This is a genomic window from Geodermatophilus sp. SYSU D01036 (genome assembly GCF_054050435.1).
Map to the genome: position 1 here is coordinate 1 of NZ_JBJGZJ010000011.1, position 57671 is coordinate 57671.

At 75.0% G+C, this 57671-nt stretch carries 50 protein-coding genes (1 of these 50 running past the window's edge); 33 read left to right on the forward strand and 17 right to left on the reverse strand.

Features of this window, described 5'->3' with window-relative positions; all coding sequences use genetic code 11:
* Positions 1-283 precede the first annotated feature (283 nt).
* A complete protein-coding gene (locus ACI8AR_RS12770; protein ID WP_457051363.1) occupies positions 284-1435 on the forward strand; it encodes a glycosyltransferase in 1152 nt (383 codons plus the stop codon).
* Between the two features lie 12 nt (positions 1436-1447).
* On the opposite strand, the gene ACI8AR_RS12775 is transcribed toward ACI8AR_RS12770, so the two are convergent.
* Together ACI8AR_RS12775 and ACI8AR_RS12780 are read right to left on the reverse strand one after the other, a co-directional pair.
* A complete protein-coding gene (locus tag ACI8AR_RS12775; protein WP_457051364.1) occupies positions 1448-2581 on the reverse strand; it encodes a glycosyltransferase family 4 protein in 1134 nt (377 codons plus the stop codon).
* Positions 2578-3894, reverse strand: coding sequence for a hypothetical protein (locus ACI8AR_RS12780; protein ID WP_457051365.1), 1317 nt, complete (start codon positions 3892-3894; stop codon positions 2578-2580). The genes ACI8AR_RS12775 and ACI8AR_RS12780 overlap by 4 nt, the downstream gene beginning before the upstream one ends.
* 110 nt (positions 3895-4004) lie before the next feature.
* Between ACI8AR_RS12780 and ACI8AR_RS12785 the strand changes: the two genes are divergently transcribed.
* Positions 4005-7130 carry an arabinosyltransferase domain-containing protein gene (locus ACI8AR_RS12785; protein ID WP_457051366.1) on the forward strand — a complete coding sequence of 1042 codons (3126 nt, stop codon included), beginning with the start codon at positions 4005-4007 and terminating at the stop codon, positions 7128-7130.
* A gap of 148 nt (positions 7131-7278) precedes the next feature.
* A complete protein-coding gene (locus tag ACI8AR_RS12790) occupies positions 7279-8250 on the forward strand; it encodes a decaprenyl-phosphate phosphoribosyltransferase (RefSeq protein WP_457051367.1) in 972 nt (323 codons plus the stop codon).
* 13 nt (positions 8251-8263) lie between these two features.
* Here the strand turns inward: ACI8AR_RS12790 and ACI8AR_RS12795 are convergent, their stop codons facing one another.
* From ACI8AR_RS12795 to ACI8AR_RS12815, 5 genes are read right to left on the reverse strand one after another with little or no spacing between them, the layout of a single operon-like run.
* Entirely contained in the window at positions 8264-9085 is an 822-nt protein-coding gene (locus ACI8AR_RS12795; protein WP_457051368.1) for a DUF1028 domain-containing protein, read from the reverse strand.
* A 19-nt stretch (positions 9086-9104) separates the two neighbouring features.
* Entirely contained in the window at positions 9105-9773 is a 669-nt protein-coding gene (locus ACI8AR_RS12800) for a CoA transferase subunit B (protein WP_457051369.1), read from the reverse strand.
* Positions 9770-10603, reverse strand: a complete 834-nt coding sequence (locus tag ACI8AR_RS12805; protein ID WP_457051370.1) for a CoA transferase subunit A — start codon at positions 10601-10603, stop codon at positions 9770-9772. Before ACI8AR_RS12805 ends, ACI8AR_RS12800 begins: the two co-directional genes overlap by 4 nt.
* A 43-nt stretch (positions 10604-10646) precedes the next feature.
* On the reverse strand, positions 10647-11447 hold the full coding sequence (locus ACI8AR_RS12810) for a TIGR03089 family protein (protein WP_457051371.1): 801 nt from the start codon (positions 11445-11447) through the stop codon (positions 10647-10649).
* Positions 11448-11498: 51 nt separating this feature from the next.
* Positions 11499-12875, reverse strand: coding sequence for an LCP family protein (locus tag ACI8AR_RS12815; RefSeq protein WP_457051372.1), 1377 nt, complete (start codon positions 12873-12875; stop codon positions 11499-11501).
* 543 nt (positions 12876-13418) lie between these two features.
* On the opposite strand from ACI8AR_RS12815, the gene ACI8AR_RS12820 reads away from it, so the two are divergent.
* From ACI8AR_RS12820 to glfT1, 6 genes are all read left to right on the forward strand, one after another.
* Positions 13419-14681, forward strand: a complete 1263-nt coding sequence (locus ACI8AR_RS12820) for a glycosyltransferase family 2 protein (RefSeq protein WP_457051373.1) — start codon at positions 13419-13421, stop codon at positions 14679-14681.
* Positions 14682-14845: 164 nt separating this feature from the next.
* Positions 14846-17176 (forward strand): N-acetylmuramoyl-L-alanine amidase, encoded by a 2331-nt coding sequence (locus ACI8AR_RS12825; RefSeq protein WP_457051374.1) that lies wholly within the window; start codon positions 14846-14848, stop codon positions 17174-17176.
* A 111-nt stretch (positions 17177-17287) separates the two neighbouring features.
* Positions 17288-19246, forward strand: a complete 1959-nt coding sequence (locus ACI8AR_RS12830; protein ID WP_457051375.1) for a DUF6541 family protein — start codon at positions 17288-17290, stop codon at positions 19244-19246.
* Positions 19247-19264: 18 nt separating this feature from the next.
* Positions 19265-20122 carry a galactan export ABC transporter permease subunit Wzm/RfbD gene (wzm, locus tag ACI8AR_RS12835; protein WP_457051376.1) on the forward strand — a complete coding sequence of 286 codons (858 nt, stop codon included), beginning with the start codon at positions 19265-19267 and terminating at the stop codon, positions 20120-20122.
* Positions 20123-20124: 2 nt separating this feature from the next.
* Complete coding sequence (gene wzt, locus ACI8AR_RS12840; protein WP_457051377.1) at positions 20125-20889, forward strand: galactan export ABC transporter ATP-binding subunit Wzt/RfbE; 765 nt, start codon at positions 20125-20127, stop codon at positions 20887-20889.
* The gene (gene glfT1, locus ACI8AR_RS12845; protein ID WP_457051378.1) at positions 20886-21800 is read left to right on the forward strand and encodes a galactofuranosyltransferase GlfT1; all 915 of its coding nucleotides are present in this window, start codon (positions 20886-20888) and stop codon (positions 21798-21800) included. The genes wzt and glfT1 overlap by 4 nt, the downstream gene beginning before the upstream one ends.
* A gap of 77 nt (positions 21801-21877) precedes the next feature.
* Here the strand turns inward: glfT1 and ACI8AR_RS12850 are convergent, their stop codons facing one another.
* Positions 21878-23824 (reverse strand): glycosyltransferase, encoded by a 1947-nt coding sequence (locus ACI8AR_RS12850; RefSeq protein WP_457051379.1) that lies wholly within the window; start codon positions 23822-23824, stop codon positions 21878-21880.
* A gap of 5 nt (positions 23825-23829) precedes the next feature.
* Positions 23830-25017, reverse strand: a complete 1188-nt coding sequence (gene glf / locus ACI8AR_RS12855) for a UDP-galactopyranose mutase (protein WP_457051380.1) — start codon at positions 25015-25017, stop codon at positions 23830-23832.
* A 188-nt stretch (positions 25018-25205) separates the two neighbouring features.
* Here glf and gmd point away from each other — a divergent pair, with 188 nt between their 5' ends.
* From gmd to ACI8AR_RS12885, 6 genes are all read left to right on the forward strand, one after another.
* On the forward strand, positions 25206-26186 hold the full coding sequence (gene gmd, locus ACI8AR_RS12860; RefSeq protein WP_457051381.1) for a GDP-mannose 4,6-dehydratase: 981 nt from the start codon (positions 25206-25208) through the stop codon (positions 26184-26186).
* 1 nt (position 26187) lies between these two features.
* Complete coding sequence (locus ACI8AR_RS12865; protein WP_457051382.1) at positions 26188-27156, forward strand: GDP-mannose 4,6-dehydratase; 969 nt, start codon at positions 26188-26190, stop codon at positions 27154-27156.
* Between the two features lie 23 nt (positions 27157-27179).
* Positions 27180-28067 (forward strand): glycosyltransferase family 2 protein, encoded by an 888-nt coding sequence (locus ACI8AR_RS12870; RefSeq protein WP_457051383.1) that lies wholly within the window; start codon positions 27180-27182, stop codon positions 28065-28067.
* Positions 28064-29161 (forward strand): mannose-1-phosphate guanylyltransferase, encoded by a 1098-nt coding sequence (locus tag ACI8AR_RS12875; RefSeq protein WP_457051384.1) that lies wholly within the window; start codon positions 28064-28066, stop codon positions 29159-29161. The genes ACI8AR_RS12870 and ACI8AR_RS12875 overlap by 4 nt, the downstream gene beginning before the upstream one ends.
* A 99-nt stretch (positions 29162-29260) precedes the next feature.
* A complete protein-coding gene (locus tag ACI8AR_RS12880) occupies positions 29261-30031 on the forward strand; it encodes an SDR family NAD(P)-dependent oxidoreductase (protein ID WP_457051385.1) in 771 nt (256 codons plus the stop codon).
* Positions 30032-30047: 16 nt separating this feature from the next.
* Positions 30048-31016 carry a DNA-3-methyladenine glycosylase family protein gene (locus tag ACI8AR_RS12885; RefSeq protein WP_457051386.1) on the forward strand — a complete coding sequence of 323 codons (969 nt, stop codon included), beginning with the start codon at positions 30048-30050 and terminating at the stop codon, positions 31014-31016.
* Positions 31017-31091: 75 nt separating this feature from the next.
* On the opposite strand, the gene rfbA is transcribed toward ACI8AR_RS12885, so the two are convergent.
* Genes rfbA through cofD form a run of 3 tightly spaced genes read right to left on the reverse strand, consistent with a single transcriptional unit; the run spans position 31092 to position 34004 of the window.
* On the reverse strand, positions 31092-31964 hold the full coding sequence (rfbA, locus tag ACI8AR_RS12890) for a glucose-1-phosphate thymidylyltransferase RfbA (protein WP_457051387.1): 873 nt from the start codon (positions 31962-31964) through the stop codon (positions 31092-31094).
* A 29-nt stretch (positions 31965-31993) separates the two neighbouring features.
* A complete protein-coding gene (locus tag ACI8AR_RS12895) occupies positions 31994-33049 on the reverse strand; it encodes a coenzyme F420-0:L-glutamate ligase (protein ID WP_457051388.1) in 1056 nt (351 codons plus the stop codon).
* The gene (gene cofD / locus ACI8AR_RS12900; protein WP_457051389.1) at positions 33042-34004 is read right to left on the reverse strand and encodes a 2-phospho-L-lactate transferase; all 963 of its coding nucleotides are present in this window, start codon (positions 34002-34004) and stop codon (positions 33042-33044) included. Before cofD ends, ACI8AR_RS12895 begins: the two co-directional genes overlap by 8 nt.
* A gap of 302 nt (positions 34005-34306) precedes the next feature.
* Between cofD and ACI8AR_RS12905 the strand changes: the two genes are divergently transcribed.
* Both ACI8AR_RS12905 and ACI8AR_RS12910 read left to right on the forward strand, forming a co-directional pair.
* Positions 34307-34558, forward strand: a complete 252-nt coding sequence (locus tag ACI8AR_RS12905) for a WhiB family transcriptional regulator (RefSeq protein WP_456929453.1) — start codon at positions 34307-34309, stop codon at positions 34556-34558.
* Positions 34559-34723: 165 nt separating this feature from the next.
* The gene (locus tag ACI8AR_RS12910; protein WP_457051390.1) at positions 34724-35626 is read left to right on the forward strand and encodes a hypothetical protein; all 903 of its coding nucleotides are present in this window, start codon (positions 34724-34726) and stop codon (positions 35624-35626) included.
* Here the strand turns inward: ACI8AR_RS12910 and ACI8AR_RS12915 are convergent.
* Positions 35601-36596 (reverse strand): hypothetical protein, encoded by a 996-nt coding sequence (locus tag ACI8AR_RS12915; protein ID WP_457051391.1) that lies wholly within the window; start codon positions 36594-36596, stop codon positions 35601-35603. The two genes, ACI8AR_RS12910 and ACI8AR_RS12915, sit on opposite strands and share 26 nt — an antisense overlap.
* Positions 36597-36669: 73 nt before the next feature.
* Here ACI8AR_RS12915 and ACI8AR_RS12920 point away from each other — a divergent pair, with 73 nt between their 5' ends.
* Positions 36670-37578, forward strand: a complete 909-nt coding sequence (locus tag ACI8AR_RS12920; protein ID WP_457051392.1) for a hypothetical protein — start codon at positions 36670-36672, stop codon at positions 37576-37578.
* Positions 37579-37584: 6 nt separating this feature from the next.
* Here the strand turns inward: ACI8AR_RS12920 and ACI8AR_RS12925 are convergent, their stop codons facing one another.
* A complete protein-coding gene (locus tag ACI8AR_RS12925) occupies positions 37585-38064 on the reverse strand; it encodes a metallopeptidase family protein (RefSeq protein WP_457051393.1) in 480 nt (159 codons plus the stop codon).
* On the opposite strand from ACI8AR_RS12925, the gene ACI8AR_RS12930 reads away from it, so the two are divergent.
* The 13 genes from ACI8AR_RS12930 to hpf all read left to right on the forward strand — a co-directional run bounded on the left by ACI8AR_RS12930 (position 38063) and on the right by hpf (position 52389).
* Positions 38063-38590 (forward strand): DUF3499 domain-containing protein, encoded by a 528-nt coding sequence (locus ACI8AR_RS12930; protein WP_457051394.1) that lies wholly within the window; start codon positions 38063-38065, stop codon positions 38588-38590. The genes ACI8AR_RS12925 and ACI8AR_RS12930 overlap by 2 nt on opposite strands.
* Before the next feature lie 138 nt (positions 38591-38728).
* Entirely contained in the window at positions 38729-40090 is a 1362-nt protein-coding gene (locus tag ACI8AR_RS12935; RefSeq protein ID WP_457051395.1) for a phosphomannomutase/phosphoglucomutase, read from the forward strand.
* On the forward strand, positions 40087-40323 hold the full coding sequence (locus tag ACI8AR_RS12940) for a Trm112 family protein (protein WP_457051396.1): 237 nt from the start codon (positions 40087-40089) through the stop codon (positions 40321-40323). Before ACI8AR_RS12935 ends, ACI8AR_RS12940 begins: the two co-directional genes overlap by 4 nt.
* Complete coding sequence (locus ACI8AR_RS12945; RefSeq protein WP_457051397.1) at positions 40320-41462, forward strand: SIS domain-containing protein; 1143 nt, start codon at positions 40320-40322, stop codon at positions 41460-41462. The genes ACI8AR_RS12940 and ACI8AR_RS12945 overlap by 4 nt, the downstream gene beginning before the upstream one ends.
* Positions 41463-41554: 92 nt before the next feature.
* Positions 41555-42511: a DUF808 domain-containing protein gene (locus ACI8AR_RS12950; RefSeq protein WP_457051398.1), complete on the forward strand. Its 957-nt coding sequence runs from the start codon at positions 41555-41557 to the stop codon at positions 42509-42511.
* A 120-nt stretch (positions 42512-42631) separates the two neighbouring features.
* On the forward strand, positions 42632-43807 hold the full coding sequence (gene manA, locus ACI8AR_RS12955) for a mannose-6-phosphate isomerase, class I (RefSeq protein ID WP_457051399.1): 1176 nt from the start codon (positions 42632-42634) through the stop codon (positions 43805-43807).
* 52 nt (positions 43808-43859) lie between these two features.
* Complete coding sequence (locus ACI8AR_RS12960) at positions 43860-44729, forward strand: GmrSD restriction endonuclease domain-containing protein (RefSeq protein ID WP_457051400.1); 870 nt, start codon at positions 43860-43862, stop codon at positions 44727-44729.
* Between the two features lie 126 nt (positions 44730-44855).
* Positions 44856-46343, forward strand: coding sequence for an adenosylhomocysteinase (gene ahcY, locus ACI8AR_RS12965; RefSeq protein WP_457051401.1), 1488 nt, complete (start codon positions 44856-44858; stop codon positions 46341-46343).
* Positions 46344-46543: 200 nt separating this feature from the next.
* Positions 46544-47251 carry an MtrAB system response regulator MtrA gene (mtrA, locus tag ACI8AR_RS12970; protein ID WP_387991509.1) on the forward strand — a complete coding sequence of 236 codons (708 nt, stop codon included), beginning with the start codon at positions 46544-46546 and terminating at the stop codon, positions 47249-47251.
* Between the two features lie 4 nt (positions 47252-47255).
* Complete coding sequence (gene mtrB / locus ACI8AR_RS12975; protein ID WP_457051402.1) at positions 47256-48995, forward strand: MtrAB system histidine kinase MtrB; 1740 nt, start codon at positions 47256-47258, stop codon at positions 48993-48995.
* Complete coding sequence (locus tag ACI8AR_RS12980; protein ID WP_457051403.1) at positions 48992-50704, forward strand: LpqB family beta-propeller domain-containing protein; 1713 nt, start codon at positions 48992-48994, stop codon at positions 50702-50704. Before mtrB ends, ACI8AR_RS12980 begins: the two co-directional genes overlap by 4 nt.
* A gap of 175 nt (positions 50705-50879) precedes the next feature.
* Complete coding sequence (locus tag ACI8AR_RS12985) at positions 50880-51635, forward strand: ComF family protein (RefSeq protein ID WP_457051404.1); 756 nt, start codon at positions 50880-50882, stop codon at positions 51633-51635.
* A 67-nt stretch (positions 51636-51702) separates the two neighbouring features.
* Positions 51703-52389, forward strand: a complete 687-nt coding sequence (gene hpf, locus ACI8AR_RS12990) for a ribosome hibernation-promoting factor, HPF/YfiA family (RefSeq protein WP_456935493.1) — start codon at positions 51703-51705, stop codon at positions 52387-52389.
* 117 nt (positions 52390-52506) lie between these two features.
* On the opposite strand, the gene ACI8AR_RS12995 is transcribed toward hpf, so the two are convergent.
* Positions 52507-53055, reverse strand: coding sequence for a GNAT family N-acetyltransferase (locus ACI8AR_RS12995; RefSeq protein ID WP_457051405.1), 549 nt, complete (start codon positions 53053-53055; stop codon positions 52507-52509).
* Positions 53056-53065: 10 nt separating this feature from the next.
* Positions 53066-53458: a TIGR03618 family F420-dependent PPOX class oxidoreductase gene (locus ACI8AR_RS13000; protein WP_456929390.1), complete on the reverse strand. Its 393-nt coding sequence runs from the start codon at positions 53456-53458 to the stop codon at positions 53066-53068.
* A 59-nt stretch (positions 53459-53517) separates the two neighbouring features.
* On the opposite strand from ACI8AR_RS13000, the gene secA reads away from it, so the two are divergent.
* A complete protein-coding gene (gene secA / locus ACI8AR_RS13005; protein WP_457051406.1) occupies positions 53518-56628 on the forward strand; it encodes a preprotein translocase subunit SecA in 3111 nt (1036 codons plus the stop codon).
* A gap of 129 nt (positions 56629-56757) precedes the next feature.
* On the forward strand, positions 56758-57264 hold the full coding sequence (locus ACI8AR_RS13010) for a GtrA family protein (protein WP_457051407.1): 507 nt from the start codon (positions 56758-56760) through the stop codon (positions 57262-57264).
* Between the two features lie 3 nt (positions 57265-57267).
* Here ACI8AR_RS13010 and ACI8AR_RS13015 read toward each other — a convergent pair whose 3' ends face one another.
* Positions 57268-57671 carry the 3' portion of an Rv3235 family protein gene (locus ACI8AR_RS13015; RefSeq protein WP_457051408.1) on the reverse strand. It continues 142 nt past the right edge of the window, so the window shows 404 of its 546 coding nt (coding positions 143-546); its start codon lies off the right edge, out of view — the gene reads right to left on this strand; its stop codon occupies positions 57268-57270.

Below are 57671 nucleotides of genomic sequence, written 5' to 3' on the forward strand. Positions count from 1 at the left end.
CCCCCCCCCCCCCCCCCCCCCCCCCCCCCCCCCCCCCCCCCCCCCCCCCCCCCCCCCCCCCCCCGCCCCCCCCCCCCCCCCCCCCCCCCCCCCCCCCCCCGGACTCATCGGCAGGGAGGACGAGGTCCTTGACGTCCCCGCGCCCGCCGGCACCCTCACCGCCGGCGGGGGACCCGGGCGGGCGGGCCTCTACGATCCGGGTGCCGGCGGGCGCCGCCCGTCCCGCGCCGGACCGCTGCGGTGGGCCGCGTGTACCGCCACTCCGAGGGAGCCCGCGCCCGACATGCGCATCGCCGTCGTCTACGACTGCCTCTACCCGTGGACGACCGGTGGCGCGGAGCGGCTCTTCCGCTCCTACGCCGAGGAGTGGGTCGCGCAGGGCCACGAGGTGACCTACCTGACCCGGCGGCAGTGGGACGCGGGGGAGGAGCCGGAGGTCCCGGGCGTCCGGGTCCGGGCGATCGCCGGCCGGGTGGGCCTGTACGACGAGGGTGGCAGCCGCAGGCTCGGCCCGGCCCTCACCTTCGCCCTCGCCGTCGCCTGGTACCTGCTGCGGCACCGACGGGCCCACGACGTCGTCTACGTGAGCGCGATCCCGCCGGTGAACGTCCCCGCCGCCCGCGTCGCCCTGCTCGGCTCCCGCGCGCTGCTGCTCACCGACTGGCTCGAGATCTGGCGGCCCGAGCAGTGGCGGGAGTACAGCGGCGCGGTCGCCGGACGACTGGCCGGCCTCGTGCAGGCGGTCGGCATCCGGATGAGCCGCCGGTCGGTCTGCTACTCCCGCCTGCACGCCCGCCGGCTCGAGGCGCTCCGCCACCGCGGCCGGCTGTTCATCGCCCCCGGGCTGCTGCCGGCCGACGAGCGCGAGCGCACCCCAGGCTTCGACGTGCCGGAGCGGCCCCGGCTGCTCTTCGTCGGGCGGCACATCCCGGACAAGCGGGTCGAGTTGGTGGTCGAGGCGGTGGCGCGGCTGCGCGCAGGGGGACGGGACGTCTCGGCTGTCGTCACCGGTGACGGGCCGACCCGCGAGGCGGTCCGCCGGCGGGCCGAGGAACTCGGCGTCGCTGGGCACTGCGCGTTCCCCGGTTTCGTCAGCCAGGCCGAACTCGATCGGTTGATGCGCGCCTCGAGCTGTCTGGTCTTCCCCTCGGTGCGCGAGGGCTACGGACTGGTCGTCGTGGAGGCGGCGGCCGCCGCCACGCCCGCCGTCGTGGTCGACGCCCCGGACAACGCGGCCGCCGAGCTGGTCACGGCCGGGGTCAACGGTGCCGTGGCCCCGGAGCCGGAGGCCGGTGCGGTGGCCCGGGCCGTCGCGACGGTCCTCGACGGCGGGGAGCCGCTGCGCCGCAGCACGCGCCGCTGGTTCGACGAATCGGCCCGCCACGGCACGGTGCGGGCCACCGCAGGCGGCCTGCTGAGCGCGCTCGTCGACTGACCCGGGGCCGGGTCAGCCCCCCGGCCGGCCCCCGGCGGCGAGACGGGCGAACAGCTGCTCGTGCGCGTCGAGCACCGCCGGCACCGAGTACCGGGCGCGCGCCTGCTCGCGACCGCGTACCGGGTCGGGCGGGTCCGCCGTCAGGCGGCGGAGCCCGGTGGTGATCCCGGGCACGTCCCGGGGGGCCACCAGGGTGCCGAAGCCGGTCTCCTGCACCGGTACCCGCACCCCGGGCAGGTCGCTGGCCAGGACGGGGACCCCGGCCAGCATCGCCTCGACCTGGACGATGCCGAAGGCCTCGAACGCGTTCACCGACGGCAGCACGAAGACGTCCAGCGACGCGTAGAGGTCGGCCAGGTCCTCGTCGGGGACGAACCCGAGCAGGCGCACGCGGGTGTCGTCCCCGATCGCCGCCCGGACCCGGGACACGACCGAGCCGCCCGCCACGTCGGCGAAGCCGCCCCCGATGAGCAGGCGGGCCTCGGGGTCCTGGAGCGCGCGGAAGGCCCGGACCAGGTACTCCAGGCCCTTCTCCTCCACGATCCGGCCCAGGAAGCCGACGTGCGGCCCCGCCGTCTCGCGGAACCGCGGCCGGCCCGGCGGTCGCGCGTGGCAGGGCGGGGGGATCACCGTCGTCCGCCCCGCCATCGCCGGCCACAGCCGGCTGGACCGGGCGTAGTCGTCGCTGGTCACCACCACGGCGTCGGACCGGGTCAGCGCCCGGCGGCCGGCCGTGTCGACCACGGCGGTCTGCACGCGGTTGACCGCACCCGGCGGGAGGCTGACGTCGCAGTGGTAGGTGCTGACGACGGGCGAGGCCAGCCGGCCCGCCAGCAGCGCCGCCTCGGGCATGGGGAGGTGCAGGTTCGTCACCGACGCCGTGCGGGCCGCGCGCCGTACCCGGCTGACCAGCGAGGGAGCGACGACCCCCTTGCCGAGGCGGACGGCGACCGGGGCGCGCTCGACCTCGACGCCGCCCAGGACCTCGGAGACGGGCAGGGAGCGGTCGTGCCGGCTGGCGACGACCCGGACCCGGTGTCCGCGGGCAGCCAGCCCCTCGGCGACGTCGCGCGCCACGTTGGTCAGCCCGCTGACGTAGGGCGCGTAGTAGTCCAGCGCGATCAGGACGTGCAGCGGTGGTGTCACGACGTGGCCTCCGGTGCGGCGGCCGCGACCGGGGCGGAGGGGGGAGTGTCCGGTCGCGTCCGCACCAGGACGGCGGCGCACCAGGCCAGAGCGGCGGCCGAGCCGACGGCGAAGGCCCACGCAGGCGCCGCCGTGTGGCCGGGGACGACAGCCACGACCACCGAGGCGACGACCAGGCCGGCCACCCAGGACAGCGCGCTGTCGCGGTGCCGGCCGGCGGCGACCACGGCCTGACCGGCGACCAGCAGGCCCAGGTGGACGATGCTGCCGGCGGCCAGCACGCCGACGTCGGCGGGGGAGGGGGTGTAACGGTCCCCGAAGACCAGGGCGACGACCGGTGGCCCGGCCACCGCCCCCACCGCGGCGGCCGCCGCCGTCAGCCCCGCCACCGCGAGGAGCAGCCGGCGCACGATGCGCACACGAGCCGCGGAGCCCACCCCCGCGCCGGCGTCGACGAGCCCGGGGATCAGGGCGCTCTGCAGCGGCACCGCGACGAACAGCGGCAGGCGGACGAGGGTGAAGGCGGCCACGAACGCGGCCGCGGCCATGCCGCCGCCCGGACCGGCGCCGACGGTGACCAGGACGGGCGCGGCGTTGAGCAGCACCTGCGCGCACAGGGTCCCGACCAGCAGGGACCCGACGGCCGGCAGCGCGACCCCCGGCCCCGGTGCAGGGACCCCGCCCCGCGTGCGCAGCGCCAGGACCAGGACCGGGACGTGGGCCAGACCGATCGCCGCCACCAGGGTCCAGCCGAGGGCGGCCGGGGTGACCGGGGACGCGAGCGCCACGACGACCAGGGCACCGGCCAGCCGCAGGACGGCGTCGGCCAGGAGCACGACACCGTGCGTGCGGTAGCGGCCCCGGCCCAGCAGCACTCCACGCAGGAGGAACTGCGCGGGCGCGACCAGCGCCACGACGGCGAGCGCCACGACCAGCCCCGGGGAGCCGCCCACGGCGCGGGCCAGCAGCGGCGCGGTCGCAGCGACCGCGACGAGCGCGAGGGTCGTGAGCGCCGCCACCGCCCGGACCGTGCCCGGCGGCATGCTCCCCCCACGCAGGTGGACGGTCCGGGCGACCTCCAGTTCCAGGGGGAGGAAGAGGCCCGAGCTGACGACGAGGGCCAGCGACCAGTAGGCGCCGAAGGCGGCGTACCCGTCTGCGGGCAGCGCTCGCGCCGCCACGGTCAGGTACGCGTAGGTGAGGACCCCGGACAGCGCCACGCTCGCCGCCACCCAGCTCAGCGACGGCGCCAGACCGGAGGACCGCCGGGTGCTCAGCGTCCGGTCCCGGCGGGCGCGGGCGACGGCACGCACCGAACCGTAGTGGCCGCCGGGCTGCTCAGCGCGGTGGCGGCCGACCGGCGTGCAGGTCCGCTCCGGTGTTTGACTGGCGCGGACCAGGACCCAGGCCCGGGAGGGGACGCGTGGAGGTCGTCGAGCGGTCCCGCCCGGGGGCGTCCGCGTCCGGCCGCGCCGTCCCGGTGCGGCGGGGTCGCCTCCTGGTGCCGCTGTTGCTCGCCCTGGTCGCGGTCGTCGGGTCGGCCCTGCTGCCACTTGCCCCGGTGCGGATGAGCGTCCCGACCGTCACCTGGCCGCAGGACCCTGCCCGTCCGGAGTCGACCGTGCTGGAGCTGACCAGCCAGCGGCCCCTGGGGGTCGACGTGCGGGTCGGCTGCCCGGCGGTGCGGGCCGCGGCGGACACCGCCGAGGGGGTGGTGGTCTCCACGCTGTTGCCGTCGCACCCGGCCGCGCTGACCGACGGCCTGCTCGTGACCGCGCGCGAGGACCGGCTGCAGGTGCGGCTCCGGGGCCGGGAACTGCTCGACGTCCACGTGCCGTCCGGGGACTGCACCTACCGGCTCACGGGCGACGCCGGTGCCCTGACCCTCACGCGCGACGGCGTCGAGGTGACCACCGCGACGGCCGACGGGGGCCTCCTGCTGCCCGACGTCGACGTGCTCGCCACGAGCGTCACGGCTCTGCCCGCCGGAGCGGAGCTGGCCGTGACCCTGACCGTGGACGACCAGTTCGACACGACGCCGACCCCGGTCAAGCAGGTCCTCGTGGCCCTCGTCCTGCTCGCCGCGGGCGCCTCGCTGTTCGTCCTGGGGCGGGCCGAGCGCCGGCACGGCCCGGCCCCGGGGGCGACGGACGGGTCGGGACCGCCCCGGTCCCGGAGCCGGGGCGCCGTGCGGGTCCTCACCGTCCTCGTCGACGCCGGGGTGGTGGCCACCGCGGTGCTCTGGCTCTTCCTCGCGCCCACCTCGGACGACGACGGCTACTACGCGGCGATGGCGCGCAACGCCGAGGAGTCGGGCTTCGTCGGGAACTACTACCAGCTGTTGAACCAGTCGTTCACCCCGTTCACCTGGTCCTACCGGGTGCTCGGGTGGTGGCAGCAGTTCGGGGACGCGCCGGTCCTGCTCCGCGTGCCCTCCCTGGTCACCGGCCTGCTCACGTGGGTCGTCCTGCGGCGGCTGGTCACCCGCCCCGGCGCCGTGCCGGCGGCCGTCACGGCGTCTCGCTGGGGGCCGCTCGGTCTCCAGGTCACCCTCGCGGTGGCCTTCCTCGCCTGGTGGCTGCCGTACGGGATCGGCGTGCGGCCCGAGGCGGTGGTGGGCGTCCTCGCCGTCGTCACGCTCGCCGCGGTGCTCTCCGGGCTGCGCCGGCGCCGGCTGCTCCCGATCGCGGTCGCGGTCGGCACGGCCGGGCTGGCCGTCGTCTGCCACCCGACCGGCTTCGTGGCGCTCGGGCCCCTGCTGGTGGCCCTGCCGCGGCTGGCCCGGCTGGTGTCCGCGGGAGCCGGCCGTGGCGAGACGGTGACCCGGGTGGCCCTGCTGCTCGCGCCGGGCGGGTTCGCCGCGGCGGCGGCCTTCGCCGACGGGACCCTCCGGGACTTCCTGCGCGGCCAGGAGATCTTCCTGTCGGTGCAGGACCAGGACACCTGGTACGAGGAGCAGGAGCGCTACGGCTTCCTGTTCGCCGACATCCCCATGGGCTCCTACGCCCGGCGCGCCGCCGTCGTCCTCGCGTTGCTGGCACTGCTGTGGTTCCTCGCCGGCGCGGTCGCCGTCCGCAGCCGCGGCGCGCGGCTGCCCTCGGCTCTCCTCCTGTCCGGCCAGGCGCTGGCGGCCGCCTTCCTCCTGCTGTGGTTCACCCCGAGCAAGTGGACCCACCACTTCGGCGCGCTCGCCGGCCTCGGGCCGGCCTTCCTCGCGCTGTTCCTCGTCGCGGTGCCCCTCCTGGTCCGGGAGGCCACACGTGGCCGGCGGCCCGGGGCGGTGCTGCCCCTGCTGGCCGTCGGCTCGGTCGTGTTCGCCGCCGCGCTCGCCCTGCACGGTCCCAACAGCTGGCCGTACACCTGGATGCCGGGCATGTTCCGGCCCTTCGAGCCGCCGACGGTCGGTCCCGTCGCGTTCGACAGCCTCCTGACCTGGGGTCTGGTGGCGGCGGTCGTCCTCGGCGGGGCAGCGCTGCTCCACCGCCGCACCGGCCGGCTGCCCGGCCGGTGGTGGGCCGGCGCCCTCCCGGTGCTCGCCCTGCTGCCCCTGCTCACCTCGGTCGGCTACCTCGTCGGCAGCTTCGGCCTCGCCGCGGTCCGCACGCTGGACACCTGGTCGCCGGGAGCGGACGCGCTGACCGATCCGTTGGCCACCGGCTGCGGCGCGGCAGGAGCCGTCGACGTCCTCGACGTCTCGGCGGCACGGGGTCTGACCGTGGACCCGTCGGTCCCGGCGGGCACCGGCCCGGCCGACTTCGCCGACGGCGGCGGCTGGTGGGCGCCGAGCCCGCCGCCGTCGCCCGTCGCCCGCCGGGTGTGGGGGAGCCTCGCGGCGCCGGAGGCGGAGGACCTGACCGGTGACCAGGTGACCCCCTGGTACCGGCTGCCCGAGCAGACGGACGGGGCGGCGCTCGCCCTGCTCGCTGCCGGCCGGCTGGGGGAGGGCAACGAGCTGCGGGCGGAGTACGCCCGCCCGGGCGGGGGCGACGGGTCCGCGCCGGAGGTGGTGGGGGAGCAGGCCCTCACCGACGACGTCGACCAGCCGCGGTGGCGCACCGCCGTCCTCGACCCCGCCGACGCGCGGGCGGACGGCGCGACGCTGGTGCGCCTGCTGGCACGCGACCGCAGCGGCGGTGCCGGCGGCTGGCTGGCCTTCACCGCCCCGGCGGTGCTGCCCTGGGTGCCGCTCACCGACGTCCTGCCCCCCGACGCGACGGTCGCCGTGGCATGGCAGGTGGCCTTCCTCTTCCCCTGCCAGCAGCAACCGGTGGTCCGCTCGGGGGTCACCGAGCCGGTCACCTACGGCGTCCTCTGGGGGGAGGGCGCCGACGGTCCGGCGGACAACACCTGGCAGGTCTACCGCGGCGGGCTGTTCGCTCCCGTCCAGCGCACGTCGGCGGTCACCGAGTACGCCGTCGACCTCTCCGGCTCCCCGGGAGTGCGGTCGATCCAGGTGTTCCGGTTCGACCTCCCGTTCGCCACGGACGCGTACGACCTGGTCCGCTCCCGGGTCGAGCGTCCGGGGTGGGGAGCTCCCCCTGCGCGGTGACCCGTGCACTGAGCGTGACTGACGCCCGTGCAGGAGCGGTAGCCGTTTGCCCCGTTGCTCGATGGTGCACCAGACGGGGCAGCATGACGGCCGGTCGCGGCCCGCGCCCGGCCGTCGTGCTGCCCCCGACCCTCCCGGAGGGGAACCGATGAGCGTCGAGGACGACAGGAGGAACGGCACCGCGCCGGTGCTGTTCTCCGGCAACGTCGTGCACGACCGGCCGGTGGTCGACTCCGCCCGTCCCCGCGGCAGCGCGGTGGCCGCGGGGGTGCTGCGCACCATGCGCCCCCGGCAGTGGACCAAGAACCTCCTCGTCCTCGCCGCCCCGCTCGCCTCGGGGACGGTGCTCGAGCCGTCCGTGCTCGGGCCCACGTCGCTCGCTCTCGTCCTGTTCTGCGCCGCGGCCAGCGGGATCTACCTGCTCAACGACGTCCGGGACGTCGAGCAGGACCGGCGGCACCCTCGCAAGCGTGCCCGGCCGGTCGCCGCGGGCGTCGTGCCCGCGGCGGTGGCCGTGACCACCGGGCTGGTGCTGCTCACCGCAGCCCTGGTGTCCGCGGCGCTGCTGGCCCGGCCCGCGCTCACGGCGGTCATCGCCTGCTACGTCGGCATCTCCCTGGCGTACAGCTGGGCGCTCAAGGACCAACCGGTCATCGACCTCGCCGCCGTCGCCTCCGGCTTCGTGCTGCGAGGCGTCGCCGGCGGGGCGGCCGCGGGCATCCCCCTGTCGCAGTGGTTCATCCTCGTCGCGGCCTTCGGGGCGCTGTTCATGGTCGCCGGCAAGCGGTACGCCGAGCTGGTCGCCCTGGGCGAGCAGTCGGACACGCGCCGGTCCCTGCGCGAGTACTCGCCGAGCTACCTGCGCTTCGTGTGGAGCCTGTCGGCCGGGGTGGCGTGCACCGCCTACTCCCTGTGGGCCTTCGAGATGCGGCCGGCCGATGGTGTGCCGTGGACGACGATCACCATCGCCCCTTTCGTCCTCGGCCTCCTGCGCTACGCCGTCGACGTCGACCGCGGTCTCGCAGGTGCGCCCGAGGACATCGTGCTGCGGGACCGGGTCCTGCTGCTGCTGGGGCTGGCCTGGGTCGCCCTGATGGGGATCGCCGTCCTCACCCGGTGAGGGCGGGATCGCCTCAGCCGAGCAGGCGGGAGACCGCGGCCAGCCGCGAGTCGCCCGCCATCGACGCCAGCCACGCCGACCAGCCGGGACGGGCGCGCACCGCCTCCAGTGCGGCCCGCGCCGCCGCGCGGTCGCCCCGGCGGGAGGCGGCCAGCGCGGCGTAGAGGTCCCGCGCGCCCTCGGGGGCGAACAGGGCGAGGGTCTCGTAGTCGCGCTCGTCGTAGGCGCGCTGCAGGTTGCGCAGCATCCGCAGCTGCGCGACCGGGTCACCGGAGTCGTCGACGCGCAGGTCCATCCGCACGCCGTCGTCCTCCTCGGTGGCCGGCTCCCCGCTGACCACGAGCAGCGCCGCGGACTGCCGGCCGCGCAGGTCCCCGCCGGCGTCCTGGCCGGCGGTCAGGGCGGCCAGCAGCCGGTCGGCGAGGACGCCGCGGTCGGCCTCGAACGCCTGCGCCATCGCGGGCAGGACCTCCGGTGAGGTGAGCATGTTGCCCTGCACGCTCCAGCCCTCGCCGAGCAGGTGGCCGCTGACCGGGAAGGAGCCCGGGCCGGTGTCGGCGGCGACCGCCCCGGAGGGGGCGAGCACGGCGAGCTGCCGGTCCTGGTCCTCTGCGGCGTGCGCCGCGCGGCGCACCAGCACCGACGGCGCGGTCCCCTCGGCGAGGCCGGACAGCAGCACGTGCCCGGTCCCGCGGGGGCTGCGCGCCTGCACCGCGACGACGCCCACGCCGGGCCGGGCGCTGGGCACCGCCCGGCCGACGGCGAGGATGCAGGAGGAGACCGCGATGCCCATCTCCCCGGTGACCGGGTCGTGGGCGACGACCGAGAACGTCACCGGGGGAGCGGTGCCGCGCTCAGACCGTGGCCGGCAGCGCCATGGTGGGGACGTCGCCCGGCACGCTCAGCGGGGCGCCGGTCTTCTCGACCACCTCGTCGACCGACACGCCGGGCGCGACCTCGCGCAGCACGAAGCCCTCGGGCGTGACGTCGACGACGGCGAGGTCGGTGACCACCCGGTCGACGCAGCCCTTGCCGGTCAGCGGCAGCGAGCACTCCTCGACCAGCTTCGGGGACCCGTCGCGGGCCACGTGCTCCATCATGATGATCACCCGCTTGGCGCCGTGGACGAGGTCCATGGCGCCGCCCATGCCGTTGACCATCTTCCCGGGGATCAGCCAGTTGGCGAGGTCGCCGCGGGGGTTGACCTGCATGGCGCCGAGGATGGCGAGGTCCAGGTGCTTGCCGCGGATCATCGCGAAGCTGGTCGCGGAGTCGAAGAAGCTCGCGCCCGGCAGGACCGTGACGGTCTCCTTGCCGGCGTTGATCAGGTCGGGGTCCTCGTCGCCGTCGTACGGGTACGGGCCGACGCCGAGGATGCCGTTCTCCGAGTGCAGCACCACGTGCACGCCGTCGGGGACGAAGTTGGGCACCAGGGTCGGCATGCCGATGCCGAGGTTGACGTAGGCGCCGTCCTCGAGCTCGAGCGCCACGCGGGCGGCGAGCTGGTCGCGGGTCAGGGTCACTGGGCCTGCCCCTGGGTGGTCACGTCATCCGGTCCTTCCGTCGTGGCTTCCTCACCGGCAGCGGCCAGAGGGGCGGCCGACGGGCGCGGGCGGGTGGTGCGCTTCTCGATCCTCTTGCCCTCGGTGCCGACGACGACCACCCGGTCGACGAAGACCCCGGGCAGGTGCACGTGCTCGGGGCGGATCTCGCCGGGCTCGACGAGCTCCTCGACCTCGGCGATCGTGACCCGCCCGGCCATGCCGGCCAGCGGGTTGAAGTTCATCGCCGACTCGTGGAAGACGAGGTTGCCGTGCCGGTCGCCGACCGAGGCCCGGACCAGGGCGTAGTCGGCGGTCAGCGCGGTCTCCAGCACGTACTCGGTGCCGTCGAAGACCCGGGTCTCCTTCGGTGCGCTGGTCTCGACGACGTTGCCGTCGGCGTCGTAGCGCACCGGGATGCCGCCCTCGGCGACCATCGTGCCCACGCCGGTGGAGGTGTAGAAGGCGGGGATGCCGGCGCCGCCGGCGCGCAGCCGCTCGGCCAGCGTGCCCTGCGGGGTGAGCTCGACCTCCAGCTCACCGGAGAGGTACAGCCGGGCGAGCTCCTTGTTGCCACCGACGAACGAGCTGATGGTGCGGCGGATCCGGCCGGCGTAGAGGAGCACGCCCAGGGCCTGGTCGTCGACGCCGCAGTTGTTGGAGATCGTCGTCAGGTCCCTCGTGCCCTGCTCGAGCAGCGCGTCGATCAGCGCCACGGGCACCCCGCAGAGCCCGAACCCGCCGACGGCGAGCGTCGCGCCGTCGCCGACGTCGGACACCGCCTCCCGGGCGCTCGCCACGACCTTGTCCATCAGTCGACCACCGTCTCCTCCGGCGCGGCGGGCGCCCGCCCCCTCAGGCGGGCCGGCCCAGCTCGCGGACGCCCTCGATCCGGACGCCGAGCGTAGCGGTGACCCGTTCGGCCTCCGCCCGGCCGCCCAGGGCCGCGGGGTCGGCGTTGCGGCACAGCACGATCGAGGCGCCGGCGGCCAGCGGCGCGAGCAGCCAGGCGACCGGCCCGGCCTCGGCCGCGGTGGCGTCGTCGACGAGCACCCGGTCGCCGGCCGTGATGCCGAGCCGCCCGGCGAGCGCCGTGGCGGCCTCGGTCAGCCCGCCGAGGGTCAGCTCCAGCCCGCCGGCCAGCAGGCCGGGGGAGGCCGGGTCCAGCGGTGTGTGGGGGGTGAAGACGTCGCCGTGGGCGCGCACCTCGAGGGCGAAGTCGCGGGCCGGGCCCGCGTAGCCGGTCATGCCCAGGCCCAGGGGGTGCAGCGAGAGGCCGAGCAGCTCGGGCGGGTCCTGCTCCTCCAGGGCTTCGAGCCGGTCCTGCGCGGCGAGGACGACGTCGGCGGCGTCGATCCCCCCGTCGTCCTCGACGGCGGTGTCGAGCACGGCGGCGCCGCAGCTCCACACGCCGAGCAGCACCGCGGCGGTCTGCCAGTGCACCGGCAGGGCGACGGCGACGGTGCTGCCCGGGCCCACGTCGAACTCGTCCTGCAGCAGGTTCGCCGTCTTCGCCACCCAGTTGGCGAGGGTGGCGCCGGACAGCTCGACCCGCTCGCCGGTCGCGTCGTCGTAGGCGGTGACCAGCGGCGCGGCGGGACCGCGCCGCAGCGCGGCGGCGAGCAGGTCCGACGGGGTCCTCGACGCGGAGCTCATGCCCTCACCCTCCCAGCCGGCGTCCGCCCGGCCGGGAGGACGGGTCCTCCCTCAGTTGATGCAGCTGGTGTCGGCAGCGGTCCGCGCCGGCTCCGTCGGAGCGGAGGAGGACTCCGCCGGCGGCGTGGTGGCCTGCCCGACGCCGTTGTAGTCGCTGCCCAGGACCAGCTGCACGGTGCCGGTGGTGGCGTCGTCGGCGACCTCGGTGACGGCGCCGGGGACCTGCGCGGCGAGGGTGGCGGCCAGCGCCTCGTCCCCGGCGGCGTGCCGGATCGTCGTCCGCTCGTAGTCGCTGCTGTCGGCGTTGCCGGTGCTGGTGACCGGAAAGCCGACGGCCCCGAGCTCCGAGGCGGCGTCCGCGGCGAGGCCGGGGACGCCCGAGCCGTTGTAGACCGCGACCGACACCTCCGACGGGGCGACCGTGGCCGGCGCCGCCGGGGCCTCGGGACCAGCTGCCTCGGGCTCGGCGGAGAGCTCGGAGAAGAAGTCGTGCAGCTCGTCCTCGTCCGCCAGCCGCAGGATCGAGCGGCCCTGCTCGTCCCGGTCGTCGCCCACGATCGGGATCGTCCGGAACTCGATGCTGCCGGCGGTCACCGACTGCATCTGCTGGGCGAGGTCGAGCAGGTCGAGGTCCTGGTCGATGGTCAGGGACTGCGACGCCGCCCGGATCAGCTCCCGCTGCTTGCCCAGGTCCAGCAGGACGTCGTCGGACAGCATCTTGCGGAGCACGCCGCCGATGAAGACCTGCTGGCGGACGATCCGGTCCAGGTCGCCGCGGGGCAGCCCGTGGCGCTGACGGACGAACTTCAGCGCGTCCGCGCCGGAGATGGTCTGCTGCCCGGCCGGGAAGACCGCGCCGGACCAGGCGGAGTCGTCCACGGCCTCGCAGAGGTTCACGTCCACGCCGCCGACGACGCTGGTCAGGTCGAAGAAGCCGAGCAGGTCGACCTCGGCGTAGTGGTCGATCTGCAGGCCGGTGAGCTGGCTGATGGTCTGGACCAGCAGCTGCGCGCCGCCGGCCTGCCGGTCGGCCTCGGGCGCTGCCTCGTCGACCTCGCCGTAACCGTATGCGTAGGCGGCGTTGAGCTTGTCCATGCCGTAGCCGGGGATCTCGACGTACGAGTCGCGCGGGAACGAGACGAACGAGGCCCGTGACCCGTCGGCGGGGACGTGCACCAGGATCATCGTGTCGGTGTTGATGCCGGAGTCCTCCCCGGCCTGCAGCTCGGCGAGCTGCTCGGGGGTGAGGGCGGCGCGGCTGTCGTTGCCGACCAGCAGCAGGTTCATCGCCTCGGGGGCGTCCCCGGCGTCGGAGTTGCCGTCGTCCGGGATGGCATCGGTGCGGTTGACCGTCGCCTCGGCGACCCGGCCCAGGTACCAGCCCCACCCGCTCGCGCCGAGCAGGACCACCGACAGGACCGCGGCCACGCCTCGGGCGACGCCGGCCCCCCGGCGGCGGCGCGGCGCGGCGGCCCCGCGGTCGGCACGCCGCCCCGCGGTGTCGTCGGCACCCCGCCCCCGGGGGCGCGAGGGACGGCCGGCGCGCGGGTCGAGCCGCGCCGGGATCGGACGTCCCGGGGCTCCACCCTGCTCGTTGCGGTCTCGGCTCACGCGACCGAGGTTAGGGGCGGGCTGAGCACCCGCAGGCCGCGCGACACGGGGGAACGCTCCGTCCCGCTGCCGCGTGCGTCCGTCTGGCACCGGCCGTCCGTCTGGTCGCGCACCACCTCACGGACCGCACGAGTCACACGTGGGCAGGCCGGTCGCAGCTGCGAGCCTCGGTGGGGACGGCTTACCCTCGAGGTGACCCCCTGCGCCTGTTGCGTCACGGATCGCCGTCCGACCACGACCGGAGCGCTCATCCGGAACACGGGACCCGTCCGTCACAGTCGGCGCTCGGCCTCCAGCGTGTCGGCGCCGTGGCCGCTTAGCGTGGCCCCGTTTCCACCACGAGCCCGAGGAGCTGCACCTGTGGGTGCCAACGACACCGACATCGAGCTGTCCATCGTCATGCCCTGCCTCAACGAGGCCGAGACGCTGGCGGTCTGCATCCGCAAGGCGCGCGGCTACCTGGAGCGCAGCGGGGTCCGCGGTGAGGTGGTCATCGCCGACAACGGCAGCACCGACGGCTCCCAGGCGATCGCCGAGGCCGAGGGGGCGCGTGTCGTGCCGGTGACCGAGAAGGGCTACGGCAACGCCCTGCTCGGCGGGATCCGCGCCTCACGTGGCCGCTACGTGATCATGGGTGACGCGGACGACAGCTACGACTTCTCGGACCTCGACCCCTTCGTGGCCGAGTTGCGGGCCGGCGCCGACCTGGTCATGGGCAACCGGTTCCAGGGTGGCATCGAGGACGGCGCCATGCCGCCCCTGCACCGGTACCTCGGCAATCCGGTGCTGTCCTTCGTCGGCCGCCTCTTCTTCAAGGCGCGCGTCGGCGACTTCCACTGCGGCCTGCGGGGCTTCAACCGCCAGCGGCTGCTGCAGTTGGACCTGCACACGACCGGCATGGAGTTCGCCTCCGAGGTCGTCGTGCGCTCCGTCCTGGCCGGCCACCGCATCGCCGAGGTCCCGACCACGCTGAGCAAGGACGGTCGCAGTCGGGCGCCCCACCTGCGGAGCTTCCGCGACGGCTGGCGCCACCTGCGCTTCCTGCTGCTCTACGCCCCGCGCTGGCTGTTCCTCTTCCCCGGCTTCCTCCTCGCCGGGGCCGGTGCGCTCGCCACGGCCGTGCTGCTGTTCACCCCCGTGACGATCGGTTCGGCGACCTTCGACATCGGCACCCTCGGGTACGCGGCCGCGGCCCTGCTCATCGGCAGCCAGGCGATCGCCTTCTGGCTGCTGACCAAGGTCTACGCGATCGAGGAGGGGTTCCTCCCTCCCGACCCGCGCATGGCCCGGCTGTTCCGCCGGTTCACGCTCGAGGTCGGCCTGGTGACCGGGGGCCTGCTGTTCCTCGTCGGCCTGGTCGCCGGCATCGTGTCGCTCGTCCGCTGGGGACAGGCCGGACTGGGCGCGCTCGAGGTCGGGACGCAGATCCGCATCGTCGTCGTGGCGATGATCGGCCTCATCCTGGGGGCGCAGGTCATCCTCAACAGCCTGTTCGTCTCCATCCTCGGGCTCGGGCGCAAGGACCGTCCCCGGGTGGACCTCGTGGGGGTGCCGCCCGAGGGCGGGGCGGCTGCGCCGCAGCAGGCGACGTCGGTCGCGGCCCGGGAGCACTCCGCCGCCTGACCGCTCCGGCCGGACCCGGCGAGTCGGTGGACCCGCGGGCCTCCTGCTGACGCAATTCACAGCCGGTTCCGCTCACGCGGGCGCTCCTCCGTGCCGATGACGTGAGGACCGGGTGGTGCGACGCCGCGCCACCCGGCACGGTCCTCGAGTCCTGGAGCCCTTCCGTGCGTCGCCTGTTCGCGGGACTGCTCGCCTTCGTCGCGGTCACCGCCACCCTGCTCGTCCTGCCCGTCTACGCGGCCCCCCAGCCGGACGCGGAACCGGTCGAGACCTCCGTCGAGGAGGTGCCGCTGGGGTCGGTGGACGACCCGGCACCCGAGGCGGACGTGCAGGAGGGGACCTCGGCCCCCGTGGCCGGGGTGCCGGACACCGCGCCGGTCCTCACGGTCACCCGTGAGGCGACCGACGAGTTCTCCCTGGTGGGGGTCACCTGGGCGCCGGACCCGGCCGTCGTCGACATCCGGGTGCAGGTCCGGGTCCGCGGGACCGACGGCGCATGGGGCGAGTGGACCGAGGTGGGGCCCGAGGACGCGGGCGAGGACGCGGGGCAGCCCGCCGGCACGGACGCGGAGCCGCGCCGTGGCGGGACCACCCCGCTGTGGACCGGCCCCAGCACCGGCGTGGAGGTCGAGGTCGTGACCCGGTCGGGCGCCGCCCCGACCGACGTCCAGCTCGACCTGATCGACCCGGGGGAGAGCGCGGCGGACGCCTCGCTCGAGACCCCCGAGATCCAGGACACCGCCGACGCGGCCCTGGCCATGCCCCCGGTCTACTCACGCGCCCAGTGGGGAGCCGACGAGTCCCTGCGCACCTGGGCGCCGCAGTACGCCTCGACGATCAAGGCCGCGACACTGCACCACACGGCGGACACCAACAGCTACACGGCCGACCAGGTACCGGCCATGATGCGGTCGATCTACCGCTACCACGCCCTGAGCCTGGGTTGGGGCGACATCGGCTACAACGTCATCGTCGACAAGTTCGGCCGGCTGTGGGAGGGCCGCTCCGGCGGCCTGGCCAGCACGGTCGTCGGTGCCCACGCGGGCGGCTTCAACACCGGGACCTTCGGGGTGTCGATGCTGGGCAACTACGACGCCGTGGCGACCACCCAGCCGATGGTCGACGCGGTCGCGGCGATCATCGCCTGGAAGTTCTCCCTGTACGGCGTGAACCCCAACGGCACCACCACGCTGACCTCCGGTGGGGGCGGCACCGCGCGCTACGCCGCCGGGACGTCGGTGACGCTGCCGACGGTCTTCGGTCACCGCGACGTGGGCTCCACCGCCTGTCCGGGCCGCTACGGGTACGCCAAGCTGCCCGAGATCCGCACCAAGGTGGCCCGATCGCTGGCCACCTCCGTCGATCCCGACACCGCCATCGGGTCCCGCTACACGGCCGAGGCCGGCGTGCGGTCGGCGCTCGGCTCGCCGACCGCTGCCGAGCAGGACGGCGGCTGGTACCGCTGGCAGCCGTTCGAGCGAGGGCGGATGTACTCCTCGGCGGCCACCGGGACCCACTACCTGGTCAACGGGAACCTCACCGCCTACCTCGCCGCCGGTGGTCCGGCTGCGCTCGGCCTGCCGACGACCGACGAGCTGGCCGTCCCGGGCCGCACCGGCGTCTACAACCAGTTCCCCAACGCGTCGATCTACTGGTCGCCGGCCACGGGGTCGCAGGTGGTCGTCAACGCCATCCGGGCGCTGTGGAGCGCCAGCGGATGGGAGGGTGGCCGGCTGGGCTACCCGACCAGCGGCGAGGTCGGGCTGCCCGGCGGGCGCGGCGTCGTCCAGCACTTCCAGGGCGGCGACGTCTACTGGTCGCTGGACACGCCGGCAACCGCCGTGGTCGGCGGCATGAAGGTGTCCTTCGACCGGCTCGCCGGCCAGGCGGGTCGGCTCGGGTACCCAGTGTCCGGCGAGGAGCACCTCGCCAGCACCGGTGGCTTCCGTCAGCGGTTCCAGGGCGGTGACCTCTACTGGACCGAGCGCACCGGGGGCCAGGTGGTGGCCGGCGGCATCGCTCTCGCCTATCAGCGGCTCGGCGCCGAGGTCGGCCGGCTGGCCTACCCGGTGGCCGGTGAGGAGTACCTCGGGGACGGCCGCGGGTTCCGTCAGCGGTTCCAGGGCGGGTCGATCTACTGGACCGCGGCCACCGGCGGCATGCAGGTCACCGGCGGCATCGGCGGTCTGTACGCCGGCACGGGCGCGCAGGCCGGCCGGCTGGGTTACCCGGTCAACGACGAGCGGGGCCTCGCCGACGGCCGGGGGGTCGTCCAGTCCTTCGAGGGCGGCGTCGTCTACTGGACCGCGACCACCGGGCCCCACTACGTGGCAGGGGGCATCGGCGCCCTGTACCGCGACCTGGGCGCCGAGAGGAGCCGGCTCGGGTACCCGACCAGTGACGAGACGGCGGTCCCCGGAGGGATCGTGAGCACCTTCGAGCACGGCCGCATCACCTGGACGCCCGAGGCGGGACCACGCGTCTGGTACAGCTGAGGCGAGTGCGCCGGGTGGGGGTGACCGGTCCGTCCGCCTCCCCGTGGGCGTGCACGCCGCTGGCTACCCTGGCTTCATGTCCAGCGGTGTCCTGCACGTCCCCCGAGCCCAGTGAGCGCCGGGCTCGCAGTCGCCACCGCTGGCCTCCTCCTCTTCGTCCCGGGATTGGTCGCTGCCCTGGTCCTGGGCCTGCGGGGGGCGCCCGCCGTGGGCGCCGCGCCGGCACTGTCACTGGGCCTCTACGCGACGCTGGCGGTGGGCTTCGGCACCGGCGGGGTGTCGTGGGAGCCGGCGACGGTCGGCAGCGCGCTGGTGGTCGTCCTCGCCGTCCTGACCGTCGCCCGCCGTCCGTGGCGGCGTCCCGTCCCCCAGGGCCCGGAGCGGACGGCGGCAGGCCTGGAGCGGGGCCGGACGTGGCCGGTGCACGCCGCCGTCCTGGGGCTGTGGGCGGCTGTCTCCGCCGTCTCGGCGTTCCTGGTGGTGCGGGCCACGCAGGGGTTGCAGCGGCCGCAGCAGTACTGGGACGCGATGTTCCACGCCAGCGCGGTCCGGTGGATCGCCGAGCGCGGTGACATCGCCCCCGCCGACCTCGCGCCGCTCGCCCAGCCGGAGAACCAGGCGTTCTTCTACCCCGACGTCTTCCACGGCGTCGCGGCGCTGGTGCTCGATCTCGGGGCCGGCTCCGTGCCGGTCGCCGTCAACGCCGTCCTCGCCGTCCTGCCGTCGGTCTTCGCAGCCGGCGCGGGTCTGCTGGCCTGGGTGCTGTTCGGCCGGCCGCTGGCCGCCGCGGCCGCGGTCGTGCTCGCCACGGTGGTCACCGCCTTCCCCTACGACCTCCTCTTCTGGGGCCCGCTGTGGCCGTTCGGCACAGCGGTGAGCGCCACCGCGGCCGCGGCCGCCCTCGTCGTCCTCCTGGCCCGGCAAGGGGGGTGGACCGCGGCCGTGGCCGCGGCGACCGGCCTGCTGGGGGTCGTGCACACGCAGCCGGCCGCCGGGGTCGGGTGCATCCTGCTCGCGCTGGTCCTGGCCGTCCCCGAGCTGGTGACCACCCTGCTCGGGCTGCCCGGCCGACGCGAGCGGATCCGTCACATCGCCGCGGTGCTCGCCGCAGTGGCCGTCTTCGTGGTCGTCTCGGCCTCGCTGGTGCTCTCCTTGACCGGGCAGGGGAGCGGCTTCGCCGGGGTCGACTGGCCTGCCGTCGCCTCGCCGGGGCAGGCCGTGGGGCAGCTGCTCACCTTCAACCAGGAGTCCGAACGCCCGCAGTGGTGGGTGGCCGCGCTGCTGTCGACCGGTGTGCTCGCCCTGTCCCGCCGCGGCCGGGAGGGTTGGCCGCTGCTGGTGGGCGCCGCCGTCTTCGTCGCCCTCTACGTCATGGCGGCCGCCTACGAGGACCCGCTGCAGCAGTCGCTGACCTCGTTGTGGTGGAACGACCGCTGGCGGCTCGCAGCCCTGTTCGCGGTCCCCGCGGTCGTGGTGGCAGCGGCCGGTGTGCAGGGGCTGGCCGACGGCCTGCGGAGCGCGGTCGCGCGGCTGCCCGGACCGGTCGGTGCCCAGGGGCGCCGTGTCGCCCCGGTGCTGCTCCTGCTGGCGGTGGCGCTGGTGCTCACCCTCGACTACGCCCCGCGCAACCAGGAGCGCGTGGCGCTCGGGTACACCGACGGCCCGACCTTCTCCACGCTCGAGGAGCGGGGCTACGCGCAGCTCGCCGGGCTCTACGACGGCGGGACCGTCCTCAACGACCCGTTCGACGGCTCGGCGTGGGCGTACTCGTACTTCGAGTTGCCCCTGCTGTTCAAGTCGCCGATCACCTCCCCGTTCCGGGCGGAGGACATCGGGGAGGACCGGCTGCTGCTCTTCCGCGCGTTCAACCAGCTGGCGACCGACGACGACGTCCTCGCGGCCGTCGAGGCCCTGGACGTCCGGTGGGTGGTGGTCAGCGAGGGGTTCACCGCCGTCGGCCAGACGCGCGCCCCCGGCCTGACCGGCCTCGACACGGTCCGCGACCTCGAGTTGGTCTACAGCGACCCCCAGACGAGCATCTACCGACTGGTCCGACCCGGACAGGTCTGAGAGTCAGAGAGTCCCGACATGAGCATCGACGCACCGGCGGCGCCGCCGCCCGTCACGTCCAACACCCGGCCGTGGCGCAGCGCGTTCGCCGACCTCACCGGCGGCTGGCGGCAGCGCCAGCTGTGGGGACACCTCGGTTGGCAGGACATCCGCCAGCGCTACCGCCGGTCGGTCCTCGGCCCGATATGGATCACCATCAGCATGGCGGTCACCGCCGTCGCGCTGGGCATCCTCTACTCCGGGCTGTTCGACATCGAGCTGGCCCGGTTCCTGCCGCACGTCCTGGTCGGCTTCATCGTCTGGAACTTCATCAGCGGCTGCATCGCCGAGGGATCCGAGGTCTTCATCGCGAACGAGGGGCTGATCAAGCACCTGCCGGCCCCGTTGTCGGTGCACGTCTACCGGCTCGTGTGGCGGCAGGCGCTGTTCTTCCTGCACAACCTCGTCGTGTACGTGGTCATGTTGCTGGTCTTCCCCCAGCCGCTGGAGTGGACCGGTCTCGCCGCGATCCCCGCGTTCGTCGTGCTCGCGCTCAACGGCGTCTGGGTGTCCCTGGCGGTCGGCATCATCACCACGCGCTTCCGGGACATCCTCCCGATCACGCAGAGCGTCGTGCAGCTGATGTTCTTCCTGACCCCCATCGTCTGGGTCTACGACGACCTGGTGAACAGCCCGAACCCGGCCATCGCCGAGCGAGCCCGGCTGGCCGAGTTCAACCCGTTCCTGCACTTCGTCGAGATCATCCGCAGGCCCCTCCTGGGCCAGGACCAGCTCTGGCGCCACTGGATCGTCGTCCTCGTCATCACGGTGGTCGGATGGGCGCTGACGCTGGTCGTCCTGCGCCGGTACCGGTCCCGCGTCTCCTACTGGGTGTGAGCATGTCCGAGAGCAACAGCGGCCCCATCGGGATCGTCACGAAGGACGCCTGCGTCGACTTCCCCATCTTCGACGCCAAGAGCCGGTCGCTGAAGAAGACTGTCATGGGCCTGGTGGGGGGCAACATCGACAGCGGCGCCAAGGTGCCGGTCATCGAGGCGCTGCGGGACATCACCGTGACCCTCGACCACGGCGCACGGGTCGGCCTCGTCGGCCACAACGGTGCGGGCAAGTCGACGCTGCTGCGCCTGTTCTCCGGCATCTACGAGCCGACCCGCGGCTTCGCCGAGGTCCGTGGCCGCGTCGCCCCGGTGTTCGACCTCGGCGTCGGCATGGACCCCGAGATCTCGGGCCTCGAGAACATCATGATCCGTGGCCTGTTCCTCGGCATGACCCGCAGGCAGATGCAGGAGCGGGTCGACGACATCGCCGACTTCACCGAGCTCGGCGACTTCCTCCACATGCCGCTGCGCACCTACTCCACCGGCATGCGCGTCCGCCTCGCCCTCGGCGTGGTGACGAGCATCGACCCGGAGATCCTGCTGCTGGACGAGGGCATCGGCGCGGTGGACGCGGCGTTCCTCGAGAAGTCCAAGCAGCGGCTGGGGGAGCTGGTCGAGCGCTCGGGTCTGCTGGTGTTCGCCTCCCACTCGGACGAGTTCCTCCGCGAGCTGTGCGACACCGCCATCTGGATGGAGCACGGCCGGATCCGGCAGCAGGGCGACCTCGACGACGTGCTGCGGGCCTACAAGGGCCAGCAGGCGTGACCGCCGTCCCCGCGCCGGAGACGGACGGCGAGCGGGTCGTCGCCGTCGTCGTCACCCGGCGCCGGGTCGGGCCGCTGCGGGCCAGCCTGGCGGCGCTGGCGGCCCAGGACCGGCCGGTGGACCACCTCGTCGTCGTCGACAACGGCCCCGACGACGCCGTCCGGGACCTGGTCGCCGGGCTCGGGGTGCCCGCCACCTACCTGCCCAGTGCCCGCAACCTCGGCGGGGCCGGCGGCTTCGCCCTGGGCATGCTGCAGGCCCTCGCCCTCGGGGCGGACTGGGTCTGGTGCGCCGACGACGACGGCCGCCCGGAGGACGCGACCGTCCTGCGCACGCTGCTCGACTGTGCCCGCCGGCACGGCCTGGCCGAGGTGTCGCCGCTGGTGGCCGACATGGCCGACCCCGAGCGGCTGGCCTTCCCGCTGCGCCGCGGGCTGCGCTGGCGGCGTCGGCGGAGCGACTTCGCGGGCCTGGACCTGCTGCCGGACTACGCGTCGCTGTTCAACGGGGCACTGTTCCGGGCCGACGCGCTCGACGTGGTCGGCGTCCCGGACTACCGGTTGTTCTTCCGCGGGGACGAGACCGAGGTGCACCGCCGGATGCTGCGCGCCGGCCTGCCGTTCGGCACCTGCACCGCCGTGGCCTACCTGCACCCGGAGGGCACGAGCGAGTTCGCGCCCATCCTCGGTGGCCGGCTGTCGGCCCAGTACCCCGCGGACGAGCTGAAGCGCTACTTCACCTATCGCAACCGGGGCTACCTGATGGCCCAGCCCGGGATGCGCTGGCTGCGCCCGCTGGAGGTCGTGCGCTTCGGCTTCTTCTTCCTCGTCAGCCGACGTGATCCCGGCGGCTGGCGCGAGTGGCGCAGGCTCACCCGTGCAGGGCGCCGGGAACGGCTCACCCGCCCGTAGCCACCCGTCCGCACCTGACCCGACGACGACAGCGGCCCCGCACCGGATGGTGCGGGGCCGCTGTCGTCGTCGGGCGCTCAGCGAGGGACGTACTCGCCGGCGAAGGCCTTCTCCCAGCTCTCGGGTGAGGTCAGCTCGCCGAGATGGGCGCGGTACCGCTCGGCCAGCTCGGGGAACTCCCGGTAGAGCCGGGCGTGCACCCGGATGGAGTGGCGCAGCATCCGCCAGAACGTCTGGGGCTCGCGCCGCCGGAAGGTGACACCGCGACCGTCGGCGGTGCCGACGGTCGCGCTGTCGAGCCTGGAGAGCAGGAACCAGCGGGCGTCCTGCGCGCTGATGTTGAGTTCCGGCCGCTCCTGGGCCTCCGGCTTCGGCTTGCGCAGGTTGTGCACCAGTGCCCCGAGCAGCGTGCGGCCGATGGTGACCGGGGTGGTCGGCGGCTTCATGAACCGCTCCGCCTTCACGGTGCCCATGGAGGGCAGCGGCAGGTCCGACGACGACGGGAGGACCTGGCCGTCCGGGTAGTCGCCCTGGTGCTCCAGCGCCGTGGGCAGGGCCGTGGGCAGGAGCGGGAACAGTCGCTCCGGGCCGGCGAGGAAGTCGTCGTAGGCCCGGTGGTGCAGGGCCGCGGTCGCGTACTGCAGCATGATCAGGAACTTCAGGTCGAACTTGAAGGTGTCCCGCAGCAGCGTCCCGCCCCGCTTGTACTGGGTGTGCAGGGCGGCGGCGACCAGACGGTTGCGGGTGTGGAAGTAGGCCTGCCAGCCCGCGGTGTCGTCCTTGTCGCTCCAGGACAGGTGCCACACGGCCACCCCGGGGAGGGTCGCCACGGGGAAGCCGTTCTCCCGTGCCCGGATCCCGTACTCGGCGTCGTCCCACTTGATGAACACGGGCAGGGCGAACCCCAGCCGCTCCATCGCCTCCCGGGGGACGAGGCACATCCACCAGCCGGTGTAGTCCACGTCGATGCGCCGGTGCAGTGAGCTCGACTCCCGCAGGCTCTCCTCGGCGAAGTCGTGCGCGTAAGCCGTGTTCGGGGCGGCCCGCCAGAAGAACTTGTCGGGCATGACGACCTCGCCCATGGTGTGCAGCACCGAGCGGTCCTGCAGGGCCAGCATCTGGCCGCCCACGAGCATCGGTGTCTTGGTGAAGCGGGCGAACGTGAAGACGCGGGCGACGCTGTCCGGCTCGAGCTGGACGTCGTCGTCGAGCAGCAGGTGGTGGGTGGCGTCGGTGTGGGTGAGGCTCTCGTACATCGTGCGCGAGAAGCCGCCACTGCCGCCGAGGTTGCCCTGCTCGACCAACCGCAGCCGTCCGCCCAGACCGGCTTCCGCGGCGGCGAACCCGGCGGCGTCGCGCACCTTCCTGGTCCCCTGGTCGGCGACGATCACCGTGGAGATCTGCTCGCGGACGACGTCGTCGCCGGCCAGCGCCTGGAGTGCGGCGACGCAGTCGTCGGGGCGGTTGAACGTGCAGATGCCGATCGACAGCCGGGCCTCGCGCTCCGGGCCCTGGGGCGCCGACCAGGCGGCGTCGCGGACGGTGAGCGGGGCGTCGTCGGCGGTGACGTCGAACCAGTACCAGCCGCCGTCCTCGAACGGGGTCAGGTCCAGCTCGAACTCGAGCCGGCGGTCCTCGCCGGTGGTGGTGGCGCCGGTGACGTGGATGATGCTGCCGTCGGCCTTGGACCGGTAGACGTCGATGCGGCCGGGGCCGGAGACGGTCATCCCCAGGATCACCTCGCGCAGCACCGTCCACCGCCGCCAGTAGCTGGCCGGGAAGGCGTTGAAGTAGGTGGCGAAGGACACTTCATGGCCTGCGGCCACGGTGGCGTCGGCGCGGGAGGTCGACTTCACCCGCCGGGTGCGGTCCTCGTCCACGTACAGGGAGCGGACCTTCAGCGGGTCCCCGGGCCGGGGCAGGATCACCCGCTGGAGGAGCGTGACCGCCTTGCCCGAGGCGAGGTCCTCGGGCAGGGGCTCGCTCACCCGCTCCGGCGAGACGGGGGAGTCTGTCGTCGTCATGGGAGTCAGTCCTCCAGGCGGCCGTCGAGGGAGCCGCCCTCGTCGAAGAACGGGCGGATGCGGTTGTCGAACATGCTCAGCGCCGAGCCGATCGCCATGTGCATGTCCAGGTACTTGTAGGTGCCCAGCCGACCACCGAAGAGCACACGCTTCTCGGCGGCCTCCTTCTTGGCCAGTTCGCGGTAGCGCTCCAGCTTGGCGCGGTCCTCGGGCGTGTTGATCGGGTAGTACGGCTCGTCGCCGGTCTGGGCGAAGCGCGAGTACTCGCGGACGACGACCGTCTTGTCGGCCGGGTAGTCCCGCTCGGGGTGGAAGTGCCGGAACTCGTGGATCCGGGTGAAGGGCACGTCCTCGTCGGCGTAGTTCATGACCGAGGTGCCCTGGAAGTCACCGATCGGCAGCACCTCGGTCTCGAAGTCCAGCGTGCGCCAGCCGAGCTCGCCGGCCTCGTAGCCGAAGTACTTGTCGATCGGGCCGGTGAAGACCGTCGGCACGTCGGCGGGCAGCTCGTCCCGGACATCGAACCAGTCCGTCGAGAGGCGCACCTCGATGTTCGGGTGGTCGGCCATCTTCTGGAGCCACGCGGTGTAGCCGTCCTTCGGCAGGCCCTCGTACGTGTCGTTGAAGTACCGGTTGTCGAACGTGTACCGCACGGGGAGGCGGGCGATGACCGCGGCCGGCAGCTCGGTGGGGTCGGTCTGCCACTGCTTCTTGGTGTACCCGCGGATGAACGCCTCGTAGAGGGGGCGACCGATCAGGGAGATCGCCTTCTCCTCGAGGTTCTGCGCGTCGGCGGTGTCGATCTCACCGGCCTGCTCGGCCACCAGCGCACGGGCCTCGGAGGGGGAGTAACTGCGCTCGAAGTACTGGCAGATGGTGGCCAGGTTGATCGGCAGCGAGTAGGTCTTGCCCTGGTAGATCGAGTAGACCTTGTGCTGGTAGCCCGTGAAGTCGGTGAACTGGTTGACGTACCGCCAGACCCGCTCGTTGGACGTGTGGAAGAGGTGGGCCCCGTACCGGTGGATCTCGATGCCGGTCTCGGGCTCGGGCTCGGAATAGGCGTTGCCCCCGATGTGGTCGCGTCGATCGAGGACGAGCACGCGCTTGTCCAGCTGGCTGGCCACCCGCTCCGCGACGGTCAGCCCGAAGAACCCGGAACCGACGACGACGAGGTCAGGTCTCGCTGAGGTCACGGGCACCGACGATACCGGCGCCGCCGCGCCGATCCCCGCCGATACGAGTGTGCCGGACCCGTCCGGTCCGCTCGTGCGCCCCGCTCGTCCCATCGTCCCCAGGAACCCCGGGAGCCCGCCACTCCCGACGTGCCGGGCGGTCCCTCGTGCGAGCATCGGCGGGCAACCACCGTCTCAGGGAGCAGTTGATGAAGCGCGCATTGATCACCGGGGTGACCGGTCAGGACGGCCTGTACCTGGCCGAGCTCCTGCTCGGCAAGGGCTACGAGGTCTACGGCCTCGTGCGGGGTCAGAACAACCCCAAGGTCGAGATCGCCCGGCAGATCCCCGGTCTCAAGCTGCTGTTCGGGGACCTCACCGACCTCTCCAGCCTGCTGCGCGCGGTGCAGACCGCCCAGCCCGACGAGGTCTACAACCTGGGCGCGATCTCGTTCGTCGCCTACTCGTGGGAGAACGCCCACCTCACCTCCGACGTCACCGGCAAGGGCGTGCTCAACATGCTCGAGGCCGTACGGCTCTCGTGCGGTGACGACCCCCGCCGGATCCGCTTCTACCAGGCCTCCAGCTCGGAGATGTTCGGCAAGGTGCAGGAGGTGCCGCAGCGGGAGAGCACCCTGCTGTGGCCGCGCTCGCCGTACGGCGTCGCCAAGGTCTACGGCCACTACATGACCATCAACTACCGCGAGTCCTACGGGATGCACGCGTCCTCGGGGATCCTCTTCAACCACGAGTCCCCGCGACGTGGTCCGGAGTTCGTCACCCGCAAGGTCACCCGCGCCGTCGCCCGCATCCACCTGGGCCTGCAGAAGGACCTCGAGCTGGGCAACCTGGACGCGCGCCGCGACTGGGGCTTCGCCGGTGACTACGTCGAGGCCATGTGGCTGATGCTCCAGCAGGAGCAGGCCGACGACTACGTCGTCGCCACCGGGGAGACCCACTCCATCCGCGAGCTGCTCGACGTCGCCTTCCGCGCCGTCGGCGTGGAGGACTGGGAGCCCCACGTCAAGCTCAACCCGGCCTTCATCCGGCCGGCCGAGGTGGACCTGCTCATCGGGGACGCCTCGAAGGCCAAGGAGAAGCTCGGCTGGACGCCGAGGGTCGGGTTCGAGCAGCTGGTCCAGATGATGGTCGAGTCCGACCTCGCGGAGCAGCGCGCGCTGGCCGGCTGACGTGGCCGTCGCGCTGGTCACCGGCGTCAGTGGTCAGGACGGTGGCTACCTCGCCGAGCAGCTGGTCGCAGCCGGGCACCTCGTGCACGGCACGGTCACCGGCGCCGACGGGGAGCAGCTGCCGCCCCACCTGGCCGCCCTCGGCGACCACCTCGTGCTGCACCACGCCGACCTCCGCGACCCGACGTCACTGACCGCGCTGGTCGACGAGGTGGGCCCGGACTGGGTGTTCAACCTGGCCGGCGCCTCCAGCGTCGCCGCCAGCTGGTCGGACCCGGTCGGGACGCTCGACGTGAACGGCCGGGCGGTGCTGGCGCTCCTGGAACACCTGTACCGCCGCGCCGGCGCCGGGACGCCGGTCCGCGTCGTCCAGGCCTCCAGCGGTGAGGTGTTCGCGGGCAACGCCGGGCGGCCGGTCACCGAGGACTCCCCGGTGTCACCGGTCAACCCGTACGGCGCGGCGAAGGCCGTGGCGCACCAGGCGGTCGGCATGTTCCGGGCCCGTGGACTGCACGCGAGCTCGCTGGTGCTGTTCAACCACGAGTCCCCGCGCCGGCCCGAGCGCTTCGTCACACGCAAGATCACCCGTGGCGTGGCGGCGATCGCGGCCGGCCGGGCCGACCGGCTGGTCCTCGGCAACCTCGACGTGTGGCGGGACTGGGGCTGGGCGCCGGACTACACGGCGGCCATGCTGCTCGCCGTCGAGGCGCCCGAGGCCGACGACTACGTCGTCGCCACGGGGCAGGCGCACAGCCTGCGGGACCTGGTCGCCGCCGCCTTCGCCGAGGTGGGCATCGGGGACTGGGCTCCGCTGGTGGGATCCGACCCCGGGCTGGTCCGCCCCGCCGATGCCGAGGTGCTGGTCGGCGACTCGGCACGCCTGCGCGAGCGGCTCGGGTGGGCACCCACCGTGGGTTTCGAGGAGATGGTCGCGACGATGGTCCGCCACGACGTCGAGGAGCTGTCCTGACCGACGCGCTGCGTGTCGTCGCGGTGACCTACTCGCCCGGGCGGGCGCTCGAGGGGTTCGTCACCTCGCTGGCGAAGGCGACGGTCCGGCCCGTCGAGGTGGTGCTCGCCGACAACGGGTCCACCGACGGCGTCCCGGAACGGGTGACCGCCGAGCACCCGCACGTGCGGCTGCTGCGCACCGGCGGCAACGTCGGCTACGGCGCCGCGGTCAACGCCGGCCTGGCCGGGGCTCGAGGCCGGTACGCGCTGGTGGCCAACCCCGACGTCCGCTTCGAGCCCGGGTCGGTCGACGAGCTGCTCGCCGTCGCCGCCCGCTGGCCGCGCGCGGCGACCGTCGGGCCGGCCATCCGCACGCCCGGGGGCGAGCTCTACCCGTCGGCTCGGGAGCTGCCGCGGCTGTCCACCGGCGCCGGGCACGCGCTGCTGGGCTGGGCGTGGCCGGGCAACCCGTGGACCGCGCGCTACCGCCGCGAGCGCGAGGCGCCGCGGGAGCGCACCGCCGGCTGGCTGTCCGGCTCGTGCTTCCTCGTCGACCTCGAGGCGTTCCGGGCGGTCGGCGGCTTCGACCCCGGGTACTTCATGTACTTCGAGGACGTCGACCTCGGCGAGCGGCTCGGGCGCGCCGGGTACCTGCACGTCTACGCGCCGAGCGCCGTCGTCGTCCACGAGGGCGGGCACGCCACCCGCCGCGAACCGCACCGCATGCAGCGGGTGCACCACACCAGCGCGCTGCGCTACCTGTCCGGCCAGTACCCCGGCCCGCGCAACGCCCCGCTGCGGGCGGCGCTCCGGGCCGGACTGGGCGGCCGGATGCTCGTGTCCTACGTGAGCGGCCGCGTGGCCGCGGGCGCGCGGTTCCAGCGCCGGGCCGACGCCGTCGGCCGCGGCCGTCGAGAGGCAGGAGCATGAGACACGCGGTGATCATGGCCGGAGGCTCCGGGACCCGGCTGTGGCCGCTGTCCCGGACCGCCCGGCCCAAGCAGCTGCTCGACGTCCTCCAGGACGGGGACGGCGGCGCGCACAGCCTGCTGGCCGAGGCCTTCACCCGGCTGGAGGCGGTCCTGCCGGCCGAGCGGATCTGGGTGTGCACCGCGGCCCGCTACGGCGCCCAGGTGCAGGCCGCCCTGCCGCGGCTGCGGCCGGACCGGCTGGTGCTCGAGCCGGTCGCCCGCGACACCGCCAACGCCGTCGGGCTGGCCGCCGCCCTGGTCGCCGAGGCCGACCCGGACGCCGAGCTCGCCGTCGTCAGCGCCGACCACGTGATCCGCCCGGTCGAGCGGTTCGCCGCCACCCTGACCACCGCCTTCGACGCGCTGACCGCGCGACCGCGGGCTCTGGTCACCCTGGGCATCACGCCGACCGCCCCGGCCACCGGCTTCGGCTACGTCCGCCGCGGTGCGCCCACCGAGGTGCCCGGGGTCGCCGAGGCCGCCGCGTTCAAGGAGAAGCCCGACCGCGCCACCGCCGAGGCCTACCTGGCGTCGGGGGAGTACCTGTGGAACTCCGGCATGTTCGTCTGGCGGGCCCGCACCGTGCTCGACGCGCTGGCCGACCACCTGCCGGCGTCCGCGGACGGGCTGGCCCGGATCGTGGCCGCGCCGGCCGGGGCCGAGCGCGACGCCGTCCTCGCCGAGGTGTTCCCGACGCTGCCGAGGACGAGCGTCGACTACGCCGTCCTCGAGCCCGCGGCCACCGAGCCCGGCCGGGTGCTGGTCGCCGACCTCGACGTCGAGTGGCTCGACGTCGGCTCGTGGCCGGCGCTGGCGCAGACGCTGGCCGCCGCCGACGGCAACGCCGTGGGCGGGCTCGCGGTGACCCTCGACAGCGCGGGCAACATCGTGTTCAGCGACGACCCCGAACACCTGGTGGCGCTGGTCGGCGTCCGCGACAGCGTCGTGGTGGCCACCGCCGACGTCACGATGGTCTGCCCGGTGTCCGACGCCGAGCGGGTCAAGCAGCTGCTGGGCGCCGTGGAGGAGCGGCACGGTGCGCGCTTCAGCTAGGGGAGGACCCTCCTGCCGCCCACCGCTCGCGAGCTCGCGGCGGATCCCTGCAGGAGGGCCGTTCCGGCACGTCACGGGGTGCGTGGTGTGATGCCGGTCATGAAGAACTTCGACGTCGCAGCTGTCGTGTCCGGTGGGGCCTCCGGCCTCGGGGAGGCCACCTCACGTGCGCTCGCCGCGCGCGGTGCGGCGGTGACCATCGTCGACCTCAACGAGGAGCGCGGGAAGGCGCTGGCCGACGAGCTCGGTGGGCACACGACCTTCGTCCGCACCGACGTCACCGACGAGTCCCAGGTGGCCGCCGCGATCGAGGACGCCACCGGCAAGGACCGGCCGCTGCGCGTCGCGATCAACTGCGCGGGCATCGGCTGGGCGCAGCGCACGGTCGGCAAGGGCAACACCCCGCACGACCTCGAGCCGTTCCTCCGCACGGTGATGGTCAACCTGGTCGGCACCTTCAACGTGCTGCGCCTGGCCGCCGCCGCCATGGCCGCCACCGAGCCGGAGGAGGACGGCGAGCGCGGCGTCGTCGTCAACACCGCCTCGATCGCCGCCTTCGACGGCCAGATCGGCCAGCTGGCCTACAGCGCCTCCAAGGGCGGCATCGTCGGCATGACGCTGCCGGCCGCGCGGGACCTGTCCAGCGTCGGCGTGCGGGTGTGCACCATCGCCCCCGGCCTGGTCGACACCCCGCTGCTCGGCGGCCTGCCCGAGGAGGCCCGCACCGCGCTGGCCAACGGCATCCCGTTCCCCAAGCGGCTGGGCCGTCCCGACGACTTCGCCCAGCTGGCGCTCGCCATCGTCGAGCACGGCTACCTCAACGGCGAGGTCATCCGGATGGACGGCGCGCTGCGCATGGCCCCCCGCTGATCCTCCGGAGACCCGTGTGACCGCTGCACTGCCGGCCCCGACCCCGCCGGCACCCGCACCTCCCGCCGTCCTCGCCGGTGCCGACTTCACCGACTGCTGGCGGCCGGACTGGCGCTTCGAGCTGCAGGCGGTGCTGCGCCCGCACCAGCGCAGCGCCGGGGACCCCGCGATGCAGTGGGACGGGGACGCCGTCTGGCGGACGACGACCACCCCGTGCGGGCCGGCCACGGTGCGCGTCACGTACCGCGGTGGCGAGGTGCGGGTGCAGGCGTGGGGCCCGGGCGCGGAGTGGGCCGGCACGGCGGTGCCCGGCTGGCTCGGCGCGTTCGACGACTGCGCGGGCTTCGACCCGGACTGCCACCCGCTGGTCCGCCAGATCGCCCGGCGCACGCCCGACCTGCGGCTGGGCCGCACCGGCCGCACCTGGGACGCGCTGGTCCCGGCGGTGCTGGAGCAGAAGGTCACCGTCGTCGAGGCGCACCGGGTGTGGCGGGCGCTGCTGCGGCTGGCCGGCGACCCCGCGCCCGGTCCCGCCCCCGAGGGCATGCGGGTGCTGCCCTCGCCGCGGCGGCTGCGGGAGGTCACCGACTGGGAGTGGCACCGGTGCGGCCTCGACGGCGCCCGCCGGCGGGCGCTGCTGCACGTGGCGTCGGTCGCGCACGCGCTCGAGCCGGACGACGGCTGCGACTCGCCGACCCTGCAGCGCAAGCTGCGCACGGTGCCGGGCATCGGGGTGTGGACCGCGGCCGAGGTCGTCCAGCGCACCCACGGCTGCCCCGACACCGTCAGCTACGGCGACTACCACCTGAAGAACCTGGTGGGCTGGTCGCTGGCCGGCCGCAAGACCGACGACGACGGGATGATGGAGCTGCTCGAGCCCTGGCGCGGGCACCGGCAGCGGGTGGTGCGGCTGCTGCACGTCGGCGGGAGCATGCCGCCCCGCCGCGGCCCGCGGATGGCGCCGACCAACTACCGCCGCTTCTGACGAACACCCCTGTGACGGCCCCTCTGCAGGGTCCCGCCGCGCGCGTGCGAGTGGCGGGGGCAGAGGGGTCCTTCCTCAGGGGCGGGGGTCGTCCAGCAGGCGCAGCAGGTAGTCGCCGTAGCCGCTCTTGCCCAGGGGCCCGGCGGCGCGGCGCAGGCCGTCGTCGTCGAGCCAGCCCTGCCGCCAGGCGACCTCCTCGATGCAGCCGATCTTGAGGCCCTGCCGCTCCTCGACCACCGAGACGAACTCGGTCGCCTGGCGCAGCGAGGCGAAGGTGCCGGTGTCCAGCCAGGCGGTGCCGCGGTCGAGGACGGTGACGGTCAGCCGGCCCTGCTGCAGGTAGTGCTCGTTGACCGCGGTGATCTCGAGCTCGCCGCGGGCGCTGGGCCGGATGCCGCGGGCCACCTCGACCACCGAGGACTCGTAGAAGTAGAGCCCGGGCACGGCGTAGGAGCTCTTCGGCGTGGCGGGCTTCTCCTCGATGGAGAGGACCTTCCCGCCCCCGTCGAACTCCACGACGCCGTAGTCCTGCGGGTTGGCCACGTGGTAGGCGAACACGTGCCCGCCGTCGGGGGAGGGGAGCCGTCCCAGCGCCGTCCCGAGGCCGGCGCCGTAGAAGATGTTGTCGCCCAGGACCAGCGCCACAGCCTCGTCACCGACGAAACCGGCGCCGATGAGGAAGGCCTGCGCCAGGCCCTCGGGCTTCTCCTGCACGGCGTACTCGATCCGCATCCCGAGCCGGCTGCCGTCGCCGAGCAGTGCCCGGAACGCGGCCTGGTCGCCGGGGGTGGTGATCACCAGCACCTCGCGGACGCCGGCCATCATCAGCGTCGAGAGCGGGTAGTACACCATCGGCTTGTCGTAGACCGGCATGAGCTGCTTGCTCACCGCCTGGGTGATGGGGAACAGGCGGCTCCCCGTGCCTCCGGCCAGGACGATCCCCCGCATGACCGGCGACGTTAGCGACTGCCCGCCGGTCAGGCCCGGGGGGAGCCCAGCCACAACCTCCCGACGAGTGAGGACCCGCCCGGGGTGCCGACCGGCTCCCAGCGGGTGGCCCAGCCCTCGGCGTGCAGCTGGACGAGCACGGCCCCCACGAGCGCGCCGAGGTTGAGCGCGGCCGTGACCGTGGCGCGCTCGGGGAGGTGGACGTCGACCACGCCGTCGCCCTCGCCGCCGTGCCGCAGCACCACCGGGAACTCCGGCAGCGCGGCGCTGGCCACCCGGAACGCCTCGGCGACCGCCTCGCGGTCCCCGGGGCGCGGCACCAGGTCGGGCGCCGGCTGCCGGCTGGCGACGAGGTCGCGGCTGCCGTAGGGGAACAGGTCGCCGGGGCCCAACCGCACCAGGGGGCGGGTGCCGGCGTCCTCGGCCGGTGCCTCGAACGGGAGTCCCCGGACGACGGCGACCGGCACGCCGTCGAGCTTGCCCTTGACCAGGTCCGCGGCCGCGGCGACCTCGTCGACGAGCGCCGTCTGCGTGGTCTCCAGCCGGTTGCCGTGCGCGTCGAGCGCGCCGCGGTGGTCGGTGAGCGCCGCGATCCCCGCCGAGCCGACGGCGACGTCGGTCAGCCCCTCCCGCCAGGTGCGGCCGAAGGTGTCGCTGACGACCACCGCCACCTCGACGCCGAGCAGCTCGCGCAGCCGGTCGCGCAGCCCGCGGGCGGAGGCGTCGGCGTCGGCGGGGAGCAGCACGAGCGAGTCGCCGGGCACGTTCGAGGCGTCGACGCCGGCGGCGGCGACCACCCAGCCGTGCCGCGTCTCGACGATCTTCAGCGGCCCACGCCGGGCGACGACGCGCACGGTCTCCTCGTCGATCGCCCGCTGCCGCACCGCCTCGCGGTCGGCGCCCGGCGGCACCGGCACCACCCGGCCCTCCACCTTGGACACCACCTTGGAGGTCACGACGACGACGTCGCCGTCGGCCAGCCACGGCGCGGCGCCGGCGACCGCCCCCGCCAGGTCGTCGCCGGCGGTGAACTCCGGCAGCTCCCGGACGGGCAGGACCCGCAGACCCCCGGCCGGCTCAGCCATCGACCGAGACGCCCGCGGCGTCCAGCGCGGCCCGGGCCATCGCGGCCGTGGCCTCGGGGGAGCTCATGAGCAGCGGCACCGCGCGCACGTCGACGCCGGGCACCTCGGCGCGGTCGCCGGTGTGCACCAGCCAGGCGTCGAGCAGGCCGCCGTCGGACCGCGCGCCGTAGTGCCGGCCGACGCCCTCGGCGCTGACCTCGACGCCGAGCACCGGCAGGCAGCGGTCGGCCATGCCGCGCACCACGTCGCCGCCGACGATCGGGGAGATCCCGACGACCCGCCCCGGGGTGGCACGCAGCGCGTCGCGCAGGCCGGGCACGCCGAGGATCGTGCCGATCGACACCACCGGGTTCGACGGCGCCAGCACGACGGCGTCGGCGCGGGCCAGTGCCTCGACGACGCCCGGGGCCGGCCGGGCCTGCTCGGCGCCGACCTGGACGAAGGCGTGCGGCTCCGGCTCGGCGCGGTGGCGGACCCACCACTCCTGGAAGTGGACCGCGCTGCGCCGCCCGCTGCCGGGGTCGTCGACGACGACGTGCGTCTCGACCCGCTGGTCGCTCATCGGCAGCACGGTGACCCCGGGCTGCCAGCGGTCGGCGAGTGCGGCGGTGACGTCGGAGAGCGGGTAGCCGGCGTCGAGCATCCGGGTGCGGACCAGGTGGGTGGCCAGGTCGCGGTCGCCCAGGCCGAACCAGGTGGGCTCGGCGCCGTAGGCGGCCAGCTCCTCCTTGACCGTCCAGGACTCGCCGGCCCGGCCCCAGCCGCGCTCGGGGTCGATGCCCCCGCCGAGGGTGTAGACGACGGTGTCGAGGTCCGGGCAGATCCGCAGCCCGTGCATCGTGACGTCGTCGCCGGTGTTGACCACCGCGGTGACCGACGAGGGCGGCGCCACCTCCCGCAGTCCGGTCAGGAACCGGGCCCCGCCGACGCCTCCGGCGAGCACGACGATCTCCACGAAAGTCATCGTGCCCCATGGGCACTTGTCCACTGTTCGACGGGCGTGTCGGGAACGTGGACGAGAAGTGACGAACGGCGTGTGACGGGTGGGGCGCGTGTGGTCAACCGCTTACACCGGGCGAAGTTGACGCTCGGGCAACGACACGCGTGTAATTCCCGCGGTGTGCGGCGCGGAGCAACCGCGTCCGGGACGAGAGCGAGAGGGGACGCATCGTCATGGCAGAGGTCTCGTGGCTGAGTGACTACATCGGCGGGTCGGAGCGGGGCTCCCGCGGCAGCGGGCCGGCCGACCCGGGCCTGATGGGGCTGCTCGGCATGGGCCTGTCCGACGACGTCCAGTCCTGGCAGGAGCGGGCGCTGTGCGCCGAGACCGACCCGGAGGCGTTCTTCCCCGAGAAGGGCGGCTCCACGCGCGAGGCGAAGAAGATCTGCACCGGCTGCGAGGTCAAGGCCGAGTGCCTGGAGTACGCGCTCGCCAACGACGAGCGGTTCGGCATCTGGGGCGGGCTCTCCGAGCGGGAGCGCCGCCGCCTGCGCCGCCGCGCCATCTGACGACGACGTCCCGGGGACGGACGGGACCGCCCAGCACACCGGCGTGCGACATCCCCTCCGCCTCTCCCGCAGCCCCCGACGGCAGCCGCCGCCGGGGGCTGCTGCGTCCCGGTCGCGTACCGGCGGCGACCCGGCGCCCGGACGGCGGTGTGGTCGGATGACCCGGTGACGGGCACGGACAGGGACACCCGGACGGCGCTGGGCCGGGCCCGCGTGGTCCGCGAGGTCCGGGCCGCCGTCCCGCTCGCCCGGGACCTCGCCGCGCCGCTGACCGCCGCCGCGCCGTGGCTGACCACCGTGCTGTCGGTGCAGTCGGCGCACCCGCGGCCACGGCTGCTGCCCGCCGCGGTCGTCGTCGAGCCGCGCTGGTCGGGCCGGCCCGACGCCCTGGCCCTGCTCGCCCTGGCCACCGCCGGCCCGGTCGTCACCGCGACCCTCCTCGGCGACGGCCTCCCGGTCCCCGGCGGCCGTCCGCCGGCGCGGCTGCTGGCCCGCGACGACGACGCCGCCGAGCGGCTGGCCGCGGGCGTGCTCGGCCTGCTCACCGGGCTGCGCCGGCCCTGGCGGCTGCGGCTGGCCGGGCTGCCGCTCGGCGACCCCACCGTCCGCGCGCTGGCCCGGCTGCGCCCCGACGCCCGGGTCGCCACCTCCCGCAGCACGCTGCTCGTCGACGGCCTGGACGACGTCGCGGCCGGCCGGGTGGTCCGCAGCCGCGACCCGCGCGACCTCGACCGCGCGCTGCCGGACCTGCTCGCCGCCGCGCCCGACGCCCGGTCCCGCGACCTCGTCCGCGCGGCCGCCCGGCTGCACGCCGCCCTCGGCCGGGTCGAGGTCGCCACGGTCACCGACGGCGGGCGGCTGCGCGCCGGGCTGCTCACGCTGGTCGACGGCGCGGACCGGCTGCCGTGGTGGGGCCGCTCCGAGATCGGCGGGCTGGGCGCCGTGCGGGGCGCGCCGCTGGTCGGCGTCGCGGTGTCCGGCCGCGGCCGGGTGCTGCGGCCGGTGCTGGACCGGGCGGCCCGGCTGGTCCCGGCGCTGCCGGTCAGCCGGCGACGCGGATCCGGCTGAGCGCCGGGTCGGGCAGCGACTCGGCCCGCTCGGTGCCGAGGAACAGCGTCCCCTCCGCCGGGGCCTCGGCGCCGTCGAGCCCGCCGGCCGGGGCGACGGTGACGCTCAGGTCGTAGACCCGGCCGGTGTACGCCGGCGGCGTCGCGGTGGGCCGGGTGTAGCTGGGGAAGCGGCCGGCGAGCCGCAGCGTGTCGCCGTCGCGGGTGACGGCCAGCGCCGGGGTCGGCAGGTCGGCGTACTCGGTGAGGACCGGCGTGCACCCGGCCGTCTCCGGGTCCCCGGGCGCGGTGGTGCCCAGGCAGTTCCAGGTCGGCAGCAACACGTGCGCCAGCGCCGTCCCGTCGGTGCCGACGCTCACGCTCACCGACGGGTAGCCCACGGTGACGCCGACCGCGCGCCGCTCCAGCACCAGCCCGCCCAGGGCCAGCCGGGCGGTGACGCCGTCGTCGCCGAGGGGCACCGACCGCGCGGCGAGCAGCCCCGCGCCGCGCTCGCCGGGCAGCGGCTCGGCGGGGACGGGCGGCAGTTCGGGCCGCGCCGTCGTGGGGGAGGCGGACGGCGTGGACGGGCCGGGGACGGCCGCCGGGGGCGCGCCGCCGGCCACCGGCTCCCCGGCGTCGCCGCCCAGCGCGACGCCCGCGAGGACGGCGACCAGCGCCAGGGCCGCGGCGGCCAGCACGGCAACCGTGCGGGCGGACGGATCGGGTCCCGCCGGTGCCGCCGGCACGGGGGGCGCGACCGGCCGCGGCTCCGGGGCCGGGGTGCCCGGGGGCGCCTCGAGGAACCCGGGCAGGTCGTCGACGGCCCAGTGCGGGCCGGGCGGCCGCTCCGGGGGCGGGGGCGCGTCCTCCTGCCGCGGCCGGGCCGGCGCGCCCCGCCGGCTCAGCGCGAGCCCCGCGACGACCGCCGCCAGCGTCACCAGGGCCACGCCGAGCACGACCCAGGGGGCGACCGGTGCGGGGGAGTCCATCCCCCTGAGCATCCCAGGGGCCGGCCCCGGGCGATCCCGTGCGGCACGCCGGGGCGCCTGACACGATCCCGGCGTGGCGGAGAACCCGGGAGCGACGACGTCGGGGACGGGGTCGGCGGCCCGCGACCGGGTGGTCTCGCTGCTCGCCGAGCTGGGGGTGCCCGACGCGGTCCTCGCCGTCACCGACCTGTCCGCGCGGGTCGGCCTGGTGCAGGGCGTGCTCGCCGACCGGGTGCTCGACCTCGCCGTCACCGAGAGCGGCCGGGGCCGGCTGCAGGCCGAGCTGCGCGGCCGGCGGTGGGCCGAGGAGCGGCAGGTCGGCGTCCCCGAGGTGGTCGCCGCGGCCGACGACGGCCGGTGGCTGCTGTCCCGCCGCGTCCACCCGGCCCCCTCCGGCGGGCCGCGGTGGACCGCCGCCGCGGTCGAGGCGGCGGTGCGGATCGCACCGCTGCCGGCGCCGGCCGGGCAGCCGTGGGAGCCGCCGGCCGGCCGGTCGCTGCGCCGCGCCCGGGCCACCGTCGAGGACGCCTCCCGGCTGGTGCGCGGCGGCGTGCGCCTGGGCGAGCTGCGGGCGGTGCGCGCGGCCGCCGCGCAGCTGCCGCTGTCCGAGGTGGCGCACGGCGACCTGCGCGCCGCCAACGTCGTCGTCGACTCCGGCGGCCCCGACGGGGGCGGGCGGCTGGTGGTCCTCGAGTGGTCCGGCGTCCGGCCCGCGCCCCGGCACCGCGACCTGCTCACGCTGTGGGCCACCACGCCCGACGCGGAGGACCGGGCGCAGGTCGGGGAGGTGGTGCTCTCCCGCACCGCCGGCTGGGAGGAGCCCGACGTCGGGCTGCTCTGGCACGCCGTCGCCCTCGAGCAGCTGGTGGCGCGGCTGACCCGCGCCGACCGCGGCGACGGCCTGGACACCGCCTTCGCCCGCGCCCGCCTCGCCGAGGCCCGCGCGATGGCCGCCGAGCTGGGCAGCCCGGTCGGCCGCTGACCGCGGCTAGCCCGTCGGGTCGATCTCCTCCGGGTCGCGGCCGAGCAGCACCGCCACCTGGTCCACGACGACGTCGCGCACGAGGTCGGCGAGGTCGTCGCGGTCGTGCGCCCGGATCTCCAGCGGCCGCCGGTAGACGACGATCCGCGCCGGCACCTCCCGCCCGTCCTCGCGGTGCGCCGGCAGCACCCGCGCCAGCGGCACCGTGCCGTCGTCGAGGACGTCGGGGTCGAGCACCACCTCGTCGGGGCTGGTGTGGTCGACCCAGGGCACGTCCTCGACGGCGAACTCGACGCCGGCCAGCTCCCGCTCCCAGCGGCGCTCGAGGTCCTCGACCGCGTCGAGCACCAGGTCGTCGAACTGCTCGGCGCGGCTCCGGGCGAGGGGGACCTCGTCGGGGACGAGGCGGCCCCGCAGGCCCCGGCCGTGCCGGTCGCGGCGGGACCGGGCGGGCCGGGAGCGGTCGGGACGGGCGGGTCGGCTCATGGCGGGGCGAGCGTACGGCGCATCGCGGGGGTGGGGCAGCGGGACGCGGCCGTGCCCCCGGTGGCGGGGCGCGCGGGGACGTCGGGTTGGATGGGAACCGAGGGGCGCCGGTCCGGTGTGCCTGTCGCCGACTTCCTGGGTACGCGGCTACTGTGCCCAGCGTGAGGAACCGGTGGTGAGGCAGTCACGTCGCTGCAGTCGCAGCGGCTGCGCGCAACCGGCGGCGGCGACACTGACCTACGTCTACGCCGAGTCGACCGCTGTCGTCGGTCCGTTGGCCACGTTCTCCGAGCCGCACAGCTACGACCTCTGCGAGTTCCACGCCGAGCGGCTCACCGTGCCGCGCGGCTGGGAGGTCGTCCGGCACGAGATCGACGTCGAGGACTCCGGCCCGACCGGGGACGACCTGCTCGCACTGGCCGACGCCGTCCGCGAGGCGGCCCGCCCCGAGCCCCCGCGCGCCCCGGCCGACGACGGCCGCGGCACCCGCCGCGGCCACCTGCGCGTCCTCCCCGACCTGGACTGAGGGAGTAACCCCGCTGCCCCCTACCGGCCCCGTCCGGAGGCTCGCCCCGAGCGTGCGAGGGGTGAGGGGGACGGGGTCCTTATAGGGTCGGCCGGACCGGGGGGACCAGCGCCCGGCAAGTCCGAGCGAGGGTGTGCAGTGACGGACCTGTCGTCGATCATCAAGGCCTACGACGTCCGGGGCGTGGTCCCCGACCAGTGGGACGAGGACGTCGCGCGGCGCATCGGCGCCGCCTTCGCCGAGTTCGTCACCACCGAGAGCGGCGCGACCGCCGTCGTCACCGCACACGACATGCGCCCGTCCTCGGTGCCGCTGTCCCGGGCCTTCGCCGAGGGCGTCCTGTCCCGCGGCGTCGACGTCCTCGAGGCGGGCCTGGGCTCCACCGACCTGCTCTACTTCGCCGCCGGCTCGCTGGACGTGCCCGGCGCGATGTTCACCGCCAGCCACAACCCGGCGCAGTACAACGGCATCAAGCTCTGCCGCGCCGGCGCCGCCCCGGTGGGGCAGGAGTCCGGGCTGGCCACGGTCCGCGAGTGGGCCGAGCGCGACTCCTACGACCGCGTGCCCGACCGCGTCGCCGAGATCGGCCGGCGGGACCTGCTGCCCGACTACGCCGCCCACCTGCGCGGGCTGGTCGACCTGTCCCGGATCCGCCCGCTGAAGGTCGTCGTCGACGCCGGCAACGGCATGGGCGGGCACACCGTCCCCGTCGTCCTGGCCGATCTGCCGCTCGACGTCGTCCCGCTGTACTTCGAGCTCGACGGCACCTTCCCCAACCACGAGGCGAACCCGCTGGACCCGGCCAACCTGGTCGACCTGCAGGAGGCGGTCCGCCGCGCGGGCGCCGACATCGGGCTGGCCTTCGACGGCGACGCCGACCGGGTGTTCGTCGTCGACGAGCGCGGTGAGCCGGTGAGCCCCTCGGCGATCACCGCGCTGGTCGCCGTCCGCGAGCTGGCCAAGGGCCGGGGGACCACGGTGATCCACAACCTGATCACCTCGCGGGCGGTGCCCGAGATCGTCCGCGAGCACGGCGGCACCCCGGTGCGCACGCGGGTCGGGCACTCGTTCATCAAGGCCGAGATGGCCCGCACCGACGCGGTGTTCGGCGGCGAGCACTCCGCGCACTACTACTTCCGCGACTTCTGGCGCGCCGACACCGGGATGCTCGCCGCGATGCACGTGCTGGCCGCGCTCGGCGAGCAGAGCCGGCCGCTGTCGGAGCTGACCGCCGCCTACAGCCGCTACGCCGCCTCCGGCGAGATCAACTCCACCGTGGCCGACGCCGCGGAGCGGACGAAGGTGGTCCGGGAGGCGTTCGAGGGCGACGGCGCGACGGTCGACGAGCTGGACGGGCTGACCGTCGACCTGCCCGACGGCTCGTGGTTCAACCTGCGGGCCAGCAACACCGAGCCGCTGCTGCGGCTCAACGTCGAGGCGCCCGACCGGGCGCGGATGGAACAGCTCAGGGACCGGGTGCTCGGGATGGTGCGCGCATGACGCAGGGGACGACGCAGGGACCGCTGGGCTCGGGACCGCTGGGACTGGACCCGCTGCTGCTGGAGGTCCTCGCCTGCCCGGACACCCACCACACCCCGCTGACCGTCGACGAGGCGGCGAGCGAGCTGGTGTGCCCGACGTGCGACCGGGCCTTCCCCGTCCGGGACGGCATCCCGGTGCTGCTGCTCGACGAGGCGCGCACCCGCGGCGGCGGGGGGACGGCGGGCCGATGACCTCGCCCGAGCTGGCCGAGGAGGTCCTCGACGACCTCGACGTCCTGCGCGCCCGCGACCCGCGCGGCCTGCTGCCGGCCGTCGCCGGCGCCGGGGCGCAGGTGCGCGAGACCGCGCGGCTGACCGAGGAGGCCGGGCTGGGCCGGGTCACCGAGGGCGGCCGCCCGCGCGGGCTGGTGATCGTCGCCCGGCGCGAGGGGGCGGTGGCGGCGTCGGTGCTGCGGGCGCTGCTCGGCCCCTCCAGCCCGGTCACCGTCGACGTCGTCCCCGGCCCGGACCTGCCGGTGTGGACCGGCCCCACCGACATCGCCGTCGTCGCCACCCGGACCGGCGCCGGCCGCTACGCGGTGACCCCGGCGTACGAGGCGGCCCGGCGCGGGGTGACCCTGCTGGGCATCGGCGCCGAGGACGCCCCGCTGCGGGCGGCCTGCTCGACCGCGCGGATGCCCTACGTGCCGCTCCCGCGCTCGCGGGTGCGGCACACCACCCTGTGGTCGCTGCTCACCCCGCTGCTGCGGCTGGCCACCGACCTCGGGCTGCTGCGGCCCGAGGCCGCCGACCCGGAGGCGATCGCCGCGGCCCTCGACGAGGTCGCCGCCGAGTGCGGCCCCGCGCGCGAGTCGTTCACCAACCCGGCCAAGACCCTCGCCCTCGAGCTGCTCGACGCGTTCCCCGTCATTGCCGCCGAGGGACCGCTCGCCGACACCGCGGCCGCCCGCTTCGCCGACCAGCTGGCCACCCTCGCCGGCCTGCCGACCAGCGGGTTCCGGCTGCCCGACCAGCGCGTCGCCGCCTGCGCGGTGCTCGGCGGGCCGCTGGCGCCGCGCGACGTCGACGACTTCTTCCGCGACCGCGCCGAGGACACCGGCCGCCGGCTGCGGCTGCTCACCATCCGCGACACCGACGCCGCCGACCACGACGGCGCCGGCGAGCGGGAGCCCCGCTCGGCGCACGAGGCGATGAGCGAGGTGCTGCGCACCGCGGCGGCCAACAACGTGCCGGTGAGCGGGCTGGCCGAGCACGGCGAGCCCGAGCGCCACGGCCGGCTGCCCCGCCTGGCGCGGCAGATGGCGGTGGCCGACTTCACCGCCGTCTACCTCGCGCTGGCCCTGGACCAGGAGCGGGCGCTGCGGCGCTGAGACCGGATCGGTGTCCGGGCGGCCGGTCCGGGGTACCGGATCGCGATCGACCGTGAGCGCACCCGACTGCTGACCGACTGGAAGGACCTCCCGTGGCCGGTGGACTCGTAGCCCTGTTCGACGACGTGGCACTGTTGGCCCGCGCCGCGGCCGCCTCCATCGACGACGTCGGGGCCGCCGCCGCCAAGGCCGGCGTCAAGGCCGCCGGCGTCGTCGTCGACGACACCGCGGTGACGCCGCAGTACGTGCAGGGCATCGCCGCCGCGCGCGAGGTCCCGATCGTCAAGCGCATCGCGATCGGGTCACTGCGCAACAAGCTGCTCATCATCCTGCCCGCGATCCTGCTGCTCAGCGAGTTCCTGCCGTGGCTGCTCACGCCGATCCTCATGCTCGGCGGCGCCTACCTCTGCTACGAGGGCACCGAGAAGATCTGGCACCGGCTGCGCGGCCACTCCGCCGCGCACGGCGACGCCGAGGGGCAGCCGCCGGACGAGGACACCCTCGTGCGCGGCGCCGTCCGCACCGACCTCATCCTGTCGGCCGAGATCATGGTCATCTCGCTGAACGAGGTGGCCGGCGAGGGCTTCTGGGCGCGGCTGGCCATCCTCGCCGTCGTCGGCGTGGCCATCACCGTCCTCGTCTACGGCGTCGTCGCGCTCATCGTGAAGATGGACGACGCCGGCCTGCGGCTGTCCCGGTCGGGGAAGAAGGGCGTGGCCGGGCTCGGCCGCGGGCTGGTCCGCGGCATGCCCAAGCTGCTCACCGGGCTCACCGTCGTCGGGACCGTGGCGATGCTGTGGGTCGGCGGGCACATCCTGCTGGTGGGCAGCGACGAGCTCGGGCTGCACGCCGTCTACGGCCTGGTGCACCACCTGGAGGAGGCGGCGCACGAGGCCACCGGCGCCCTCGGCGGGGTCGTGGGGTGGCTGGTCAACACGTTCGCCAGCGCGCTGGTCGGGCTGGTCGTCGGCGCGGTGGTCGTCGCCGTCGTGACCCTGCTGTTCCACCGGAAGAAGACGCCGGCCGCCGGCGGGGCCGCCGCCCACTGACCCGGCGCGGCAGCTCCGTCCCGTGACGGTGGGAACCCCTCCGTCACGTCCGTCCCGCCTGCCCCATGGCGCTGCGTGACCTGCGGGTCCAGCCGCGATCCGGCGGTAACCTGCTCGCCGATGTGGCAGATGACGAACGCGGTCCGGCACTACCCCTGGGGCTCCCGGACCGCCATCCCCGAACTGCTGGGTGAACCGGTCCCGGCGGACCGGCCCTATGCCGAGCTGTGGATGGGTGGCCATCCTGACGAGCCCAGCGTCCTGTCGACCGGCGTCCCGCTGGACAAGGCGATCGCGGAGCGGCCCGACGCCCTGCTCGGGCCCGCGGTGCACGAGCGCTTCGGCCCGCGGCTGCCGTTCCTCATGAAGGTGCTGGCCGCCGACAGCCCGCTGTCGCTGCAGGCCCACCCGACCATGGCGCAGGCGCGGTCCGGCTTCGCCGCGGAGGAGGCGGCCGGGGTCCCCAGGGACGACCCGACGCGCACCTTCAAGGACCCGTGGCACAAGCCGGAGCTGCTGCTCGCGCTGACCACCTTCGAGGCGCTGTGCGGCTTCCGGCCGGTCGAGGAGTCGCTGCACTGCCTGGCCAAGCTGCAGCTGCCCGAGCTCAAGCCGACCATCGCGGCGCTGGCCCGCGGCGGGCTGCAGGCGGCCATCCCGCAGCTCCTGGCCCTGTCGGGCAAGCGGCGCACGCACCTGGTGGAGGTCGTCGCGCAGAAGGCGGCGGACTTCGTCGCCGCCCACGACCCGGAGTTCATCAACACCTACCGCTGGGCCGCGACCCTGGCCGAGGAGTACCCGGGCGACCCCGGCGTCGTCATCTCGCTCATGTGCAACCACCTCAAGCTCGCCCCCGGTGAGGCGGTCTTCCTGCCGGCGGGCAACCTGCACGCCTACCTCTCCGGCGCGGGTGTCGAGGTGATGGCCAGCTCGGACAACGTGCTGCGCGGCGGGCTGACGAACAAGCACGTCGACCTCGCGGCCCTCATCGAGGTGCTCGACTTCTCCGACGGCAAGATCCCGGTCCTGCACCCGGTGCTCGGCCCCGGCGGGCTGCGCTACCCGGTGCCGGTCGACGACTTCGACCTCACCCGCTGCCAGCTCGACGAGCTCGCCGGGTCCCTGAGCACCCGCGGCCCGCAGGTCCTGCTGTGCACCGAGGGGGAGGCGGTCCTCGAGTCCGCGGACGGTGAGGTCCGGCTGACCAAGGGGCGGTCGGCGTTCGTGCCGGCCGGCGCCCCGGTCACCGCCCGCGGCCCCGCGGTCCTCTACCGGGCGACCACGAACCTGCGCTGACGCCGCGCGTGTCGCGGCCGCCGGCGGCGGGGCCGCGGACGTAGCGTCGGTCGTGCACCTCCGACCGGCCCGGCCGCGCCCCGCCCCGCTGCGGGCGGCGCTGGCGCTGGGTCTGGTGGCCGCGCTGGGGTCCGGGTGCACCGCCCTGCTCGGCGACCCGCCCGCCGTCCCGTCCGCCGGCAGTGCCCTCGAGGCGCTGGACTCCGTCGAGGTCCGCGGCCGCGCGCCGCAGACCGGCTACTCCCGCGACGAGTTCGGCGACGGCTGGGTCGACACCGACCACAACGGCTGCGACACCCGCAACGACGTCCTGGCCCGCGACCTCACCGGGGAGCGCTTCGAGCCGGGCACCCGCGACTGCGTCGTCGTCAGCGGCACCCTCGCCGACCCGTACTCCGGCCGCAGCATCGCGTTCCGCCGCGGCGAGGGGACCAGCGAGGCGGTGCAGATCGACCACGTCGTCGCGCTGTCCGACGCCTGGCAGAAGGGCGCCCAGCAGTGGGACGACGCCCGCCGCACCGAGTTCGCCAACGACCCGCTCAACCTGCTCGCCGTCGACGGCCCGCTCAACCAGGCCAAGGGCGACTCCGACGCCGCCACCTGGCTGCCGCCGGCCCGGTCCTACCGGTGCGCCTACGTGGCGCGGCAGGTGGCGGTCAAGGTGACCTACGGGCTGTGGATGACCCGCGCCGAGCGGGACGCCGTCGCGGGCGTGCTCGACGCCTGCCCCGACGAGCCGCTGCCCGGGCGCGGCCCGCTCCCGGGCCAGGAGGCGCCGGAGAGCGCGCCGCCGGCGCCCGCGACGCCCTATCCCGACTGCGCCGCGGTGCGCGCCGCGGGCGCGGCACCACTCCGCGAGGGCGACCCCGGCTGGAACCCGTCCCTGGACGGCGACGGCGACGGGGTCGGCTGCGAGGGCTGAGCCCGCCCGGCCCGCTGCGTTAGGCTGGACGACGGCACGAGCCCCGCCGAAGCCTCGGCATGCTCGCTCATCTCAGTGACCCCGAGTCCCCACCGCCGCCGGTGGGGGCCTCGACCCTGGAGCGACATGACCGCCTCTACCGGCACCCGCGTCCTGACCGACGGCGACTTCAAGGTCGCCGACCTCTCCCTCGCGCCGTTCGGCCGCAAGGAGATCCAGCTCGCCGAGCACGAGATGCCCGGCCTCATGGCGCTCCGCGCCGAGTACGGCGACGAGCAGCCGCTGGCCGGCGCCCGCATCGCCGGCTCGCTGCACATGACCGTGCAGACCGCCGTCCTCATCGAGACCCTCGTCGCGCTCGGCGCCGACGTCCGCTGGGTCTCCTGCAACATCTTCTCCACCCAGGACCACGCCGCCGCCGCGATCGTCGTCGGCCCCGAGGGCACCGCCGAGCAGCCCGCCGGCGTCCCGGTCTTCGCCTGGAAGGGCGAGACCCTCGAGGACTACTGGTGGTGCACCCAGCGGCTGTTCGAGTTCCGCGACGAGAGCGGCGACGTCGTCGGCCCGAACATGCTGCTCGACGACGGCGGCGACGCCACCCTGCTGGTGCACCTCGGCACCCGCTTCGAGGCCGACGGCGGCGTCCCGGACACCACCGAGGCCGACTCCGAGGAGTACGGCGTCATCCTCGCCGCGCTCCGCGAGAGCCTGGCCGGGGACGCCGGCTACTGGACCCGCATCGGCCAGGGCATCAAGGGCGTCACCGAGGAGACCACCACCGGCGTCATGCGGCTCTACGAGCTCGCCCGCGACGGCCGGCTGCTCTTCCCGGCGATCAACGTCAACGACTCGGTCACCAAGAGCAAGTTCGACAACCTCTACGGCTGCCGGCACTCGCTCATCGACGGCATCAACCGCGCCACCGACGTCATGATCGGCGGCAAGGTGGCCGTGGTCTGCGGCTACGGCGACGTCGGCAAGGGCTGCGCGGAGTCGCTGCGCGGCCAGGGCGCCCGGGTGATCGTCACCGAGATCGACCCGATCAACGCCCTGCAGGCGGCGATGCACGGCTACGAGGTGACCACCCTCGACGAGGTCATCGGCAAGGCCGACATCATCATCACCGCCACCGGCAACCGCGACATCATCACCGCCGAGCAGCTCGGGCGGACCAAGCACCAGGCGATCGTCGGCAACATCGGCCACTTCGACAACGAGATCGACATGGCCGGCCTGGCCCGCACCCCGGGCATCGAGCGGACGCAGATCAAGCCGCAGGTCGACGAGTGGCGGTTCGCCGACGGCCACACGATCATCGTGCTCTCCGAGGGCCGGCTGCTGAACCTGGGCAACGCCACCGGGCACCCCAGCTTCGTCATGAGCGCCTCGTTCTCCAACCAGGTGCTCGCCCAGATCGAGCTGTGGGGCAACCGCGCCGCCTACGAGGGCAGGACCCCCACCGTCACCGTCCTGCCCAAGAAGCTCGACGAGCACGTGGCCCGGCTCCACCTCGACGCGCTCGGCGTGAAGCTCACCCAGCTCACCAAGGTGCAGGCCGACTACATCGGCGTGCCCGTCGAGGGCCCGTTCAAGAGCGAGCACTACCGCTACTGAGGAAGGACCCCCTCGCCCCCCACCGCTCGCTCCGCTCGCGGTGGGCCCCTGCGAGGGGGCCGTTCCAGCCGCTCACCTCGCCCTTCGGGCAGGGGAGGACTCGCCCTGCGGGCAGGGGAGGATGGGGCGGATGGTGGCGCCGGACCGGTGATTCGGTCCGGCGCCACCGTTATCCGGCCGTGACGTCGCAGAATGGTCACGTGCCTCCGACCGCAGCGAACAACGGGCCCAGTCGCGGCCGCGTCCTGGTCGTCGACGACGACGCCGCCCTCGCCGAGATGCTCGGCATCGTCCTGCGTCGAGAGGGCTACGACCCGGCCTTCGTCTCCGACGGCAACCGGGCGCTGTCGGTCTTCCAGCAGACCCGGCCCGACATCGTCCTGCTCGACCTCATGCTGCCCGGCCGCAACGGCCTGCAGATCGCCCAGGACATCCGCAGCCAGTCGACCGTCCCGATCGTCATGCTCACCGCCAAGGGCGACACCATCGACGTCGTCCAGGGGCTCGAGGCCGGCGCCGACGACTACGTCACCAAGCCGTTCAAGCCCGTCGAGCTCGTCGCCCGGGTCCGCGCCCAGCTGCGCCGCGGCGAGACCGGCCAGGCCGAGACGCTGTCCATCGGCGACGTGCACATCGACGTCCCGGCGCACCAGGTCACCCGGGACGGCTCGCCGATCCCGCTGACCCCGCTGGAGTTCGACCTGCTGGTCGCCCTGGCCCGCAAGCCGCGCCAGGTGTTCACCCGCGAGCTGCTGCTCGAGCAGGTGTGGGGCTACCGGCACGCCGCCGACACCCGGCTGGTCAACGTCCACGTGCAGCGGCTGCGGGCCAAGATCGAGCGCGACCCGGAGAAGCCGGAGATCGTCCTGACCGTCCGCGGCGTCGGCTACAAGGCCGGCCCCCCGTGATCCCGTGAGCACCACCGAGCGGGCGCCGGCCGCACCGGCGGACGACAGCGACACCGACGCCCCCGCGCCGGCGCGCCCGGCCGCGGTCCGCGGGCCCCGGCGGCGGCCGGCCGACCTGCCCGCGCTGCGCCGCGGGCTGCGCCGCCGGGCGGTCCGGGCGCGGATCCGCGCCCGCCGGCTGGCCGGGCGGGCGGTCACCGCCTGGCGGCGGTCGCTGCACGTGCGCATCGGCGCGATCACGATGGTCGTGGCCGGCACGGTCGTGGTGATCGTCAGCCTGGTGCTGTTCAGCCAGATCCGGACCCAGCTGCTCTCGGTCAAGGAGCAGGCGGCGATCGACCAGGCCCAGGCCGGCGTCGTCTACGCCCGGTCGGAGGTGGTGGGCATCGCCGCCGGCGACGCCGCCAGCGTCCGCGCCACCCTGGGCCGCACCGTCAACGGGCTGCTCACCCGCGGCGGCTCGGCCGGTGACTTCGACGTCGTCATGGTCTACCGCACCGGCAACGCCGAGCGGCCGCCCGCGATCAGCCGGCCCGGCGTCTACCCCGCGCTGCCCGACGACCTGCGCGCGGGCGTGCAGGGCGGCGGCCAGTACACCCAGTACGCGCTCGTCCCCGACGACACCGGCGAACCGCAGCCCACCCTGCTGGTGGGGGTGCCCGTCCCCGGCGACGTCTCCTCCTCCGAGGCGATCGAGCTCTACTACGCGTTCCCGCTCGACCAGGAGCAGGAGACGCTCTCGCTCATCCGCAGCACCGTCGCGATCAGCGGCATCGCCCTCACCCTGTTCGTGGCCGGGATCGGCGTGCTCGTGACCCGGCTGGTCGTCGACCCGGTGCGCCGCGCCGCCGGCACCGCGCAGCGGCTGGCCGAGGGCCAGCTCGAGGAGCGGATGACCGTCCGCGGCGAGGACGACCTGGCCCGGCTGGCCACCAGCTTCAACGCCATGGCCGACAGCCTGCAGCGGCAGATCACCCAGCTCGAGGGACTGTCCCAGCTCCAGCAGCGGTTCACCTCCGACGTCAGCCACGAGCTGCGCACCCCCCTGACGACGGTGCAGATGGCCGCCGACGTGCTGCACGAGTCGCGCGGGGACTTCCCGCCGCACGTGGCGCGGTCGGCCGAGCTGCTGCACGAGGAGCTCGACCGCTTCGAGCGGCTGCTGTCGGACCTGCTGGAGATCAGCCGCTACGACGCCGGCGCCGCCGTCCTCGACTGGGCGCCCACCGACCTCGGCGCGCTGGTGGGCCGGGTGGCCGACGGGATGTCCGCGCTGGCCGAGCGGCACGGTTGCGAGCTGCGGGTCACCGGCCCGGCCGACCCGGTGATCGGCGAGGTCGACGCCCGGCGGGTCGAGCGGATCCTGCGCAACCTGGTCGGCAACGCCGTCGAGCACGGCAACGGGCAGCCGATCGAGGTGACGCTGGCGGCCAACCGGACGGCGGCGGCGGTCACCGTCCGCGACCACGGCGTCGGGCTGTCCTCGGCCGAGGCGGCGCACGTCTTCGACCGGTTCTGGCGGGCCGACCCCTCGCGGGTGCGCACCGTCGGCGGCAGCGGGCTGGGCCTGTCGATCAGCCTCGAGGACGCCCGGCTGCACGGCGGCTGGCTGCAGGTGTGGGGCCAGCCGGGCCTGGGCGCGCAGTTCCGGCTCACCGTCCCGCTGGTGGCCGGCACCGACCTCACCAGCTCGCCGCTGCCGCTGCGGCCGACGATCGTCCGCCGGCCGGGGGAGCGGCGGTGAGGCGACTGCCGGCCGCGCTGGCCGCCCTGCTGGTGGGGCTGCTCGCCGCGTGCTCGACCGTGCCCACCGGCTCCGCGCCGCAGGCGATCACCGACGCCCAGGCCCGGCCCACCGGCGACGTCGGCATCGAGCCGCTCGGCCCGCGCACCGGGGCGCCGCCGGAGGAGATCGTCCGCGGCTTCATCGACGCCGCCGCGAGCACCGTCAACGGCCACCCCGTCGCCGTCGAGCACCTGACCCCCGAGGCGGGCGCGACCTGGTCCGACGAGACCGGCATCACCCTGGTGGGCCCGGACTACGCGACGGTGACCACCGGCTCGGGCACCGTCGTCATGACCGGCGACCTGGTCGGCACCGTCGACCCGCGCGGCGTCTTCACCGCCCCGGACGACACGGTATTCACCCGCGAGTTCGCGCTGGCCGAGGTGGCCGGCGAGTGGCGGATCACCAACCCGCCGGACGGGCTGGTCATGCTCGTCCCCGACTTCGAGCGCCTCTACGACGACCTCGCCGTCTACTTCGTCGACCCGACGGGCGCCCGCGTGGTGCCCGACCCGCGGTACCTCATCTCCGGGGACGCGCAGCCGACGACGCTGGTGCAGCGGCTGGTCGAGGGTCCCTCGCCGGCCCTGGCCGCCGGCGTCGCCAACGCGCTGGGCGGGGTGACGCTGACCCGCGCGGTGACCGTGTCCGGGTCGACGGTCACCGTCGACCTCGCCGGCCTCGACGACCTCGCGCCCAACCAGCTCGCCCAGATGTCCGCCCAGCTGGTGTGGACGCTGGACCAGCTCGAGGGCACCCACTCGGTGGAGCTGACCAGCAACGGTGAGCCGGTCGCCATCGACGGCGTCCCCACCGTCCAGCGCACCGACGACTGGGCCTCCTACAGCCCCGACTCGGTGCCCGCCGACGCCTCCGGCCACTACCTCGACGGCGGCCGGCTGATGACCGTCGACGGGCAGCCGGCACCCGGGCCGGCCGGCGAGGGCGCCTACGGGCTGACCGGCGCGGCGGTGTCCGCGGACCCGCGCACCAGCGCCCTCACGGCTATGGCCGGCGTCTCGGTGAGCGGGGGCACCGCGTCGCTGCTGACGGGCACCTACGGCCAGGGCCTGGCCCCGGTGATCACCGGCGCGGGCCGGCTGTCGGTGCCGACGGTCGCCGCCACCCGGGCGGAGTTCTGGGTGGTCCGCGACGAGAGCACCGTCGTCCGGGTGCCCGCCTCCGGGCAGCCGCAGCCGGTGAACGCCCCGACCCTGCCCGGGCAGGGCCGGGCGACGGCGCTGCAGCTCTCGCCCGACGGCGTCCGCGCCGCCGTGGTGGTCACCCGCGGGGACGGCGCCGTGCTGCTGGTGGGCACGGTCGTGCGTTCCGACGAGGGCCAGGTCGCGCTGCGCGACCTGCGCGAGGTGGCGCCGTCGCTGACCGCCGTGGTCGACGTCGGCTGGCGCACCGCCGGCAGCCTGATGGTGCTCGCCGACGGCGAGGAGGGCGTAGTGCCCTACACCGTCGGCGTCGACGGGTGGGGGATGGCCCCGGTGCCCACCGCCGGCCTGCCCAGCGCGCCGACGGCGCTGGCGGCGGCGCCCGGCCAGCTGCCGCTGGTCAGCGCCGGCGGGACGATGTGGCTGCTGGTCGGCGGCACCTGGGTGACGCTGCTGCGCGGCCAGGAGCCGGTGCCGGGCACCGAGCCCTTCTACCCGGTGTAGCGGAAGGACCCCTCCGCCCCCGCCACTCGCAGGCTCGCGCCAGGCCTCGTCCAGAGGCTCGCCGCGAGCTCGCGAGCGGTGAGGAGGACGGGGTCCTTCTGCCTGCAGAGGGGCCGCTCTCCACAGATGCGGTCGGAGCCGGGTGCCGGGGAGCCCGGGGCCGCAGGCTGGGCCGGTGGGAGGTCTCGGCGCGGCGCTCGCCGACCTCGTGCTCCCGCGCACGTGCGCCGGCTGCGGCGTGCCCGGCCCGGCGCTGTGCCGGCGCTGCGCCGCCCTGCTCGGCGCACCCCGCGAGGCGACGCCGCGCCGGCTCCCGCCGGGCATGCCGCCCACCGTGGCCGCCGGCGCGTACGCCGGGCCGGTCCGCCCCGCCGTCGCGGCGTTCAAGGAGCACGGCCGCGCGGAGCTCGCCGGCCCGCTCGGGGCGGCGCTGGCCCTGGCCGTCGGCGTGCACGCGGTGCTGCTGCCCGGCCGGCCGGTGCTGCTGGTCCCGGTGCCGCCGACCCGGGCGGCGCTGCGGGCGCGCGGCCGTGACTGCGTGCGGGAGCTGGCCGTGGCCGCCGTGACCGACCTGCGCGCCGCGGGGGTGTCCGCCGGGTGGGTCCGGCTGCTCACCCGGGCCGGGCGGGTGCGGGACTCCGCGGGGCTGTCGGTGGCGCAGCGGCGGGCCAACCTCGCCGGCACCTTCGCCGTCCGCCCCGCCCGGCTCCCGCCGGGGGCGGTGCTCGTGGTCGTCGACGACGTCGTCACCAGCGGCGCGACGCTCGCCGAGGCGGCCGCCGCGCTGGCCACGACACGCCCGGACGGCGACACGCCGGTGCTGGCCGCCGTCGTCGCCGCGACGCCCCGTCCCGGTCCCCGGCCGGTCCGCGTGGCGTCACCTGGGCGCTTCCCGGACGGCTCCGCGAGAGCATCCCGGGTGTCCCGCTGATCGACTGTCCGGCCCACATGACAGCGACTAGCGTTGCATCGATCACACCCGATGACCGGGAGGTCTGATGGAGATCGTGGTCCGTGGCCGCAACGTCGAAGTGCCCGAACACTATCGGCAGCACGTGGAGGACAAGGTCGGTCAGCTCGAACGGTTCGACGGCAAGCTCTCGCGCATCGACGTCGAGCTGTTCCACGAGAAGAACCCCCGCCAGTCCTCCAACTGCCAGCGTGTGGAGATCACCCTGCGCGGCAAGGGACCCGTGGTCCGCGCCGAGGCCGCCGCGCCGGACTTCTACGCCGCGCTCGACATGTGCTGCGGCAAGCTCGACAACCGGCTGCGGCGGGCGAACGACCGCCGCCGCGTGCACCACGGCCGGCGCACCCCGCCCAGCGTGCGGGTCGCCGGCCCCACCGCCGCGCCGCTGGAGACCCCGGCGCTCGGCCTCCCCGACGTCGAGCAGCAGTTCGCCGGGGAGCCCCTCGTCACAGACCTCGACGAGCACCTGCCCGGCCGGATCGTGCGGGAGAAGCACCACCCGGCCGTGCCCATGACCGTCGACCAGGCCCTGCACGAGATGGAGCTCGTGGGCCACGACTTCTTCCTCTTCCAGTGCGCCGACACCGGCCGACCGACCGTCGTCTACCGCCGGCACGCGTTCGACTACGGCCTGATCCGGCTGGTGGAGCCGCCGCTGGGCACCGAGTCCTCGCACGTCGCGGCACCGGCCGAGCCCGCCGCCGTCCCGCGCTGACCGTCCCCCGGAGGGGCCGTGCCGTGCCGGCGCGGCCCCTCCGCCGTGTCCGGGCACCGGTGAGCCCGGCCGGCCCGTCCCGGCACCGTCGCGCTGCTCCCGAGGAGAGCGGGATCCTCAGTCGGCGGCCAGCCGGCCGAACAGCACGGCGTCGGCGCGGGTCCCGTCCCGTCGCGGCAGGGCCGAGCGGACGACGCCCTCGCGGGTGAACCGGGCCCGCAGCGCCACCGCCTGCGAGGCCGGGTTGTCCACGTCCACCACCAGGTGCACCCGCGGCGCCCCGTGCGCGAACGCCCAGCCGGCCAGGCCGTCGGTGACCTCGGTGGCGTAGCCGCGCCGCCGCGCCCACGGGGCCACCGAGTAGCCGATCTCCGGGCCCAGGTGCCGCCCGCCGAACCCCAGGCCCGCCGTGCCGACGAACTCGCCGTCGGCCTCGGCCACCACCGGCAGCCCGGTGCCCTCGGCGCGCTGGCGCAGCACCGTGTCCACGAACGCGCGGGCGTCGCCGAGCGTGTAGGGCACCGGCGCGGCGCTGATCCAGCGCTGCGTCTCCGGGTCCTGGGTGGCGCGGTGCACCGCGACGGCGTCGTCGGGGGTGAACGGCCGCAGGACCAGCCGGGCGGTGCGGACCACCTCGGTGGTCAGGTCGATGCCGGTGAGTTCCACACCGACATGCTCACGCGTTGCCGAGCACCCGGTCGACCGAGATCTCGACGACGACCCGCGCCGGGTTCTCCCGCGGCTGCCGGTACCGCCGCGCGTAGCGGGCCTCGGCGTCGGCCACCGCGGCCGCGTCGTCGCGCACGACCGCCGTCCCCTCGAGGGTCAGCCAGCGGCGCCCGTCGACCTGGCAGACGGCGACCCGCGACTGCCCGGCGCGGACGTGCCGGGCCTTGGCCGAGCCGCCGGAGGTGATGACGCGGGCGGTGCGGGTGTCCGGGTCGTAGGTGACGCCGACGGGCACCACGTGCGGGGTCCCGTCGGCGCGCAGGGTGGTCAGCGTGGCCAGGTGGCGCTCGGTCAGGAAGGCGAGCGCGCCGGGCCCGAGGGCGGCGGGGTCGGTGGCCACCCGGCGGAGGGTACGTGCGGCGTCCCCGGGGTGCTGGCCGGGCCGCCTACGCTGGTGCCGTGGTGTTCTCGAGAATCCTGCGAGCCGGTGAGGGCAAGATCCTCCGACGACTGGACCGGATCGCCGACGCGATCGAGTCCCTGGAGGGCGACGTCGCCGACCTCACCGACGCGGAGCTCCGGGCGAAGACCGACGAGTTCAGGCAGCGGTACGAGGACGGTGAGACCCTCGACCAGCTGCTGCCGGAGGCGTTCGCCGTCGTCCGGGAGGCGGCCACCCGCACGCTGGGCCAGCGGCACTTCCGGGTGCAGCTCATGGGCGGCGCCGCGCTGCACCTGGGCAACATCGCCGAGATGCGTACCGGTGAGGGCAAGACCCTGACCGGCGTGCTGCCGGCCTACCTCAACGCCCTGACCGGCGAGGGCGTGCACGTGGTCACGGTCAACGACTACCTGGCCAAGCGCGACGCCGAGTGGATGGGCCGGGTGCACCGCTTCCTCGGCCTGTCGGTGGGCACGATCCTGTCCGGCGAGAAGCCCGCGCACCGCCGCGAGCAGTACGCCGCCGACATCACCTACGGCACGAACAACGAGTTCGGCTTCGACTACCTGCGCGACAACATGGCCTGGTCCAAGGCCGACCTCGTGCAGCGCGGCCACCACTTCGCGATCGTCGACGAGGTCGACTCGATCCTCATCGACGAGGCCCGCACCCCGCTGATCATCAGCGGCCCGGCCGAGTCCGCCGGCAAGTGGTACGTGGAGTTCGCGCGCATCGTGCCGCTGATGAAGCGGGACGAGCACTACGAGGTGGAGGAGGCCAAGCGCACGGTCGCCGTCACCGAGGAGGGCGTCGAGTTCGTCGAGGACCAGCTCGGCATCGACAACCTCTACGAGGCGGTCAACACCCCGCTGATCGGCTACCTCAACAACGCGCTGAAGGCCAAGGAGCTCTTCCACCGCGACCAGCAGTACATCGTCAGCAACGGCGAGGTGCTCATCGTCGACGAGTTCACCGGCCGCGTGCTGGCCGGCCGCCGCTACAACGAGGGCATGCACCAGGCCATCGAGGCCAAGGAGAAGGTGCAGATCAAGGACGAGAACCAGACCCTCGCCACGATCACGCTGCAGAACTACTTCCGGCTCTACGACAAGCTCTCCGGGATGACCGGTACCGCCCAGACCGAGGCGGCCGAGCTCTCGCAGACCTACAAGCTGGGCGTCGTCCCGATCCCGACCAACCGGCCGATGGTCCGCGAGGACCGCTCCGACGTCGTCTACAAGACCGAGAAGGCCAAGTTCGACGCGGTCATCGACGACATCGCCGAGCGGCACGAGAAGGGCCAGCCGGTCCTCGTCGGCACCGCGAGCGTCGAGAAGTCCGAGGTCCTGTCCAAGCTGCTGCTGCGCCGCGGCATCCCGCACGAGGTCCTCAACGCGAAGAACCACGCGCGGGAGGCGGCGATCGTCGCCCAGGCCGGGCGGCTGGGCGCGGTCACCGTGGCCACCAACATGGCCGGCCGCGGCACCGACATCCAGCTCGGCGGCAACCCCGAGTTCATCGCCGACGAGGAGCTGCGCGCCCGGGGCCTGTCGCCGTCGGAGACCCCGGAGGAGTACGAGGCCGCCTGGGACGAGGCGCTCGCCGCGGCCAAGGACCAGGTCAAGGCCGAGCACGAGGAGGTCGCCGAGGCCGGCGGGCTCTACGTGCTGGGCACCGAGCGGCACGAGAGCCGCCGCATCGACAACCAGCTGCGCGGCCGGTCGGGCCGGCAGGGCGACCCGGGGGAGTCGCGGTTCTACCTCTCCCTCGGCGACGACCTCATGCGCCGGTTCAACGGCCCGATGCTCGAGTCGATGATGACCACGCTGCGGGTCCCCGAGGACCAGCCGATCGAGTCGAAGATGGTCTCCCGGGCCATCCGCTCGGCGCAGACGCAGGTCGAGCAGCAGAACTTCGAGGTCCGCAAGGACGTCCTCAAGTACGACGAGGTGCTCAACCGGCAGCGCACGGTCATCTACGACGAGCGCCGCAAGGTCCTCGACGGCGAGGACCTGCACGAGCAGGTGCAGCACATGCTCGACGACGTGGTCCGCGCCTACGTCGACGGCGCCACCGAGACCGGCTACGCCGAGGACTGGGACCTCGAGCAGCTGTGGACCGGGCTGAAGTCGCTCTACCCGGTGGGCCTGGACCGCCAGGAGCTCATCGACCGGGTCGCCGACGGCGAGCAGGCGGCGCTGACCGCCGACGTGCTGCGCACCGAGCTGCTCGAGGACGTGCACCGCGCCTACGAGGAGCGCGAGGCGGCGCTGGGCTCGGAGGTCATGCGCGAGCTCGAGCGGCGGGTCCTGCTGTCCGTGCTCGACCGCAAGTGGCGCGAGCACCTCTACGAGATGGACTACCTGCGGGCCGGCATCCACCTGCGCGCGATGGCCAACCGCGACCCGGTCGTGGAGTACCAGCGCGAGGGCTACGACATGTTCACCGCGATGCTCGACGGCATCAAGGAGGAGTCGGTCGGCTTCCTGTTCAACCTGGAGGTCAAGACCAAGGAGCAGCAGGAGGCCGAGGCCCGGGCCCAGCAGGCCGAGGCCGAGGCCAAGGCGCTGGCCGCCGCGCAGGAGGGCACCGCCCGCGTGCTCGCCCGGCAGCGGGCGGCGCAGGAGGCCGCGGCCCGCGCGGCCGCCGCGCCCGCCGACGGCGCCACCGCTCCGGCCGCCGACGGCGCCACCGCTCCGGCCGCCGACGGCGCCACCGCCCCCGCTCCCGCCGCCGCCTCCGCCGACGGGGACGGGTCCGCACCCGTGTCGATGGCCAAGCCGTCCGGCGGGCCGGCGGCCCGGCGCTCGACCGGCGCCCCGGCCGGGCGGCCCACCGCCCGCAAGAGCGGCACCCGGCCGGCGGCCCCGGCCGCGCCCGAGGCGGAGACCCCGGCGCCGTCGGGCACCGGGCCGCAGCTGGCGGTCAAGGGCCTCGACGAGCCGCGCCGGCAGGAGAACCTGAGCTACTCGGCGCCCTCGCTCGACGCCTCGCCGAAGGAGAGCGGCCCGGCCAAGGCGGCCAAGACCGCCACGGTGACCGGGACCAAGGAGCCGGCCCGCAACGCGCCGTGCCCCTGCGGCTCGGGCAAGAAGTACAAGGTCTGCCACGGGGCGGCCGGTCGCTGACCGCTCCCGCACACCCCCGGCGCCCCGCCGACCCACCGTGGTCGGCGGGGCGCCGTCGTCCCGGGATCAGGTGCGCGATGAGGGTCTTCCCTGATGTGCCGGAGGCCGTGAGGCGAGGAGCCTTGCTCCATGCCCGCGACCGTCCTCGCTCCTCCACCCGACCGGGTGGGGCCGCGGGCGTCGGCGCCGACGCTGCTCGACCGGCTCCGCAGTGACCGCGTGCCGGCCCAGTTCGTCCGGTTCGTGCTGGTCGGCGGCTCCGCGAACGTCGTCTACGCCGGCCTGTTCCTGACGCTGGTCGGGCTCGGGGACCAGGCGGCCAACCTCGTCGCGGTGGTCGCCTCGACGGCCCTGGCCAACGAGCTGCACCGCCGGCTGACCTTCCGCGCCGCCGACCGGACCGGCTGGGCGACGGCGCAGTGGGCCGGCGGGGGGATCGCCGTCGCCGGGCTGGCGACGTCCAGCCTCACGCTGGCCGCGGTCGACGCCTGGACGGTCGCCGCCCCTCCGCTGGTGTCGGTGCTCGCGGTCATCGCGGTCAGCGGACTCGTGGGCCTGGCCCGGTTCGTCGGTCTCCGCTGGGTCCTCGTGGTCCGCCCGGGAGCGGCGGCCCGCCGTCCGCGGGCACGCACCTGACCGTCAGCCGATCGACAGGGCGGTGCACCGCCAGCGGCCGTCGATGCCCTCCAGCCGGGCGGCCACCGCGTGCGCGCGGCCGGCCCGCCGCGCCACCGCGCTGACCTCGGCCACGCCGTCGACCGGCTCGCACACGTGCACCGGGCCGAGCAGCAGCGGCGCGGTGCCGGCGCACCAGGCCGGCCGCCGTCCGGCGACGAGCGCGGCGTGCACGCCGGGGGAGGCCAGCCGCTGCACCTGGGACAGCGGCCGGCGGCCGGCCAGCGCCTCGAGCACGGTGGTGAACAGCAGCCGGCCGGTGGCGCGGGGGTCGGGCAGGTCGGCCCGCACCGACCAGGCCGGGCCGAAGAGGTCCGGCCGGCGGCTGCGGGGCCCCTCCGGCGCCGGCCGCGGACCGGGCCGGTGCG

Excerpts from the sequence above, each read along its gene's own strand:
- ACI8AR_RS12770 (WP_457051363.1), top strand. The coding sequence starts at position 284 with ATGCGCATCGCCGTCGTCTACGACTGCCTCTACCCGTGGACGACCGGT.
- ACI8AR_RS12790 (WP_457051367.1), top strand. The coding sequence starts at position 7,279 with ATGAGCGTCGAGGACGACAGGAGGAACGGCACCGCGCCGGTGCTGTTC.
- ACI8AR_RS12805 (WP_457051370.1), bottom strand. The coding sequence starts at position 10,603 with ATGGACAAGGTCGTGGCGAGCGCCCGGGAGGCGGTGTCCGACGTCGGC.
- ACI8AR_RS12810 (WP_457051371.1), bottom strand. The coding sequence starts at position 11,447 with ATGAGCTCCGCGTCGAGGACCCCGTCGGACCTGCTCGCCGCCGCGCTG.
- wzm (WP_457051376.1), top strand. The coding sequence starts at position 19,265 with ATGAGCATCGACGCACCGGCGGCGCCGCCGCCCGTCACGTCCAACACC.
- wzt (WP_457051377.1), top strand. The coding sequence starts at position 20,125 with ATGTCCGAGAGCAACAGCGGCCCCATCGGGATCGTCACGAAGGACGCC.
- ACI8AR_RS12850 (WP_457051379.1), bottom strand. The coding sequence starts at position 23,824 with ATGACGACGACAGACTCCCCCGTCTCGCCGGAGCGGGTGAGCGAGCCC.
- gmd (WP_457051381.1), top strand. The coding sequence starts at position 25,206 with ATGAAGCGCGCATTGATCACCGGGGTGACCGGTCAGGACGGCCTGTAC.
- ACI8AR_RS12875 (WP_457051384.1), top strand. The coding sequence starts at position 28,064 with ATGAGACACGCGGTGATCATGGCCGGAGGCTCCGGGACCCGGCTGTGG.
- ACI8AR_RS12880 (WP_457051385.1), top strand. The coding sequence starts at position 29,261 with ATGAAGAACTTCGACGTCGCAGCTGTCGTGTCCGGTGGGGCCTCCGGC.
- rfbA (WP_457051387.1), bottom strand. The coding sequence starts at position 31,964 with ATGCGGGGGATCGTCCTGGCCGGAGGCACGGGGAGCCGCCTGTTCCCC.
- ACI8AR_RS12895 (WP_457051388.1), bottom strand. The coding sequence starts at position 33,049 with ATGGCTGAGCCGGCCGGGGGTCTGCGGGTCCTGCCCGTCCGGGAGCTG.
- ACI8AR_RS12905 (WP_456929453.1), top strand. The coding sequence starts at position 34,307 with ATGGGGCTGCTCGGCATGGGCCTGTCCGACGACGTCCAGTCCTGGCAG.
- ACI8AR_RS12915 (WP_457051391.1), bottom strand. The coding sequence starts at position 36,596 with ATGGACTCCCCCGCACCGGTCGCCCCCTGGGTCGTGCTCGGCGTGGCC.
- ACI8AR_RS12930 (WP_457051394.1), top strand. The coding sequence starts at position 38,063 with ATGGCGGGGCGAGCGTACGGCGCATCGCGGGGGTGGGGCAGCGGGACG.
- ACI8AR_RS12925 (WP_457051393.1), bottom strand. The coding sequence starts at position 38,064 with ATGAGCCGACCCGCCCGTCCCGACCGCTCCCGGCCCGCCCGGTCCCGC.
- ACI8AR_RS12940 (WP_457051396.1), top strand. The coding sequence starts at position 40,087 with ATGACGCAGGGGACGACGCAGGGACCGCTGGGCTCGGGACCGCTGGGA.
- ACI8AR_RS12945 (WP_457051397.1), top strand. The coding sequence starts at position 40,320 with ATGACCTCGCCCGAGCTGGCCGAGGAGGTCCTCGACGACCTCGACGTC.
- manA (WP_457051399.1), top strand. The coding sequence starts at position 42,632 with ATGTGGCAGATGACGAACGCGGTCCGGCACTACCCCTGGGGCTCCCGG.
- ahcY (WP_457051401.1), top strand. The coding sequence starts at position 44,856 with ATGACCGCCTCTACCGGCACCCGCGTCCTGACCGACGGCGACTTCAAG.
- hpf (WP_456935493.1), top strand. The coding sequence starts at position 51,703 with ATGGAGATCGTGGTCCGTGGCCGCAACGTCGAAGTGCCCGAACACTAT.
- ACI8AR_RS13010 (WP_457051407.1), top strand. The coding sequence starts at position 56,758 with ATGCCCGCGACCGTCCTCGCTCCTCCACCCGACCGGGTGGGGCCGCGG.